Source organism: Bradyrhizobium sp. U531 (assembly GCF_051710265.1).
GTDB lineage: Bacteria > Pseudomonadota > Alphaproteobacteria > Rhizobiales > Xanthobacteraceae > Bradyrhizobium.
Genome location: NZ_JASVEN010000017.1, coordinates 1 through 56,278, shown reverse-complemented (window position 1 = coordinate 56,278; position 56,278 = coordinate 1). Strand labels below are relative to the sequence as shown.

Sequence of the window (56,278 nt, the reverse complement as noted above, 5' to 3'; positions counted from 1 at the left end):
GGCGCCGATCACCGCAACGGCGTTCCCTGCGGGCGCCAGCAGCGGCGCCACCGCGCGGGCAAAGCCCGTGGTGTCGGTGTTGTGGCCGATCAGGCGGCCGTCCCTGACGACGACGGTGTTGACCGCGCCCATCGCGGCCGCGCCGGGCGCCAGCTCGTCGAGCAGCGGCACCACGGCTTCCTTGTAGGGGTAGGTGACGTTGACCCCGGCAAAGCCGAGCCGCCGCACGCCTTCCAGCATCAGGCTGAGGCCCGCCGCATCGGCGCCGGCCACTTCGATCAGCTGATAGTGGCCGCGCAGGCCGAGCGCCTCGGCGGCGCGTTCATGCATGGCCGGGGAAGCGGAATGGGCGATCGGCGCGCCGATCAGGCCGGTGAGGAGCTTCTTGCTGGCGGCGTATCCGCGCTTTGACATGGTTCGCTATCGTCTCAAAGGGAGCGTTCGGTCCCGGTCATTAGCGGGGAAACCCGCGCAATTCCAAGAGGGCTTAGAAACGGGCTTCCGGATACGACGATAGCTTGTCCGCAAGGTAACACAATTACCCATTTATCCGACAAACCTAACATCATGTTATTTCTTCCGCCCGCGCGCCGGCGCAGCCCTGCCGTTGCCCGGCACGGTCCTGCTGTTGCCGCCCGGCACGGCCTTGCCGTTGCCGCGGGACGGCTCGACGGCGCGCATCTCGGCCCGCAGCGCCTCGATGAAGGATTCGGCGTGGAGCGACAGCGGTGCGCCGCGCTTGACCGCGATGTAGGTATCGAACCGCGTCGGCTCGACGATCTTCAGCAGCTCGATCCCGGGATAGCCGCCATGGGCCACCGTGAACTGGTCGATGATGGCGATGCCGAGCCCCGCCTTCACCAGCGCGCAGACCGTGGTGCCGAAGCGGGCGCGGATGGTGATGTTGTAGTCGAGCCGGTTGCGCGCGAAGATCTCGGCCATGATCCGGCCGTAGGGATCGTTGGGATCGATGCCGATCAGCGGATAACGGGTGATCTCGGCGGCCGAGACCTGCTTGCGACCGGCGAGCTCATGGCCCGGCGGCACGATGCAGTACAGCTCGCCTGAGGCGAGCGGCATGAAGTCGAGCGCGGAATGCTCCAGGCGGTAGCTCATCGCCACGCACTCGCCGCGGCCGAGCATGAGATAGTCGATGGCCTCCTCGAGCTTGAGGATGTTGATGTCGATGCCGAGATCGGGATAGCGGCGCCGCACGCGCTCGATCGCGCGCGGCACCATCACCTGCGAGATGCTGGGCACCGAGCCGATCCGCAGCTCGGAGAGGCCGCCACGCCCGATCTTGGAGATGATCTCGGAGAGATCGTCGACCTTCTTGTAGACACCGTTGATCTGCTCGAAAATGTTCTCGGCTTCCGGGGTTGGGAAATAGCGGCCGTTCTGGCGCTGGAAGAAGCGGATGCCGAGCGAGCGTTCGGTGTATTTGACGAGGCGGCTGATGCCGGGCGCCGAGACGTTGAGCAGCTTGGCCGCGCCGCCGATGGTGCCCGTCACCATCACGGCGCGGATCACTTCAACCTGGCGCAGCGTCATCATCTCTGGATGTCCCGGAACGTTCTCGCGGGATCATCTCACGGAAGCGGCGCTGCCATCCAGCGGCAATATGTCAGGAATGGAAGTGGCCGTATTTCGGAATCAAGATCTGGCAGACCACGCCGGTCGGCCGGTATTCGAGCTTGGTGCCGCCGTTGGGCCCGCTGCCGAGGCTGCGCGAGATCAGGGTCTGGCCGAAGCCCGACACCGTCGGCGGGGTCACCAGGGGGCCGTCGCGCTCCTCCCACTCGATCTGCAGGGCGCCGTCGTCGAGCAGGCCGATCCGCCGCACCGACAGCTTGCCGGCCCGCGTCGACAGCGCGCCGTATTTCACCGCGTTGGTGGTCAGCTCGTGGAATACGAGCCCGAGCGAGACGGCCGTCTTGGAATCGACGGAGATGTCCAGCCCTTCGAGCGTGATCCGGCCGCTGGAGAGCGTCGCATAGGGCGCCAGCTCGACGCTCAGCACGTCCTTGATCTCAAGGTTCTCCCAGGACGCATTCGACAGCAGCGTGTGGGTCGCCGCCAGCGCCTGGATGCGGCCGGAGAAGGATTTCTGGAAGTCCTCGATCGTGCGCTCGTGGGACGCGGTGCGCGCGGAGATCGCCAGCACCATGGCCAGCGTGTTCTTGACGCGGTGATCGAGCTCGCCCATCAGCAGGGTCTGGCGGCGCTCGGCGGCCTTGCGCTGCGACAGGTTGATCAGCGTCACCACGCAGCCCTGCGTCCGCTCGCCGGACACGACGAGCGGTGCCGCGCTGATCATGACGTCGGTGACGTTGACCGCCGATGTCTTCACGGCGGCTTCGAGTCCCTGCACCGGGGTGCCGCCGGCAGCCATCGCGACGATGTCGCCGCCGGACATCAACTCGGACGCATCGGCGAAGGTCAGCTCGATCGCCTCTTCGAAAGGCTTGCCGATCGGAGCTTCGGCGCAAATCCGCTCGGCCGCGGCGTTGATGTGGGTGACCCGGCCGGAGCGGTCGCAGACGATGACGGCCTCATTGGCGGATGCGAGCACGGACCGCGCCAGGCGCTCCGACTCCTTGGCGGCGGCGATCTGCTCGCGCTCGCTGATGTCCGTGAAGGTGATCGCGACGCCGCTGACGACGCCGAAATCGATCGGAGCGCCGGTGAGCAGGAAGCTGCGGTCGCTGTCGCCGACGCGAACGTGGATTTCGGCGGATTGCCGATCCCGCAGCGCCTGCGTCAGCAGCCGGCGGAACGTGGTCTGGTTGACGGCGTCGAGCATGCCGAGCAGCGCATGCCCGGAGAGTGCGCCGGCCGGCCGGTCCAGCAATGTGCACAGCGCCTGATTGGCGTAGAGCAATTGCCCCTCGGCGTCCAACGCGGCCGCGCCGATGTCCATCGCCTCCATGAAGGTGCGGTAGGAGTGGCCGTCACCCTGGAGCGTGAAGACCTGTTCGGTGGCTCCGCCCTTGATGACGACGGCGTCGATCTCGCCCTCGCGAATGGCCCGGAGCGTCTCCTCGGCTTCGTACAGCCGAGCCTCGAGCTCGTCCCGGGTCAACGCAGATGCGAGCGATACCACCGTCATCATTCCTCAACCGACAGATGAACTAGAACTTTCTGGGTGTCGGAAAGGTCCCCGATGATCTTGCGAATGGGGACAGGAAGCTCTTTCACCAGCGTCGGGATCGCGACGATGCCGTGCTCCCGGGCGAGCTGCGGCTGCTTCTTGAGATCGACCACCTCGACCCGGTACTTGCCGGCGAGGTGCTCGGAGCAGATCTTTTCGAGATTGCGGATCGCGGCGAGCGATTTCGGCGTCTCGCCTGCGACGTAGAGGACGAGCTTTACGGGCTCGTTGCTTGATGCGGTCATGGCTCAGTCCTGCTTGGTCTTGCCGTCGGGGAGGTCCAGCCCCCGTCCGCGCGCCATGGCGGCGGCGTCTTCCCGGCTCTGTTCGAGATAAACGTCCTCTGCGCTGACGAGCCGTTTGAGCTCGGCCTCGTCGGCGTCGATATCGGCCCTGAGCGCCTCGATCTGCGCGAGCGCGCGGCGGCGGCGCTGGGTGACCTGGTCCTGCACGCGGGCGACCTCGGCAAGCCGATTGCCCTCGGCGCGGCGCGCCCGCGCCTCCTCGTTGCGCCGGGACGACCCGGTCAATGCGCCGCCTTCGCCGAGATAGGGTTCGAGCAGGTGGATGCCTTCGTCCGACATCACGAATTCGCGGACCTGGTTGGAATGGGAGATGCCGCGCGCCTTCAGCAGGTAAAGTTCGCGGTTGAACTCGCCGTTGGCCTCGCGGTTGAGCAGGAGGATCCAGCCATCCATCAACGACGACAGGCCGGCGTCGGTTTCGGCCTGCTGGATGTGGGCGAGATGGGTGAACACCGCGGTGATGCCGTTGGATTTGAGGGAGTCGACGATGCGCAGCAACATCGCCTGCACCTCGGCGAGGTCGGCCGCGCCGGTGAAGGCGGAGATCGGATCGAGCACGACCAGATGCGGCTTGAATCTGTTGATCTCGCGCAGGATGATCGCAAGGTGCATCTCCAGCGAGTAGAAGGTCGGGCGCGTCGCGAGATAACGCAGCTGCCCGTTCTTCAGCCATTTGGAGAGATCGGTGCCGATCGACCTCATGTTGCGAACGGTCTGCGCCTCGGACTCCTCGAAGGAGAGATAGAGCGCGCGCTCGCCGCGCCTGCAGGCGGCGTCCGCCATCATGCAGGCGAGCGAGCTCTTGCCGGACCCGGCGACGCCGGTGAGCAGGATGCTGCTGCCGCGGTAGAAGCCGCCGCCGGTCAGCATGGCGTCGAGGTCGGGCACGCCGGTCGAGATGCGCTCGTCGAAGACCTTGTGGCCGAGGCCGAGCGAGGAGACCGGCAGCACCGAGAAGCCGTCCTCGTCGATCAGGAACGGATATTCGTTGGTGCCGTGTGCGGTGCCGCGATATTTGACGATGCGCAGGCGCCGCGTCGAGATCTGGTTGTCGACGCGATGATCGAGCAGGATGACGCAATCGGAGACGTATTCCTCGAGGCCCTGGCGGGTCAGGCTGCCGTCGCCGCGCTCGCCGGTGATGACCGCGGTGAGACCCTTCTGCTTGAGCCAGTCGAACAGGCGACGGATTTCGGCGCGCAGGATCGCGGGATTGGAGAATGCCGAGAACAGGCTTTCGATCGTGTCGAGCACGATGCGCTTGGCGCCGATCTGGTCCACCGCGTATTCGAGCCGCAGGAACAGAGCCTCCAGATCATAGTCGCCGATCTCGGCCACTTCCGAGGGATCGATGGCGATGTGCTCGATGAGGATCTTCGACTGGTCGATCAGCCCCTCCAGGTCGAAGCCGAGCGATTCCACGTTGGCGATGATGTCGACGGGGCGCTCCTCGAAAGTCACGAAGACCCCGGGCTCGTTGTGAAGCCGCGCGCCGTTGAAGAGGAATGTCGATGCGAACAATGTCTTGCCGCAGCCGGCCGAGCCGCAGACCAGGGAGGGCCGTCCGGTGGGAAGGCCTCCGAGTGTCAGATCGTCGAAGCCTTCGATGCCGGTTGCTGATTTCGTGATGCCGTCAGTCATGCCCAGTCCTGGTTCCGGGCATTTTTTAAGCAAAGAATGGCGGGCCGCCTAGAGGGGAGCCTCTGCAATTTTGTCGCTTCTGCCCAGGAACAAACGCCGCTGCTCCGGGTTGGCGCGCTTCGTCTGAACTGATCGCAGCCGGGCTGGCAGTATCCGGCCAAGCTGACAGCTTACGGACAGTCGATCCACGCCCGCGCGGGCGCAGCCCATTCGCGCATCGGCTTCGTGATCGCGCCTCCGTTCACTTGTGAACATACGGCCTTGCTGCGCCCGGGCATAAGCCGCGACGGCGAAGCTGCCGCGGGTCGGTGACGAGATGAACGAGTTCGAAGGCCGCATGCAAACCATACTGGATGCGGCGCTTGATGCGGCCTTCAGTCACGTCCGGCATGGCGGCGATCACGAGAGCAGGAAGCTCATCGCCGCACGGCTGATGGAAGCGGCGCGCTCCGGTACGACGGCTCTGGATGAATTGACGTCCCTGGGCCGCAATGCGCTCACCGATCTCGGACATGGATCGTCGGATTGAGGTCGGGCTGGGCTGCGATTCCATCCGTCGGATGGACGCGTGCCCCAAGGGCAGGATGACTGACGGCTTCCGTTGAAATCGATTAACTATGTGCGCGTGTTTGATGGACGGGGCATGCGGAGTCGCTCGCGCTGACGGCACTCACGCATCACGCGACGCACTCAGCTCGCCGGGCCCTCCGGCAAGAGACTGTCGGCCAGCTCCTCACGCTCGCTCTGCAACACCTGGCGCGCGAACTCGATGATCTTCTGCTTGTTGCCGGTTTCGCTGACGGCGAAGAACACGCGGTTCAATTCCAGGCCGAGCACGCTGTTGAGAGCGATGTCCTCGTCTTCCATCGTTGGTTTCCCGCTTCGGACGCGTTCAGGTGTAACGTGACGCCAATTCTGCCACAAGTAGTTTAAATCTTCAGGCCAGATCGGCACCGGGAAACTACGGTCGCGGCCAGTTTGAGGCAGCCCCCGATTACGTGCTATAGAGGTGGTGTGGGTCAGGAAATGCACCGATGTCCGTCGTAGACTATGGCCGGGAGGCGCTCGACTTCATCGAGAGCCTGAGTACCTATCGCAAGGTGCCCGACGCCATGCTCGCGCTTGAAACGGCGTTCGGTCGCTTCGGCTTCGAAACCATCATCGTGACGGGATTGCCGAATCCGGATCAGCGGTTTGCACAGATGGTGCTGGCCAAGCGCTGGCCGGCGGGTTGGTTCAGCCTCTACACCGAGAACAATTACGATCGCTACGATCCCGTGGTGCGGCTGTGCCGCCAGTCGGTCAATCCGTTCGAATGGTCGGAAGCGCCCTACGACGCCGAGCTCGAGCCGAACGCGGCCGAGGTGATGAACCGCGCCAGCGATTTCCGCATGTCGCGCGGCTTCATCGTGCCGATCCACGGGCTCACCGGCTACGAGGCCGCGGTGTCGCTCGGCGGCGTTCATCTCGATCTCAATCCCCGCAGCAAGCCGGCATTGCACCTGATGGCGATGTACGGCTTCGACCACATTCGCCGCCTGCTCCAGCCGACGCCTTATCCGTCGACGCGTCTGACCCCGCGCGAGCGCGAGGTGATCTCCTGGGCTTCGCAAGGCAAGTCGGCCTGGGAGATCGGCGAGATCCTGCACATCACGCAGCGCACGGCCGAAGAGCATCTTGCAACCGCCGCGCGCAAGCTCGGCGCCGTCAACCGTACGCATGCGGTCGCGCTCGCGATCCGGAGCAAGATCATCGCACCTTAAGCGATGTACTGGGAAATTTCCCAATATCGAACCCCGATGTTTTCGCAGACCCTGCTCCCATTGAGGCTGAATGGGGGTTTTTATGATTCACGCAATTTCTGCGGTAAATCGTCACCTTTATGAAGACGTGATCGAGCAGCATTTCCGGTTGCGCCACGACGTCTTTGTCGAGGAACGGCAGTGGGAGGCGCTGCGCAAGCCGGATTGCCGCGAGATCGATTCCTACGACGATGAGGACACCGTCTACTTGCTTGCGCTGGAAGGACGGCGGGTCATCGGTGGTCACCGGCTCTATCCCACGACGAAACCGTCGATGATGAGCGAGGTGTTCCCGCATCTGGCATCGGTTCGCGGCTGGCCTTCGGATCCCCTGATCTGGGAATGGTCGCGCTACTTCGTCGTGCGTGATCGCCGCGACGGCGCGCTCAATCTGCAACTGATGGCGGCGGTGCAGGAGTTCTGCCTCGACCAGGGCATCGCGCAGGTCAGCGCGATCATGGAGACCTGGTGGTTGCCGCGCTTCCACGAGGCCGGCTTCATCGTGACCCCGCTCGGGCTTCCGGCGCTGGTGGAGAACGCATGGACCATGGCGGCCACCATCGACATTCGTCGCGAGACGGTCGACGCCCTGCACAATCGTATCGGCATGGCTTCGGTCGTGCGTCAGGACGGCCCGCATCTGGACGCCGTCGCCCGTGCCAACCTTTGCGGCGCTGTCGCCGCGCAACGAAAGAGTGCCTGAGATGTCGAACATGATGCGGGACAGCCAGATCATGGCGCAGACCAGGGACGAGAATCTCGGCTATATGTCCGACATGGCGCTCGAGCTGGCACAAATGGCGGAAGACACCGGATTGGCGACGCTCGCCTATCTGTTCCGGATGGCGGCGCTGGAGGCCTCGACGGCCAACAACGTGCTCACCGAGCCGGACGAGCTCGCCCAGCAGATGACGTCGCACTAGACGCCTCGCTCGCTCCGATAGGTTGCAACACCCTCCTCCCGGCAACGGGGGGAGGGTGATCGCATATGAGCATGCAACACAGGTCGTCTTGGCCGGGACGAGCCCGGCTACGACGCGGTGGTGCTGTGGGTGTCCCCAAAACCTCGAATGCGTGGTCCCTAAGACCACGGCCAGATCATGCTCAGTTGGGTGCGGCAGGTTGCCCCATGCCGTGCGGCAGCGTTTTTGCATTGCGAGCCGCGTCTTGATCGCATGCACCCGCATGCAACAAAGTGCATGTTTGGTGTCGAATCGCTCTTGCCTCGGAACGATACTGCCATTACCCATTTTTCCGCCTTGATGAGGCAGGGGGAGCTCTTTCACTGATGGCGACATGGTTCGAACATCGGCGCGACGCTGCGTGCGCCTGAAAGAGTCTTGATGCTGCTCGTTGTCGAACAGTTCTTGAACGGATTGCAGTTCGGCCTGCTGCTGTTCCTGCTCGCCGCCGGCCTGACGCTGGTGTTCGGGATCATGGATTTCGTCAACCTCGCGCACGGCTCGCTCTACATGATGGGCGCCTATTTCGCGGCTACCTTCGCCGCCTGGACCGGCAGCTTCTTAGCTGGCGCGCTGCTGGCGCTTGGCGCCACATTGATCCTCGGTATCGTGCTGGAGATGAGTGCGCTGCGGCATCTCTATGGCCGCGACCATCTCGACCACGTGCTCGCGACCTTCGGCCTGATCCTGTTCTTCAACGAGGCCGTGCGGCTGATCTGGGGCCCGGCCGGCCTTGCGCTGCCGCTGCCGGCCTGGCTCACGGTGCCGGTGCCGATCCTGCCCGGCATTCACTATCCCGCTTATCGGCTCGCTATCATCGCGGTCGCGCTATCGGTAGCGCTCCTGCTCTATCTCGGCGTGATGCGTACCCGCATCGGCATGCTGATCCGCGCCGGCGCCTCCAACCGCGAAATGATCGGCGCGCTCGGCATCAACATCAAGCTGCTCTACACGCTGGTGTTCGGCCTCGGCGCCGCGCTCGCCGGCCTTGCCGGCCTGATGCAGGCGCCGATCCTCACCGTGCAGATCGGCATGGGCGAGAACATCCTGATCCTCGCCTTCGTCATCATCGTGATCGGCGGCATCGGCTCGATCCGCGGCGCCTTCCTCGCCGCGATCTTCGTCGGCATGATCGACACGCTCGGTCGCGCCTTCCTGCCGAATCTGCTGCGACAGGTGCTCAGCGGCGCCGCTGCCTCCACCGCCGCGCCCGCGCTGTCCTCCATGCTGATCTACCTCTTGATGGCGATCGTGCTGGTGGTGCGGCCGGAGGGGCTGTTTCCGGCCAACCGTCGATGAAGAGCTTGAGCGTGAGCAAGGCCGTCACGGCCGTGATGCTGGCGGGCCTGGTGCTGCTGCCGCTTTACTCGCAATTGTCGGGCAATATCTTCATCCTGACGCTGTTCACCCGCATCGTCATCCTGGCGCTGGCGGCGGCGAGCCTGAACCTCATCATGGGCTTCGGCGGCATGATGAGCTTCGGCCATGCCGCCTATCTCGGCATCGGCGGCTACGCCGTCGGCATGCTGGCGCAGGAAGGCGTCGGCAGCGGCTTCATCCAGTTTCCGGTCGCACTGGCGGCCTCCGCCACCTACGCGCTGGTGATCGGCGCGCTTTCGCTTCGCACCCGCGGCGTCTATTTCATCATGATCACGCTGGCCTTTGCGCAGATGGCCTATTACGTCGCCTCGGGGCTCGCGCGTTACGGCGGCGATGACGGCCTCACCGTCTACAAGCGCAGCGACTTCTCCGGGCTGATCAATCTCGGCAACCGCACGCAGTTCTACTATCTCTGTCTTGCCTGCCTGCTCGGCGTCGTCTTCCTGATCTGGCGCATCGTCAATTCGCGCTTCGGCCTCGTCGTGCAGGGCCTGCGCTCCAACGAACAGCGCATGCAGGCGATCGGCTTTCCCGCAAAACGCTATCAGCTCGTCTGCTTCGTCATCTCGGGCACCATGTGCGGCCTCGCCGGCGCGCTGCTCGCCAACAACACCGATTTCGTCAGCCCGGCCGTGATGTACTGGACGCGCTCGGGCGACCTCATGGTGATGGTCATCCTCGGCGGCATGGGCACGCTGTTCGGCCCGATCGTGGGCGCGGTGGTGTTCCTGCTGCTGGAAGAATTCCTGTCGCAGATCACCGAATATTGGGCGCTGATCATGGGCCCGCTGCTGTTGCTGATCGTGCTGTTCGGCCGCGGAGGCATCATGGGCATGCTGGGGAGGGTTGGCCGTGGCTGAGCCCTTGCTCCGTGTCGAAAAGCTGGTGCGCCGCTTCGGCGGCATCATCGCGACGGACAACGTCTCCCTCGACGTCGCCAGCGGCGAGCTGCATGCCATCATCGGCCCGAACGGGGCCGGCAAGACCACGCTGATCAGCCAGCTCACCGGGCATCTGGCGCCGCATTCCGGCAGCGTCTCGCTCGGCGGGCTCGATATCACCTATCTGCCAGCCTATCGCCGCTGCGCGCTGGGCCTTGCCCGCTCGTTCCAGATCACCTCCCTGTTGCTCGACTTCACCGCCGCCGACAATGTCGCGCTGGCGGCGCAGGCGCATGCCGGCACCTCGTTCCGCTTCTTCGCCAATGCGCGGAAAGAGAAGGGTCTGCGCGATGCCGCGCGTGCCGCGCTCGAGCGCGTCGGGCTCGCCCATCGCGCCGATGTCCTGGTTTCGAGACTCAGCCATGGCGAGCGGCGCCAGATCGAGCTTGCGGTGGCGCTTGCCAGCAAGCCGAAACTGCTGCTGCTCGACGAGCCCATGGCCGGTCTCGGCGTCACCGAATCGCAAGGCATGGTGAAGCTGCTCCAGGAGCTGCGGAAGGAAGTCTCGATCGTGCTGGTCGAGCACGACATGCCCGCGGTGTTCGCGCTGGCCGACCGCATCTCGGTGCTGGTCTATGGCCGCGTCATCGCGTCCGGCGATCCCGCCGCGATCCGCGCCAACGAGGACGTCAAGCGCGCCTATCTCGGCGATCAGCATGTGGTGACGCATCATGGCTGACACGCTGCTCGACGTCGACGGCATCGAGACCTGCTACGGCCTGTCCCAGGTGCTGTTCGGCTTGTCTCTATCCATCAAGCCGGGCGAGATGGTCTCGCTGATGGGCCGCAACGGCATGGGCAAGACCACGACCATCCGCTCGATCATGGGCCTGACGCCGGCGCGCGCGGGCGCGATCCGCTTTGCGGGCACCGAGGTGCGGCAGCTGCCGTCCTACCGGATTGCAAAGCTCGGCGTCGGCCTCGTCCCCGAGGGACGCCAGATTTTCCCGAACCTCACCGTGCGTGAGAACCTGGTCGCGGCTGCCGCCGATCGCTTCGACAGTCCCAATCCCTGGACGCTGGCGGCGATCTACGTGATGTTTCCGCGCCTCGCCGAACGCGCCGCCAACATGGGCAACCAGCTTTCCGGCGGCGAGCAGCAGATGCTCGCGATCGGCCGCGCGCTGATGACCAATCCGAAGCTCCTGATTCTCGATGAAGCCACCGAGGGCCTCGCACCGCTGATCCGCGAAGAAATCTGGAGCTGCCTCTCTCTGCTCAAGAGCCGGGGGCAGTCGATCCTGGTCGTCGACAAGAACGTCGACCATCTCGCCCGCATCTGCGACCGCCACTTCATTATCGAGCGCGGCAAGACGGTTTGGAGCGGCACCTCCGACGAGCTGTTGGCCGAGCCGGATCTGCAGCACAAATATCTCGGCATCTGACAAGCGTCCCGGCGCGTCGTCCGCGAAGACGTTCTTTGAGCAAATCCAGATTCGAAACCCTCCAAATCCGGTGGAGAGGTCTTGAGCTCATCGCTGCCGGCGGCCAAGGTACGCTGTGCAAGCGGGTGCGATGCGGGACTTTTTCGATCAAATTGTCGGACGACCTCACGACGACATCGGTTCCGCTCCGCCCGGCGATTCAACATCGGCCCAATGGCTGGATTTTCCGGGCTGCGTGTTCGTCAGAGGCGCGTTTCGAGCCGATGGCGACGGCGCGATCATTGCGCCGGGCCTGTTCATCTCCGTGGCGTGGGATGACGGCGCGGGCCGCAGCGTTCTGACGCGCGCCGGCAGTGGACGGCAGATGACGGCGATCGCTGTTCGCGAAGCCCTCGCAATGGGATGCGCGCCGCGCTGTAGCGATCGTGCTGCCATCGGCCTTGCGCTTCCCCGGACCTCCATCGATGAACTTGGGCTCGGCGATGAGTTCCGAGCGCTGTTTGGAAGCGATGAGGCCGGCGCGGCCACCGTCACTTTGGCGACATCCCCGCGCATCGAGGCCGTCGCGGCCGAAATGCTTTCGCCGCCGATTAGTGGACGCGCCGCGCAATTGCTGCTGTCCGCGCACGCTGCCGAGATCGTCGTCCATACCCTGTTCAGCGAGCGCGGCCCGATTGCGATCGACCCGGCGGCGGACCTGCAGCGGATGCGGCTGCAGTCGGTCAAGGAGCGGATGGACGCCGATCTCGCCTGGCCCTGGAGCATCGAGGAGCTGGCACGGAACGCTGGGCTGAGCCGCCGGTCGTTCAACCAGAAATTCCAGATCGCTTATGGCGAGAGCGCGATCGACTATCTGAGGGGCCGGCGGCTCGACGCTGCGCGCGCCCTTTTGATTCACCAGCGCCTGTCCGTCACCGAGGCCGCCTATCGGGTCGGCTATGCGCACCCGGCGAATTTCGCAACCGCCTTCCGCAGGCGTTTCGGCCATGCGCCGAGCCGGTGTCAGTAGCCGGGCTGCGAAGCTGCGACGATGTGCGCAATCTCGAAGGCCTCCACGTGGGATCAAAGGTGATTTGCCCGGCCGCAAAGGCGGTGCGCGCCTCGATCTGATTACTCCCGGGTCTGCTTGAAGACAGAATTCGGGGAAGATGATGAGGCGTGACGAGGGACGGACGTTCGGCTGGGAACGGGTGGTGAAGGCTGGTCTTGGGGCCGCCGGTCTGGGGATGGCCCTGCACGCGACGCCTTCGGCCGCGCAGGTCGCCGGGACCGGTTCCGGAACGACGGCCGGAACGCTGCCCCCCGTCACGGTGGAGGCACCGAAGCAGGCGAGGCGTGCCCAGTCGGCTCAGCGCACGTCCCAATCGCAGCGCGGCCGCGTCACCGCGCAGCGCAATCTGGAGGGCGGGCAGGGCCGCAATTCGGACGCGCGCGAAGCGGGGGCCGGGCGCGGCAACGTCTCGAGCGAGAACAGCTATGTCGCGAACAGCAGCTCGGCGGGCACCAAGACCAGCACGCCGCTGCTGGAGACGCCGCAGTCGATCTCGGTCGTGACGCGCAAGGAGCTCAACGATCGCGCCGTGCAGTCCCTGACGGAAGCGGTCGGCTACGAACCGGGCGTCCGCGTCGATGCGTCGGGCTACGATCCGCGCTTCGACGCCTTCTCGATTCGCGGCTTCGACGTCACCTATAACGGCGTCTATCTCGACGGCCTGCGTCTCGTCGGTGCCGGCCTCGGCGTGTTCAAGACCGAGCCCTACGGCGTCGACAGCATCACCGTTGTGCGTGGGCCGAGCTCGGCACTCTATGGCCTCGGCTCGCCCGGCGGATTGGTCGACCTGCAGAGCAAGCTGCCGACCAGCCAGCCCTTCCACGAGGTGCAGACGGTGTTCGGCGACCGCGAGCGCATCCAGGGCAATTTCGATTTCTCGGGGCCGGTCGATCCCAACGGCCAGTTCTCCTATCGGCTGACCGGCGTCGTGCGCGATGCCGACGTGTTCGTGCCGGGCGGCAAGGACAATCGCACCTACATCGCTCCCGCCGTCACCTGGAAGCCCGACCAATCGACGACCCTCACCGTTCTCGGCGCCTATCAGAAATCGAAGACGCCGGGCTCGATGTTCACCTATTCCACGGGCACGGGGACGACCACGGACATCTTCACCGGCAGCCCGTCCTACAATTCGCTCGATCAGGAGCAGGGACGGGTCGGCTATCTGTTCGAGCATGCGTTCAACAACGCCGTGACCGTGCGCCAGAAATTCCGCTACGTCGATCTCGATGCCGTCACCCGCTATGTCGGCTTTCTCGGCGCGCCCGTCGGCAATGTGGTCTCGCGCTATACCGGCTACGTCCACGACACGCTGCAATCGGCCATCATGGACAATCAGGTCGAGGCCAAGCTTTCCACCGGCCCGGTGCAGCACACGCTGCTGGTCGGCACCGACTACACCTCGTCGAAGTTCACCGACAAGCAGGGGTTTGGCTTCGGTGTCTCCGATCTCAATCTGGCCGCGCCGGTCTATGCGCCGGAAGCCATCCCCGATCCAGCGATCTCGTCCTCGATCCAGCAGCGGCAGACCCAGTCCGGCGTCTACATCCAGGACCAGGCCAGGCTTGACCGCTGGATCCTCACCCTCAGCGGCCGCAGCGACTGGGTCCGCTCCGCGGGCGAGGATTTGTTCGCGCTGACCAGGCAGACGCAGTCCGATCAGGCCTATAGCGGCCGCGCCGGGTTGACCTATGTGTTCGATTCCGGTGTCGCGCCCTACGTCGCCTATTCGACGTCGTTCTTCCCCAATCTCGGCGTCGATCCCACCGGCGCCTTCTTCAAGCCGACCACCGGCAAGCAGACCGAGATCGGCGTCAAATATCAGCCGCCGGGAACGCGGAGCTTCGTCACCGCTGCGGTGTTCGACCTGACGCAGGATGGCGGACTGGTGACGACCGGCACGGGCGTGACGGTCCAGCGCGGCGAGATCCAGAGCCGCGGCTTCGAATTGCAGGGGCTTGCCAGCCTCGGCGGCGGCTTCGACATCAACGCGTCCTACACCTATCTCGACATGGTGACCAAGCAGGCCGCGGACAGCACGACGATCGGCAAGTTTCCGTCCGGCAATCCTCCGCACACCGCGACACTGTGGGGTAATTACGCCCTGCCGCTGGCCGGCCCGTTCGCAGGTCTCAGCATCGGCACCGGCGTGCGCCACATGTCCTGGAGCTATGGCGACGACGCCAACACGTTCAGGAACAGCTCGGTGACCCTGGTCGACGCGGCGCTGAAATATGATTTCAGCCAGGCGGCGAAGGAGCTGAAGGGGATGACGTTCCAGGTCAACGCCAAGAACCTGTTCAATCTGCACTACACCACGTGCCAGGTCGGCTATTGCTACCGCGGCGCTCCGCTCACCGTCATCGCGACGCTCGGCTATCGCTGGTGAGCCAGCTCGGATCATTCACAAAGCGGTCGTCATGCCCGGGCTTGTCCCGGGCATCCACGTTCTTCATGCCGCGATGCAAGGCGTGGATGGCCGGGACAAGCCCGGCCATGACGGTGTGCCCCGCTCAGAACACCTCGAAATATTCGCGGTGCTCCCAATCCGTCACCTCGCTCAGGAAGCGATCGATCTCGGCGTTCTTGATGTGGGTGTAATAGTCGACGAACTCCGCCCCGAGCTTTTCGCGGAAGAACGGATCGTCCTTCAGCGCGCCGACCGCATCGCGCAAGCTCTTCGGCAGCAGCGGCGCCTTGGTCTCGTAGGGCGTGTCGGCGGACGGGCCGGGATCGAGCTTGCGGTCGACGCCGTCGAGCCCTGAGAGAATCTGCGAGGCCATGTAGAGATAGGGATTGGCGGCGGGCTCGCCGATGCGGTTCTCCAGGCGCGTTGCGGCGTCACCCGGGCCACCGAGCACGCGGATCATCACGCCGCGATTGTCGCGGCCCCAGATCGCGCGGTCCGGCGCCAGCGAGTAGGAGCGGTAGCGCTTGTAGCCGTTGATGGTCGGGGTGGTGAACACAGTGGAGGCGCGGGCGTGGTCGAGCAGGCCGGCGAGCCAGGCCTTGCCGAACGCGCTGAGCGGCTCGCTGCCGTCCTTCGTCATGAACTGGTTCTCACCGCTCGCGCGCGAGACGATCGACTGATGCAAGTGCCAGCCGCTAGCGAACACGTTCGGCAATTTCGGCCGGCACATGAAGGTGGCGTGATAGCCGTGCCGGCGCGCGATCTGCTTCACGGCGCTGCGGAACAGCACCATGTTATCGGCGGGCTCCAGGCCCTTCTTCGGCGCGAAGGTGAATTCGCACTGGCTCGGACCGAACTCGACCTCGACCGAGCGCAAGGGAAGTCCGAGCGCGACGATGTCGCGGCGCAGGATTTCCAGCACCGGCTCCATCTGATCGAAGCGCTGCTCGGTGAGATATTGGTAGCCGTGGCTGAGCAGGCTCACCGAGGGCGGCGTGCCCGGCTGTCCCGCGTCCTCGGGCCGCATATGCGCATCGTCGAGCTTGAAGATGTGGAATTCGACCTCGAGGCCGGCGACGAACTCATGGCCGCGGCTTGCGAGCTCGCCCAGCACTTGGCGATAGAGCGAGCGCGTCGCGAACGGCACCGGGCGACCGTCGCTGAAATACAGGTCGCACAGCACCCAGCCCGTCGCCGGCGCCCAGGGCAGCACATGGAAGGTGGCGGGATCAGCGACCATCAGCACGTCGGCCGCGCCCTCCATCTCCTTCATGCCGAAGCCGCCGCCGGCGATGAACACCGGAAACACCGTGCGGTGCGAGGTGTCTTTCGCGAGCATGGTGGTGGTGATGGAGCAACCGCTCTCCAGCGAGGCGATCGCCTCCGAGGCGATGATGGTCTTGCCGCGCAGGATGCCGTGCTGGTCGGGGAAGGCGAGGCGGATGACCTCGAGATTCTTCTCCTCGACGATGCGGCGCATCCGCGCCGCTGCGTCCTTCTGCTCATCCGACCACAGCGCATGACGCGCGACGAAAGTCACTGTGTTGCTCCTTTAGCCCACACGGTCATCGCCCGCGAAGGCGGGCGATCCAGTATTCCAGAGACGGCGACGTATCCACGAGAGACTGCGGCGTACTGGATGCCCCGCTTGCGCGGGGCATGACAGCGGAAAATGTGGAGCCGCCGTCGCGACCCACGCGCAGCGAATGGCATCCTCACTCCGCCGCCGTCAGCCGGTGCACGTTGTCCGCGATCTCCTTCGGCACCGGTGCGGTCCACGGCGCGCCGCGGCGGCGCTTGACGTCGACTTCCATCCAGTAAGTCTCCCAGCCACGCGTCGGCCCGATGCCGTCCATGGTCGCCGGGCCCTGGATGCTGCGCGCATTGGCCTCGTCGAGGAACAGCATCGGCTTCTCGCCGCCCTGGACCTTCTCGATCTCCTGCCGCAGCAGGCGGCGATATTGCACGATCGCCTTGTCGCTCGAACCGAGATGCTCCTTGGTGCGGTCCTGGATCGCGCCCATCGATTCCACCGCCCACTGGTCGTGGACGTTGATGTCGTTGCCCATGCCGGTATAGGTCGCGGTCTGCTGCTCGTGCGGATCGAAGCCGTAATCGTTGCCGCTGTTCTTGCGCGACTTGTAGTCGGGCAGCTCGTAGAGCTCGAGCCGCTGGTCGCGCATCTTCTGCTTGTCGACCGGGTTCGAATAGCTGGTGAAGATCGCGTACCAGTAGCAGTTCTCGTCATCGACAGGCACGTGCCACTGCGTGATCGTCATCTCCGTGCTCATGGGGATGACGAAGCCGTGCGGGAAAAGCTGGTTGGTGACGCGCACATGGGTGCGCTCCTCGTCGATCTCGCGCAGCGCGATCAGGCGAAGGCCGTATTCGGTGTGCTCGACATTGATGATCGGACGATCATATTCGCGCAGGATCTTCGTCATCGGCAAGTCGCTTCCCGCGGACGCGCCGCGAAACTGCTTGCCGTAAGCGGTCGACGTATCCTCGTCCTCGAAGAAGCGATGCAGGTACGAGGCATGCGCGGGATCGATGCCGACCTCCAGCGCCTGCAGCCAGTTGCAGGCCATGTGGCCCTTGAACGCGAAGGTGTGCGTGCCGGGCGCGACGAAGCAATCGAGCTCCGGAAATGCCGGCGGCTCACCTTCGCCGAGATAGGCCCAGAGGATGCCGCTCCTCTCGACCACGGGATAGGAGCGCTGCCGGATGTTCTGGCAGAGCTTCGAGTCCTTCGGCTCGGCCGGGGTCTCGATGCACTGGCCGGTGGCGTCGAACAGCCAGCCATGGAAGGCGCAGCGCAGGCCGCCATGTTCGAGCCGGCCGAAGGCAAGGTCGGCGCCGCGATGTGCGCAGTGGCGATCCATCAGGCCGTAGCGACCGGTCTCGTCGCGGAACAGCACCAGATTCTCGCTAAGCAAGCGCACCGGGCGGATCGGCCGCGCACCCTCGAGTTCATCCACCAGCGCCGCCGGCTGCCAGTAGCTCCGCATCAATTTCCCGCATGGATCTTTCGGCCCGGTGCGGGTGATCAGGTCGTTCTGCTCCTGGCTCATCATGGCAGTAGCATCCTTTGTGGAGTGGCGTTTGTTCGCCTATTGAACGAATGGGCGAATTATGACATGCCTTGGATCGGCAGCAAGCACTATTTTGCAGGATTGTCCCGTCACCATGCCCAAGCCTAAGCGGAGCGAGAGCGAGGAGCGCGCGACGGACTTCGTCGAGGCGCTCGACCGCGGCCTGCGCCTGCTGCAGTGCTTCGGCACCAACCCGGGACCGATGACGCTGAGCGACCTCGCGCGGGCCGCCGATCTGCCGCGCGCCACCGCCAGGCGCATGCTGTTCACGCTCCAGCGCGGCGGCTATGTCGCCGGCGATGGCAAGCTGTTCTCGCTGACGCCGCATGTGCTGACGCTGGCGGCGTCCTACCTGCGCTCCAACCAGCTCGTCGCGGTGCTCCAGCCCGTGCTCGATCGCGTCGCGACCGCGGCGAACGAAATCTCCTCGCTCGCCGTGCTCGATGGTGACGACGTCGTGTTCATCGCCCGAGGCAGCCCGGCACGCGTGTTCTCGGGCGGGTTGGAGATCGGTTATCGCCTGCCGTCCTTCTGCACCTCGGTCGGCCGCGCCATGCTCGGCCAGCTCGACGATGCCGCGCTTGCGGCGCGCCTGAAGGCGATGCCGCGCGAAGCGCTGACGCCGGAGACGATGACGGATCCGAAGGCGCTGCTTGCGCGCATCGCCGCCGACCGCGCGCAAGGCTATTCGCTGGTGGACCGCGAGGCCGAGCCGCATTTCCGCTCGATCTCGGTTCCCGTGCGCCGTTACGACAATGTGATCGTCGCCGCCATCAACATGGGTGCGCATGTCGACCGCGTGCCGGCGCAGGAATTGATCGAGCGATTCCTGCCATTGCTGCGCGAAGGCGCGGACTCCGTGCGCTCGCAATTGCTGTAGGGCGCCTTGTAGCCCGGGTGAGCGAAGCGATACCCGGGAGCGTCCTTGCCACCCGGATGTCGCTCCGCTCATCCGGGCTACGCGCGCCGCAATGCGCTGCTGCCCGCGCGCACAGGTCGCGGTGCACACCCGGGCCTGCTGTGTCAAAAGGCGAAAATGCCGCATGACACACCTCTGATTGCCACCATCGTCGTTGGACTTGGATTAGCCTTCGTACTTGGAACCATCGCGCAGCGGTTCCGCATTCCGCCGCTGGTCGGCTATCTCCTCGCCGGTGTTGCGGTGGGGCCGTTCACGCCGGGCTTCGTCGCCGACCAGGCGCTCGCCATCGAGCTGTCGGAGCTCGGTATCATCCTGCTGATGTTCGGCGTCGGCCTGCATTTCTCGCTGCAGGATCTGCTCAGCGTCCGCAACATCGCGGTACCCGGCGCCGTCGTTCAGATCGCCGCGGCGACGCTGATGGGGCTCGGCCTTGCATGGCTGATGGGCTGGGGCATGAGTGCCGGCCTGGTATTTGGCCTCGCCCTGTCGGTCGCGAGCACGGTGGTGCTGCTCCGCGCGCTGCAGGAGCGGCGCCTGATGGAAACCGATCGCGGCCGCATCGCCGTCGGCTGGCTGATCGTCGAGGACCTCGCGATGGTGCTCGTGCTGGTGCTGTTCCCCGCGATCGCCAGCCTGCAGGGCGGCGGCGACGGCAAGCCCGCCTTCGAGCCGCTGGCCGCGCAGCTCGGCCTTGGCCTCGCCGGCGTCGTGATGCTGACCATCGTCAAGATCGTCGTGTTCATCGGCCTGATGCTCGTGGTCGGCCGCCGGGTGATCCCCTGGATCCTGCACTACATCGCGCATACCGGCTCGCGCGAATTGTTCCGCCTCGCCGTGCTGGCGATCGCGCTGTGCGTCGCCTTCGGCGCGACGAAGCTGTTCGACGTCTCGCTGGCGCTGGGCGCGTTCTTCGCCGGCATGATGTTGCGGGAATCGCCGCTCAGCGCGCGGGCCGCGCAGGAATCGCTGCCGCTGCGCGATGCCTTCGCCGTGCTGTTCTTCGTCTCGGTCGGCATGATGTTCGACCCGATGAGCGTGGTCCGCGAGCCGTGGCCGCTGCTGGCGACGCTCGTGATCATCATGCTCGGCAAGTCGGTCGCGGCATTCCTGATCGTGGTGCTGTTCCGGCATCCGGTCGCGACCGCGCTGACGATCTCGGCGAGCCTGTCGCAGATCGGCGAGTTCTCCTTCATCCTGGCCGAGCTCGGCGTCGCGTCGCAGATCCTGCCGCGCGAGGGCCGCGACCTCATCATGGCCGGTGCGATCCTCTCCATCATGCTCAACCCGCTGATGTTCGCGGCGGCGACCTGGCTCGCACCCCGCCTCGATGCAAGGCGCGATTCGCCGCAAGCCACGGCGGCCGCTGTGCCCGAGCCCATCCGCACCACTGACCTGGCCGACCACACCATCGTGATCGGCTATGGCCGCGTCGGCGCGCTGGTCGGCGATGCCCTGCAGCAGCGCCAATGGCCGTTCCTCGTCGCCGAGGTCGGCGAGAGCGCGTTGGCGAAGCTGAAGCAGGGCGGCATCGAGACCGTCACGGGCAATGCCGCGCAGCCGGATATCCTCGGCGCCACCAATCCGGCGCGGGCCCGGCATCTGGTGATCGCGATCCCTGAGGCGTTCGAGGCCGGACAGATCGTGCAGCAGGCGCGCGCGGCCAACCCTGATATCCGCATCATCGCGCGGGCGCATGCGGATGCCGAGGTGGATCATTTGAAGGGCTTGGGGGCCGACGTCGTCATCATGGGCGAGCGGGAGATCGCGCGCGGCATGATCGAGGAGCTGGAGAGGAGAGTTCCGGATGCTGCTCAGCAAGATTCCCGCACCCTCGCGGTCGGGGCGTCATGACCGGTTTGCAAATTGACCGGCCTGCAAATTTCGTAGTCCGGGTGAGCGAAGCGATACCCGGGAAAGTCCTCACGAGGAATCCCGGATGTCGCTTCGCTCATCCGGGCTACGGCAGCGTGCCTTACCGCGCCTCCGCCTCGCGCTCCATGTCGCGGCCCGACAGATCCTCGCCCTGCATGTTGGCGTAATCGCGCGCCATCTCACGCATCAGGAATTTCGCCGGCACGTCGTGATAGGTGCCGCGGTCGTTGACATATTGCATGTAGGCGCGGCCCTCGCCGTCGAACGGATGCAGCAGCGCGTCGCTGTGGCCGTCGAAGTCGAGCGGCGCCACGCCGACCTTGGCGCAGAGCGTGTCGTTGAAGGTCGGCGTCGCCTTGCGCCAGGCGCCGTCGACATGCACTTCGGTAAAGCCGTGCCAGGTGAAGATGTCGGTGCCCATGCTGGCGCGCAGCTTCTCCGTGGTGAGATGGTTCTTGACGTCGGCAAAGCCGACTCGCGCGGGAATGTCGTGGACGCGACAGGCGGCGGCATAGAGCGCGGCCTTGCCGACGCAATAGCCTTGCCCCGCAGCGAGCACGCTGGAGGCGCGGAACGTCTCGGCGACGCGCATGCTGACATAGGGGTTATAGCGGATGCCGTCGCGCACCTTCTTGTAGAGCACGCTGGCCTTCTCCCGCGCGTTCGCGTCTGTGCGCACGGCGTCCTTCGCGAATTGCTGCACGGCGGGGTGATCGCTGTCGATGTACTCGCCGGGGTCGGTGTAGAGGCGGCGGATGGTATCGGGGAGGATGTCGGTCATGTCGCGAGTTTAGCAGGCGATCGCCGCGGAACTCAAATCAAGCGATGCGGATGCGCGCTCCGAATTGCGTCGAGGCGCTGCTGCCAACTCACTGGCGATTGCGCATCCAGTCCGCAAGCCCCGAGATCGCCTTGTCCAGCTCCTGCCGTGCAGCGCTATCTGCGATCGTCTCCTCCATCGCGCCGCGCATGCACAGCATCCACGCATCGCGCTCGGCATCTCCGATGGCAAAGCCGATATGGCGCTGCCGCAGCCGCGGATGCCCTTTCTCGGGCGTGTAGAGCTTTGGTCCGCCGGTCCACTCCGTGAGATAGCGCTTCAGCACGCCCGTGATCAAACCGAGATCGTCCGCATGCATGGCGCGGATGATCTTCGCCTCCGGCAGCGTGTCCATGCGCTGGTAGAAACGATCCACCAGGGTCTCGATCGTGGCACTGCCGCCGATCCGCTCGAACATGGAGGTGGTGACGTCGGTGGAGGTCATGAATGGTCCGGATGTTTGCTGCTGGGCTCGCATATAGGGGCGTTGTAGCGCTGCCACAAACTCCGCCGTCGCCCTAAAGCGCCACACTCCGTAGCCCGAAGCTGCGGGCTTCGTTCTGCAGCACCGGTCGCACCGCATCGATCAGCCTTGCGGCCGCAGCATCAACCGACAGCCCCGCCGTATCCACCACCGCCGTCGCGCGTGAATAGAGCGGTTCGCGGCTGAGCAAAATGTTGCGCAGCTCGGCCATGGCGGAGCGATCGTCGGCCATCGGTCGCAGATCGCCCTGGCGGCGCACGCGGGCCATATGCTCTTCCGGTTCTGCTTTGAGCCAGATCGTGTAGAACGAGGTCAGGATCTGGTCGAAGGTGAGCGGCTCCGAGACGATGCCGCCGCCGGTCGCCAGCACCATCAGCTCGTTGCGCGCGAGCAGCTGCTGCAGCGCCGCCTGCTCCATGCGGCGAAAGCCTTCCTGGCCGTAGAGCGCGATGATCTCGGCGACCGAGAGCCCGTTCTGCTGCTCGACCTCCTTGTTGAGCTCGACAAAGCTCCAGCCGATCTTCTTCGCCAGCATCCGCCCGAGCGTGGACTTGCCGGCACCGCGCAGGCCGATCAGCGCGATGCCGCAGAACGGTGCGCGCCGCGGCGCATTGGCGCTGCCGCCGGTAAGAAAATCCTTGGCCTGCGCGATCTGCGCGGGCGTCGCCTTGCGCAGGAGGTCGCGAAACATCTGCCAGTCCGGCGTCGGCTCGGCGCTCGGCAGCAAATCTTCGAGATGCGCGCCCATCGCATCGGAGACGCGGCGCAAGAGCACGATCGAGACGTTGCCCTTGCCGCTCTCGAGCTGCGCGATGTAGCGCTCCGAAATCCCGGAGACCTTGGCGAGCACTTTTCGCGACATGCCGCGCAGCGCGCGCATGGTGCGCACGCGTTGGCCGAGCTGTTCGAGGAAGTGGGATTCGGCGTCGGGACTGTCGGTCATGAGCCTTCTTTAAGGGATGTCCTGCGGCGCATTTTAATGAAACATAATGCCTGCTAGCATTGACAGCAAGCCGCCGCAGTGTCTTTCTATGAATTATAATTCTAAATTCGGGGGAGAAGTCCGTGAGCGAGGGATCCTACAACGCGGTGACCTGGCTGCTCGACCGTAACGTCGCCGAAGGCCGGGGCAACAAGCTGGCCTTCGACGACACCGTCTCGCGGCTCACCTATGGCGAACTCCAGCAGCAAACTTGCCGCGCCGCGAACATGCTGCGCCGGCTCGGCGTCCGCCGCGAGGAGCGTGTCGCGATGATCATGCTGGATACGATCGACTTCCCGGTCGTGTTCCTGGGCGCGATCCGCGCCGGCATCGTGCCGGTGCCGCTCAACACGCTGCTGACCGCGGACCAGTACGCCTACATCCTCGCCGACTGCCGCGCGCGCGTGCTGTTCGTGTCCGAGGCGCTCTATCCTGTCATCAAGGACGTCGTCGGCCGCATGCCCGATCTGGAGCATGTTGTCGTCGCCGGCGCCAAGCAGAACGGGCACAAGCAGCTCACGGAGGAGCTCGCCGGCGAGAGCGACCAGTTCACTACCGCCGCGACGCATCCGGACGAGCCGGCGTTCTGGCTCTATTCGTCCGGCTCGACCGGCATGCCGAAGGGCGTGCGCCACATCCATTCCAATCTGCAGGCGACCGCCGACACCTATGCGAGCCAGGTGCTCGGCATCCGCGAGAGCGACGTGTGCCTGTCGGCGGCAAAGCTGTTCTTCGCCTATGGGCTCGGCAATGCGCTGACCTTCCCGATGTCGGTCGGCGCCAGCGTGATCCTCAACAGCGAGCGGCCGACGCCGGCGCGCATGTTCGACCTGATGAACCGCTACAATCCCTCGATCTTCTACGGCGTGCCGACGCTGTTTGCGGCGATGCTCAACGACGACGCCATGAAAAGCGAGCGCGGCGGCAAGTCTCTGCGTATCTGCACCTCGGCCGGCGAGGCGCTGCCCGAATCCGTCGGCAACAGCTGGAAGTCGCGCTTCGGCGTCGACATTCTCGACGGCGTCGGCTCGACCGAGCTGTTGCATATCTTCCTGTCGAACGCGCCCGGCGACATCAAATACGGCTCCTCGGGCAAGCCGGTGCCGGGCTATGCGGTGCGGCTCGTCAACGAGGCCGGACAGGATGTCGCCGACGGCGAGGTCGGCGAACTGCTGGTCGATGCGCCCTCGGCCGGCGAGGGCTACTGGAATCAGCGCCACAAGAGCCGCCGCACCTTCGAGGGGCCGTGGACCCGCACCGGCGACAAATATGTCAGGGACGGCGAAGGCCGCTACACCTTCTGCGGCCGCGCCGACGACATGTTCAAGGTCTCCGGCATCTGGGTCTCGCCCTTCGAGGTCGAGAGCGCGCTGATCACGCATCCCGCCGTGCTGGAAGCTGCCGTCGTGCCGGAAGCCGATCCGGAAGGCTTGCTGAAACCGAAGGCCTTCGTCGTGCTGCGCCCCGGCGCGACGATTACGGACCTGCAGGAGATGCTGAAAGACCACGTCAAGCAGAAGATCGGCCCGTGGAAATATCCGCGCTGGATCGACGTGGTGGACTCCTTGCCGAAGACGGCGACGGGCAAGATCCAGCGGTTCAAGCTGCGGGAAGGCGCGAATTGATTTCTCGTCATTCCGGGGCGATGCGCAGCATCGAACCCGGAATCTCGAGTCGCAAAACAATCTCGAGATTCCGGATCAGCTCACGCTGCGAGCTGTCCGGAATGACGGAATGAACGGGAACGACAGCATGACCAACCTCACCCCCACCGGCTTCCTCAGCATCGGCGGCGCCAGCCTCGAATATAAATGGCTCGCGCCCGCAGCGGCCGACGCCCCCACCATCGTGATGCTGCATGAAGGTCTCGGCTCGGTCGGCCTCTGGGGAGAACTCCCCGAGAAGCTGCAGCAAGCCACCGGCGCCGGCATCTTCGCCTATTCGCGCGCGGGCTATGGGCAGTCGAGCCCGGTGACGCTGCCGCGGCCGCTCGACTACATGCAGCGCGAGGCGCTGGACGTGCTGCCGAAGATCCTCGATGCGATTCCATTCAAGCGCGGCCTTCTGCTCGGCCATTCCGACGGCGCCTCGATCGCGACCATTTACGCCGGTTCACATCAGGATCACCGTCTGCACGGCGTCGCGCTGATCGCGCCGCATTTCATCGTCGAGGACGTCTCGGTGACGTCGATCGCGGAGATCAAGACGATTTTCGAGACCACCGACCTCAAGGCAAAGCTGGCGCGCTGGCACAAGGACGTCGACAACGCCTTCTACGGCTGGAACGGCGCCTGGCTCGATCCGAAATTCCGCGACTGGGACATTTCCGAATACCTCGCCTATATCCGCGTACCCGTCCTGATCCTGCAGGGCGAGAAAGATCAATATGGGACATTGCGTCAGGTCGAAATTGCCAGGGAAGAGTGCTACTGTCCGGTAGATTTTAAATTCATTTCAGAGGCGGGGCATTCCCCGCATCGTGAAGCGCCGGGGGCGACGCTTGACGCAATTGAGCAATTTGCAAGAGCGGCCCTGCGCGACGATCAGGGACTCCAAGGCCACGCCGCATGACCATGCGGAGGCACATCCATGAATGTGCCTTCACATGTCACCGGCCCGTTGCCGTGGCCGCAATGGGCCCATGTGCCGGGCGAGACCGGCGCGTCCGATGCCGATTCCGAAACGCTGGACCTGGCCAAGGCGCTGGTGCCGTCGGTCTTCCGAGGCTACGTGCCGGCGCGCCATCCGGCACTGCGCTACGGGCTGGCGCTCAACGACCGCGGCTATTTCTGGGAGGCGCAGGAGGTGCTCGAGGCGGTATGGGCGGCTGCGCCCCAGGGCGGCCGCGAGCGTGTCCTGCTGCGCGCCTGCATCCACATCGCCAACGCGAATCTGCGGCTACGCATGCAGAAGTCGCATTCGGCCGCGCGCCTGTTCGGCGATGCGCTGGCGGAGCTGAAGGCGCTGATCTCGCGCAAGGCGGTGGCGGCCGGCGACGGCTTCGTCGAGAGCTTTCCGGTCCCCGCTTTGGTCCTGCTGCTGCAGGCCAAGCTCGGCCGTCCCGAACTCTCCAAGGCCGACTGGATCGCCCTCGGGGCCTCCGCGCGGTCGTAAGCCGCCCATGAAACAAAATGCATGTGAGGTAGCCTAAGGGCTAGACTCGTCCGAAAAGATGCACTATTGTGCATCTAACGCTACGGCGATCATGCATAATCAAGCTCAGGGATGACCCATGGCCGGGGAAGATCGGCGCCTCGCAGGCGGCGCGACATTCATCGATTTCCAGACCGAACCGTCCCGCTACAAGCACTGGAAGCTCGCGGTCGAGGGCGACGTCGCGACGCTGACCATGGACGTCGACGAGAATGGCGGCCTGTTCGAGGGCTATCTGCTCAAGCTCAATTCCTATGATCTCGGCGTCGACATCGAGCTCGCTGATGCGGTCCAGCGCCTGCGCTTCGAGCATCCCGAGGTGAAGGTCGTCTTGATGCGCTCGGCCAAGAACCGCGTGTTCTGCGCCGGCGCCAACATCCGCATGCTCGCGGGCTCCACGCACGCCCACAAGGTCAATTTCTGCAAGTTCACCAACGAGACCCGCAACGGCATGGAAGACTCCTCGGAGAATTCCGGCCAGCGTTTCATCACCGTGGTGAACGGCTCGGCCGCCGGCGGCGGTTATGAGCTGGCGCTCGCGACCGACCACATCATCCTCGCCGACGACGGCTCCTCCGCCGTCGCACTGCCGGAAGTGCCGCTGCTCGCGGTGCTGCCGGGCACCGGCGGTCTCACCCGCGTCGTCGACAAGCGCAAGGTGCGCCGAGACCACGCCGATTTCTTCTGCACCATCGAAGAGGGCGTGAAGGGCAAGCGCGCGGTGCAGTGGCGCCTCGTCGACGAGATCGCGCCGAACTCCAAGCTCGAGGCCAAGATCGCCGAGCGCGCCAAGGAATTCGCGGCGGCCTCCAAGCGCAAGGGCAGCGGCAAGGGCATCGCGCTGACGCCGCTGCAGCGCGTGATCGACGAGAACAGCATCCGTTACGGCTTCGTCACCGTCGATATCGATCGCACTGCCCGCATCGCCACTCTCTCGATCAAGGCGCCGGAGGCGGCGCCGCCCGCCGACATCGACGGCATGATGGCGCAGGGTGCCGCGTTCTGGCCGCTGCAGGTCGCGCGCGAGCTCGACGATGCCATCCTGCATTTGCGCATCAATGAGCTCGAGATCGCCATGCTGGTGTTCAAGAGCCATGGCGACCGCGCTTCAGTGCTCGCGAATGATGCCTTCCTCGAAGCCAACAAGGCGCATTGGCTGGTCAACGAAATCAGGCATTACTGGAAGCGCGTGCTCAAGCGCATCGACGTTACCTCGCGCACGCTGGTGACCTTGGTCGAGCCCGGTTCCTGCTTTGCCGGCACGCTCGCCGAGCTCGTCTTCGCCGCCGACCGCTCCTACATGCTGATCGGCACCCGCCAGGGCGACAACCGACCGCCGCCGTCGATCGAGCTCTCCGCCATGAATTTCGGACCCTATCCGATGAGCCATGGCCTGACCCGGCTGCAATCGCGCTTCCAGGCTGACCCGTCCGACGTCGAGCGCGCGGAAGCAACGCTTGGCACCAGCCTCGACGCCGAGCAGGCCGAGGAGCTCGGCCTCGTCACCTTCGCGCTCGACGACATCGATTGGGACGACGAGGTCCGCGTGTTTCTGGAGGAGCGCGCCAGCTTCTCGCCCGACAGTCTCACCGGCATGGAAGCGAGCCTGCGCTTCGTCGGCCCCGAGACGATGGAGTCGAAGATCTTCTCGCGCCTGACGGCCTGGCAGAACTGGATATTCCAGCGCCCCAACGCCGTCGGCGAGGAAGGCGCGCTGCGCCGCTACGGCAGCGGCCAGAAGCCGAAATTCGATATGACGCGGGTGTAGCAGGTTTGTGTCCCGGGCGCGCTGCGGCATGCAATGCCGCTGCGCAGAACCGGGACCCAGAGAGACGAGACAATAGGTCCCGGCTCAGCAGTGCAGCACTTCGCGCCGCACTGCGTCCGGGACACGAGACCGATCAAGGAGCACGGCCATGAACATGAACATCATGAACGTCGACTACTCGACCAAGATTCCGAACAACGTCAATCTCGCCGAAGACCGCCAGGTACTGAAAGCCTTGGAAGGCTGGCATCCCGGCTACATGGACTGGTGGAAAGATATGGGGCCTGAGGGCTTCCAGGAATCGCTGGTCTATTTGCGCACCGCCTATTCGGTCGATCCGCGCGGCTGGGCCAAGTTCGACTATGTGCGCATGCCCGAATATCGCTGGGGCATCTTGCTGGCGCCGCAGGAAGAGAACCGCGTCGTGCCGTTCGGCGAGCATTACGGCGAGCCGGCATGGCAGGAAGTCCCGGGCGAGCATCGCGCCATGCTGCGCCGCCTGATCGTGATCCAGGGCGACACCGAGCCGGCCTCGGTCGAGCAGCAACGCCATCTCGGCAAGACCGCGCCGTCGCTCTACGACATGCGCAATCTGTTCCAGGTCAATGTCGAGGAAGGCCGCCATCTCTGGGCGATGGTCTATCTGCTGCAGAAATATTTCGGCCGCGACGGGCGCGAGGAAGCCGATGATCTGCTCCGCCGCCGCTCCGGCGATGCCGACGCGCCGCGCATGCTCGGCGCCTTCAACGAAGCGACGCCGGACTGGCTGTCTTTCTTCATGTTCACTTACTTCACCGACCGCGACGGCAAGATGCAGCTGCACAGCCTCGCGCAGTCGGGCTTCGATCCCTTGTCGCGCACCTGCCGCTTCATGCTGACCGAAGAAGCGCACCACATGTTCGTCGGCGAGACCGGCATCACCCGCGTCGTGCAGCGCACCTGCGATGCGATGCGCGAGGCCGGCATCACCGATCCCACCGACATCGCCAAGGTCCGCGCGCTCGGGGTGATCGATCTTCCGACCATCCAGAAGAAGCTGAACCTGCACTACACGCTGTCGCTCGATCTGTTCGGCTCCGAGGTCTCGACCAACGCGGCCAACGCCTTCAACGCCGGCATCAAGGGCCGCTATCACGAGACCCAGATCGAGGACGACCATCAGCTCAAGAACTCCACCTATCCGGTGCTCAAGCTGATCAACGGCGAGATCAAGCTGGTCGACGAGCCGGCGCTGACCGCGCTCAACATGCGCCTGCGCGACGATTACAGCCAAGACTGCGTCAAGGGCATGCTGCGCTGGAACAAGGTGATCACGACCGCGGGCTATGATTTCCAGCTCAAGCTGCCGAACGTCGCCTTCCATCGCCACATCGGCGAGTTCAAGGGCATCCATGCGACGCCCGACGGCCTCTTGATCGACGATGCGACCTGGGCGAAGCGCAAGGATGATTGGCTGCCCTCGACCGCCGACGGCGACTTCATCACCTCGCTGATGCAGCCCGTCACTGAGCAAGGCAAGTTCGCCTCCTGGATCTCGCCGCCGAAGATCGGCATCGACAACAAGCCCGGCGATTTCGAGTACGTGAAGATCGAGTCGTAAGGGGGAGGGCGAACGCTCTTGCCACACGAGGACTGTCATCACCCGCGAAGGCGGGTGATCCAGTATTCCAGAGGCAATTGTTGTTAAGCCGCGAAGCCGCGGCGTACTGGATGCCCCGCCTTCGCGGGGCATGACAGCGGTGTGTGTGGTAAGTGCGGAGCGTAAGCAGCCCCCCGCTTACCCCGCTATCTCCAGCCCCGCATTGGCGTAAACCACGCCGCCGTCGACCGCGATGGTGTTGCCGACCACATAATCCCCCGCGCGCGAGGCGAGATAGATGGCGACGCCCGCCATGTCCTCGTCGCTGCCGATCCGCCGTGCCGGAATGCGCTTGGCGACCTCGTCCGAATGGTCGCGCGCGGCGCGGTTCATGTCGGACTTGAAGGCGCCCGGCGCGATCGCGGTGACGTTGATGTTGTCCTTGACCAGCTTGGTCGCCATGCGCCGGGTCAGATGGATCACGGCGGCCTTGCTGGCGGCGTAGGAATAGGTCTCGCTCGGATTGACGAAGATGCCGTCGACCGAGGCGATGTTGATCACCTTCGCCGGGCTGTCGGCGCGCGCGGCGGCGCGCAGCGGCTTCGCCAGCGCCTTGGTCAGGAAGAACAGCGACTTCACGTTCAGGTCCATCACCTTGTCCCAGCCGCTTTCGGGGAATTCGTCGAACTCCGCGCCCCAGGCCGCGCCGGCATTGTTGACGAGGATGTCGAGCTTCGGCTCGAGCTTGATGATTTCGGAAGCGAGCCTGTCGCAGCCTTCGATGGTGGAGATGTCGATCGGCAGCGCGATGCATTCGCCGTCATATTGCGCGCTGAGCTCCTTGGCCGTGGCCTCGCACGGTCCGGCCTTGCGCGCGGTGATGTAGACCTTGGCCGCGCCGGCGCTGAGAAATCCCGCCGCGATCATCTTGCCGATGCCACGCGAGCCGCCGGTCACCAATGCGACGCGGCCTTTGAGCGAGAACAGATCCTTGAACATGATGCCTCCCTTGGTTGGCGCTGTTTTGGGCGGGGCGGGGAGGGGAGTCAAGGAAGGGACTGGATGGAAGTGTGGCGCGACGGCGGTCACACCAACTCGGTGTCGTCCCTGCGCACGCAGGGACCCATAACCACAGGAAGCAGTTTGGGGAAGATTGATCGCTCGGTACGCCTACCAACGGCGATCGATAAATTCCGCGGTATGGGTCCCCGCGTGCGCGGGGACGACAGCCGAGAATGCGGCCTACGCCGCCGCGATCCGGCGAAAGCCGTTCCACATCGCGGTCGCCGCGCCCGAGGTCAGCACCGGCAGGATGCGCGCGTCCTGGTAATTGCCGTTGAGCGAGACGCGGGGCAGCGCCGTCATCTGGCCGGCGTTCTCGGCGAACAGCATGCCGGGCCGCGTCGTCACCGCGGTCTTGAATCCGGCCGTCGCGGCCAGGCCGAATTCACGCGTGCCTGCGGCTTCGCGGTCGCCATAGGGATAGGCGAGATGCAGCACGGGACGCTGCAGCGCCTGCTCGATCCGCGCCCGGCTCGTGGCCAGCTCCTGCGCGGCGACGTCTTCCGCCAGCTTGGCGAGGTTGCAATGGCTGACGCTATGCGCGCCGATCGTCACCAGGGGATCGTCGGCAAAGGCCTTCAGCTCGGTCCAGGACAGGCAGAGGCTGCGGCACAAGGCCGCCAGGTCCACCTCATATCTCGTGCACAGCGCCTCGATCTCGCGCGTCAGATCGTGCTCGCCCGGCAGCGCGCGCAGCCAGTCGTGCAGGCGGTCATAGGCGGCCTGCTTGGCCGCGGGCGTCGTCGCATCGAGACGCAGCGCGGAATGCCCGATCGTGATGTCGATCTGCTCGGCCTTGGCGATCACGGCTTCCAGCGCCGCCCACCACAGCCGTCCCGTGCCTTCGGCAAAATCGCTCGCGACATAGACGGTCATGGGCGCGTCGAATTCGCGCAGGACCGGCAAAGCGTGATCGACATTGTCGCGATAGCCGTCGTCCAGGGTGAAGGCGGCGAAGCGGCGCTCGAACCGGCCCTGCACCAGCCGCTCATGCAGCTCGTCCATGGTGACGATGTCGATGTCGCGCGAGCGCAGATGACAGAGCGTGGCGCGCAGGAATTCGGGGGTGACCTCGAGGTGCCGGTTCGGCTGGAACGCGGCCTCGCGGGCCGGCCGGACGTGGTGCAGCATGAAAATGGCGCCGACGCCCGACAGAAGCGGGCGCAGCAGATGGTGCGCCCCGCTGAAATAGAGTGCTCCCAGCCCGGCGCGGATGACGTTGTTACGGAGTTGTTTCATGACCGGCTGGCGGACTTTGGCATTCCGCCTTCAACTTACGGAAGAACCCTTGAAGAAAAAGTTATTCCAATTGTCCAGCCGGTGCCTTCGGAAGGGCGCCATTTCCGGTTTGACAGCCTGCCAAGGGTTTGTTTTGTCTCCGGTTCCAGAGTTCGGGTCGTCGAATGCAGAAGCTTTTCAGGTGGGCCAGCAAATGGTGGCCGGGGTTAATTCCCCTGGCCGTCATGTGGGGATTTGCGGGCTGGAATAATACCTTACCGGTCGAGGCCGACCTGTCGGCCCGCAGCTCGGCGGCGCTGAAAGGGACCGTTCTGGACAAGACCCGGATCGCGGTGGACGGCCGCGACGTCAGCCTGGTGGCGGATGCCTTCTCCGAGGAGGGGCGCCGCGACGCCGTCGTGGCGGTCGAGACCGTCCCCGGGGTGCGCCTGGTGGACGACCGGACCCGTCTTGTTCCCGAGGCCAAGCCGTTCGTCTGGAACGCCGAGCGCGACGTGGTGCGGGTGACGCTGTCGGGCTCCGCGCCGCTGCCGTCGATGAAGGGGCGCCTGACCGAGGCGGCCCGCAAGGAGGTCGGCGGCGTCGAGGTGGCCGACCAGATGGGGCTGGCGCGGGGCGCGCCGCCGCGCTTCGAGGCGGCCGCCATGCTGCTGCTCGACCAGATCGGCAGGCTCAAGGACGGCAAGATCACGATCACGGACACCAAGGTCAATCTGTCCGGCATGGCGCGCGATCTCGGCGGCCGCGAGGCGATCGCCACGGCGCTGAAGAACCTGCCCGAGGGCTTTTCGATCGCGGCCAACGACATCAAGGCGCCGCCTTACATCTTCCAGGCCTACAAGGATCCGGTCGCTGCGACGGTGACGCTGACGGGCTATGTGCCCGACAACACCATCCACGCGGCGATCGCCACCAGCGCCGCACGGAAATTCTTCACGGAGAAGGTCGTCGACAACCTCAAGGCCAGCATCGGCGCGCCCGGCTCCTTCAACACCGCCGTGGTCGCCGCGCTCGGCGCGCTGTCGCGACTGTCCACCGGCACGCTCGTCGTCTCCGACCGCGAGGTGAAGCTGTCGGGCGATGCGCTCTATGAAGGTGCCGCCAACGACATCCGCTCAGGGCTCGGCAAGGACTTCCCGAAGAACTGGCAGTACAAGCCGGAGATCACCGTGAAGCCCGCGGCGGGCCCGGTCGACGGCACCGTGTGCCAGCAATTGTTCACGGACCTCCTGGCCAAGGGCAAGATCCGCTTTGCCGCCAAGCGCGCCGACATCGATCCGGATTCCGCCGCCATCCTCGATCACCTGATCGAGACGGCGCTGCGCTGTCCCAACACCAATGTCGAGGTCGCCGGACACACCGATGCCGACGGCGAGGACGGCTTCAACCGGGCTCTCTCGGAGAAGCGCGCGCAAGCGGTGATCGACTATCTGGTCAAGGCCGGCCTGCCTGCCAGCCGCTTCACCGCGGTCGGGCACGGCAGCACGCAGCCCGTCGCCGGCAACGACACCGACGAAGGCAAGGCGCAGAACCGCCGCATCGAATTTCTGGTGAGGTGACGATGCCCTATCTCGTCTCGTTTCATCTGGGTTGGCTGATCGGCTCGGTGCTACTCGGCTTCTGCATGGGCTGGATCTCGGTGGTCCAGCGCGGCAACGGCACCTCGAAGGTGACGGCGCGCTGGCTCGCCGCGCTTGCCGTCGCCCTGGTCGCGGCCTCGTTCGCCCATGTCGTCCCCGGCCGCTTCGGCTACTGGCTCGACCTTGGGCTGATCATGTTCGCCTGCTACCTCGTCGGCTGCACCATCGGCGCCTGGCTGCGCGACCGCGTGGTCGCGCGCAGCATGCGGGCCGGCTGAGCCGGCGGCTCCGTAAGGATCGGACCCGCGCCTGCCGGCGTTGCGAGCCGGCACCCCCGGCCCCGCTTTTGGGGCCGCGACCTTCCGGCGCATCGGATAATCCGTGAACGATGCCCCGGATACCCCCTCTTTCAACAGGCGGGTGCCGCCCCTAGATTGATTTCGACTTAAGGCGTGAAGGAACATTGCGCGGCCGAAATCATCAAAACTTCATGGCGCCTGCGCAGGATCACCATGGAGATTCGCGTCAAGCCTTGCCGCTAGAGGCGCCAAACCGTGCATCAGGAGCCCGCAACCCTGCCTAAAATATTGAAGGCACGTGTTTTTGTTCGAATTGGCGAATTCCACTGCGCCCGAAAACGCGCTAGTGGAGGGGCAGGGGGCATGCGCGATACCGGAGCCGGCGGCGAGGGGTCGTCAAGTGCCTGTGCGTCGTCCGCCTGTCCGCCGGCCATTCTGGCCGCTGAAGCGTTGTTCGAGGTCTAGATGCTGGAAGCCATACGCAGGGCGACGTCGTTTCTGCGCGAGAAGCAAATCCTGCATAAGCTTGGCGTTGTGGTCAGCGTCGCGGTCATCGGCATCGCTTGCTATGTGCTCTACCACATGCTGCGGGGCATCGATGTCAACGAGGTCCTCGAAGCGATCAAGAGCACCGAGCCGAGCCAGATCGCGATGGCGGGGCTGTTCGTCGCCGCGGGCTATTTCACGCTGACCTTCTACGACCTGTTCGCCGTGCGTGCGATCGGCCATGCCCATGTGCCCTATCGCATCAACGCGCTCGCGGCCTTCACTTCCTACTCGATCGGCCACAATGTCGGCGCCTCTGTCTTCACCGGCGGCGCGGTGCGCTATCGGATCTATTCGGCCTATGGGCTGAACGCGATCGACGTCGCCAAGATCTGCTTCCTCGCCGGCCTGACCTTCTGGCTCGGCAACGCCGCAGTGCTCGGCCTCGGCATCTCCTATCACCCCGAGGCTGCCGCCTCGATCGACCAGCTTCCGCCATGGCTGAACCGGGTGCTGGCGCTGACGATCATTACCGGCCTTGTCGGCTACGTGGTCTGGGTCTGGACCCATCCGCGCGTGGTCGGCCGCGGGCCCTGGACGGTCGTGCTGCCGGGCGGCCCGCTGACGCTGCTCCAGATCGCGATCGGCATCATCGATCTCGGTTTCTGCGCGCTCGCGATGTACGTGCTGGTCCCGGACGAGCCCAATCTCGGCTTCGTCGTGGTCGCGGTGATCTTCGTCTCGGCGACGCTGCTCGGCTTCGCCAGCCATTCGCCCGGCGGGCTCGGCGTGTTCGACGCCGCCATGCTGGTCGGGCTCTGGCAGATGGACCGCGAGGAACTGCTCGGCGGCATGCTGCTGTTCCGTGTCCTCTATTATCTGTCGCCCTTCGTCATTTCTGTAATCTTGCTAACGTTTCGCGAAGTTATCATCGGCGCGCGATCGAAGCGCCTGCAGCAGGCGGCGCTCAAACTCGACCCCGGCCCCGCGCCTGAAGCCGCTTATGTGAGAGAGCGAAGCGACGGCGCCAAGTCTTAACACGAGGGTCTTAGGACAAGCCCTTCAGGAGAAGTCCGCCCGATGGCGATCGACGCCCCCTCTTCTCCCGCCGCTCAGCCCTGGTCCGACCGGCTGCGGCATTCGACCGTCATCTTGATTGCGGCGGCGCTGGCGCTGTCCGTCGTGGTCTCGCTCGGCGAATTGTCGGCGCTGCACGCCGCGATCGTATTCCTCTGTATCGCCGCGGCGGCACTGATCCCGTGGCGGCTGCATGATCCCGCAACGTCGCGCGACGACGCCAGGCGCATCAACCCGGTCGAGAGCGCGGCGGTGGCCGCGGTCGTCGCCGGCATGCCCGATCCCGCCGTGCTGCTCGACCGCGCCGGCCGTGTCCTCCACCTCAATGTCGCCGCGTCCCAGCTCGCGCCGGCGCTGCGCAGGAACGAGCTCGCCCAGTTCGCGCTGCGCTCGCCGGAGATCATCACTGCGCTGCGCGAGGCGATCGCGACCACCGAGCCGCGGCGCGCGACCTATCTCGATCATGTCCCGGTCGATCGCTGGATGGAGCTCATGATCACTCCGGTGCCGGTGCCGACCAGCTTCGGCGGCGCCGACAAATGCATGCTGATGACCTTCCACGACCAGACGCCGCTGCGCCGGGTCGAGGAGATGCGCGCCGACTTCGTCGCCAATGCCAGCCACGAGCTGCGGACGCCGCTGGCCGCGCTGTCGGGCTTCATCGACACGCTGCAGGGCCAGGCCAAGGACGATCCCAAGGCGCGCGAGCGCTTCCTCGGCATCATGCACAACCAGGCCACCCGCATGGCGCGCCTGATCGACGATCTGTTGTCGCTGTCGCGGGTCGAGCTGTCGGCCCATGTCCGGCCCGACACCCTGGTCGACCTGTTGCCGATCATCCGCCAGGTCGCCGACGGGCTGGAGCCGCTGGCGCGCGAGCGCCAGGTCGCGGTCGAGATCCATCTGCCGGACGAGCCGGTGATGATCGCGGGCGACCGTGAGGAATTGCTCCGCCTGTTCGAGAATCTGGTCGAGAACGCACTCAAATACGGCGCCTCGGGCGGACGCGTCATCGTGTCGCTGAAATCGGCCGCGGCTCCTGATGGAACTGAGGAAATCCGGATCATGGTCCGCGATTTCGGCCCCGGCATCGCGCCAGAACACCTGCCGCGGCTGACCGAACGGTTCTACCGCGTGGACGTCGGCGACAGCCGCTCGCAGGGCGGAACCGGGCTCGGATTATCGCTGGTGAAACATATTCTTAACCGCCATCGCGGCCGGCTTCTGATCGAGAGTGTGCCCAAGCAGGGCGCCACTTTCAGCGCCTGTTTTCCTCAGACCAAGACTTTCGTCTAAGGCATAAATCGAAGCGATTTCAATCGCTTGGCTGTGTCATCCGACTGTCACGAAACCTTCGTAAAAGCACAGCCGACCGCTCCTAAAGGGGCGGTGCGGGGAGCGCGATCGGGCGCGGATGGCGCTTCGCTCCCCCCAAGGAGACCAGCATGAATTTCCTCAAGACAATGGTCGCTGCCGGCATGGTCGCCGCATCGACGACGGTGGCGTTTGCCGCCGACATCACCGGCGCAGGCGCGACGTTCCCGTTCCCGGTCTATTCGAAGTGGGCTGACGCCTACAAAAAGGAGACCGGCAACGGTCTGAACTACCAGTCGATCGGTTCCGGCGGCGGCATCAAGCAGATCCAGGCCAAGACCGTGACGTTCGGCGCCAGCGATGCCCCGCTCAAGGCCGAGCAGCTCGAGAAGGACGGCCTCGTGCAGTGGCCGATGGTGATGGGCGCCATCGTTCCCGTCGTCAACCTCGAGGGCGTGAAGCCCGGCGAGATGGTGTTCGACGGCGAGACCCTCGCCAGCATCTACCTCGGCAAGATCACCAAGTGGGACGACGCCGCGATCAAGAAGCTCAATCCGAACGTGAAGCTGCCCTCGGACGCCATCACCGTGGTGCGCCGTTCGGACGGCTCGGGCACCACCTTCAACTTCACCAACTACCTCGCCAAGGCCAGCGCCGACTGGAAGAGCAAGGTCGGTGAGGGCACCGCGGTCGAGTGGCCGGTCGGCGTCGGCGCCAAGGGCAACGAAGGCGTGTCGGGCAACATCAGCCAGACCAAGAACTCGATCGGCTATGTCGAGTACGCCTATGCCAAGCAGAACAAGCTGACCTACACCGGTCTCGTCAACAAGGCCGGCAAGCCGGTGCAGCCGACCGTCGAAGCTTTCCAGGCGGCCGCTTCCAATGCCGACTGGGCCAAGGCGCCCGGCTACTACGTCATCCTGACCGACCAGCCCGGCGAGAAGTCCTGGCCGATCACGGCGGCGACCTTCATCCTCATGCACAAGGATGCCACCGACAAGGCGGCCTCGCAGGAAGCCATCAAGTTCTTCCGCTGGGCCTTCAAGAACGGCGGCAAGGCGGCTGAAGAGCTCGACTACATCCCGATGCCCGAAGGCGTCGTGACCCTGATCGAGAAGACCTGGGCTGCCGAGATCAAGAGCTGAGGCAAGCTCTCGCGTCCCGGACGCGCTGCAGCCCTGGCGATGCAAAGCATCGTCCAGTGCGCTGCAGCGCTGAGCCGGGACCCACAAGAACTGGGCCCCGGATCAGCGGCGCACCGCTTCGCGCTGCACCGTATCCGGGGCACGGGACCCAACAGGCAAGAACAAGTATAGTCAGTACAGGGGATCGGCGTGGCAGAGATGGCCGTTCAGAGCGATATAATCGACGACGCCGGACCGTATGACCGCGCCAAGGCCTTGAGCGCGTTCAAGCTCGGCGACGTCACCTTCTACTGGATCACGCGGCTGTCCGCGATCTCGGTGCTGCTGATCCTCGGCGGCATCATCGTCTCGCTGATCGTCGGCGCGTTCCCGGCGATGAAGGAATACGGCTTCTCCTTCCTGTGGACGCAGCGCTGGGCGCCGTCCGCCGATCCGCCGGTGCTCGGCGCGCTCGGGCCGATGTACGGCACGCTCGTCACCTCCTTCATCGCGATGCTCATCGCCATTCCCGTCGGTATCGGCATTGCGATCTTCCTCACCGAGCTCTGCCCGCAATGGCTGCGCCGCCCGATCGGCATGGCGGTCGAGCTGCTCGCCGGCATTCCCTCGATCATCTACGGCATGTGGGGCTTCTTCGTGCTGGGCCCGTTCCTGGCCAACACCTTCCAGCCGTTCATGATCAAGATCTTCGACGGCGTGCCCGTGCTGGGCGCGATCTTCGCAGGTCCCCCGTCCTATCTCAGCACGTTCAACGCCGCGCTGATCCTTGCCATCATGGTGCTGCCCTTCATCACCTCGATCTCGGTCGACGTGTTCAAGACGGTGCCGCCGGTCCTGAAGGAGGCCGCCTACGGCGTCGGCTGCACCACATGGGAAGTCGTCCGCAGCGTGGTGATCCCCTACACCCGCGTCGGCATCATCGGCGGCGTCATGCTGGCGCTGGGCCGCGCGCTCGGCGAGACGATGGCGGTGACCTTCATCATCGGCAACTCGTTCCGCATCTCCTCATCGATCTTCGCGCCGGGCACCACGATCTCGGCGGCGATCGCATCCGAGTTCGCCGAGAGCGACGGCCTGCACCAGTCCGGCCTGATCCTGCTCGGCCTGTTGCTGTTCGTGCTGACGTTCTTCGTGCTGGCCGCCGCGCGGCTGATGCTGATGCGGCTCGACAAGAAGGCGGGGAAGTAACGCCATGGCGCTCAATCCGATCTATTCGCGTCGTCGCCGCAAGGACATCGTGATCCGCGGGCTCTGCTTCGCCGCGGCCGCCTTCGGCGTCACCTGGCTCGCGCTGATCCTGATCACGCTGCTCTACAACGGACTCGCCGGCCTGAACCTCGAGATCTTCGTCGCCGATACGCCGCCTCCGGGATCGACCGAGGGCGGCCTGCGCAACGCGATCGTGGGTTCGATCATCATGACCTTGATCGGCGTCGGCATCGGCGCGCCGCTCGGCCTGTTCGCCGGCACCTATCTCGCCGAATACGGCCGCAACGACAAGCTGACCTCGGTGATCCGCTTCATCAACGACATCCTGCTCTCGGCGCCCTCGATCATCATCGGCCTGTTCATCTATGGCGCGGTGGTGGTGCCGATGCGCGGCTTCTCCGCGATCGCGGGCGCGCTGGCGCTCGCCGTCATCGTGATCCCGGTCGTGCTGCGCACCACCGAGGACATGCTGCTGCTGGTGCCGAATCCGCTGCGCGAGGCAGCCTCGGCGCTCGGCCTGCCGCGCTCGCTGGTGATCAAGCGGATCGCCTATCGCGCGGCCCGGTCGGGCCTCATCACCGGCGTGCTGCTCGCCACCGCCCGCGTCGCCGGCGAGACCGCGCCGCTGCTCTTCACCGCGCTGTCGAACCAGTTCTTCAGCCTCGGCCTGAACAAGACGATGGCCAACCTGCCTGTCACCATCAACAACTTCGTGCAGAGCCCCTACGCCTATTGGAAGCAGCTCGCCTGGAGCGGCGCGCTGCTGATCACGCTCACTGTGCTTGCCCTGAACATTGGCGCCCGCATCATCGGCGCCGAGAGGACTGCAAAATGACCGATCTGTCCGTATCCGTGAGTTCGAACGCTCATCTGGCGTCGCATCCGCTGCCGGAAGCGCCCGCCAAGGTGACGGTGCGCAACCTCAACTTCTATTACGGTGAGCACCACGCGCTGAAGAACATCAACCTGACGCTCGGCGCCAACCGCGTCACGGCGTTCATCGGCCCGTCGGGCTGCGGCAAGTCCACCCTGCTGCGCATCTTCAACCGGATGTACGACCTCTATCCGGGCCAGCGCGCCACCGGCCAGCTGATGCTGGACCAGACCAACATCCTCGACCCCAAGCTCGACCTCAACCTGCTGCGCGCCCGGGTCGGCATGGTGTTCCAGAAGCCGACGCCGTTTCCGATGACGATCTACGAGAACATCGCCTTCGGCATCCGCCTCTACGAGAAGATTTCGAAGTCCGAAATGGACGGTCGCGTCGAGAAGGCGCTGCGCGGCGGCGCACTGTGGAACGAGGTCAAGGACAAGCTCAACGCCTCCGGCCTGTCGCTCTCCGGCGGCCAGCAGCAGCGCCTGTGCATCGCCCGCACCGTCGCGGTGCGCCCCGAGGTGATCCTGTTCGACGAGCCCTGCTCGGCGCTCGACCCGATCTCGACCGCCAAGGTCGAGGAGCTGATCCAGGAACTGTCCGAGAACTACACGATCGCGATCGTCACCCACAACATGCAGCAGGCGGCGCGCGTCTCCGACAAGACCGCCTTCATGTATCTCGGCGAGCTGATCGAGTTCGACGACACCAGCAAGATCTTCACGTCGCCGACCGACCGGCGCACGCAGGATTACATCACCGGCCGGTTCGGCTGAGGAGACGCAATATGGGTACCGAACATACCGCAAAGGCCTTCGACACCGACCTCCAGGAACTCACCCGCCTGGTCGCCGAGATGGGCGGCATCGCCGAGCGCATGATCGTCGATTCCGTCGACGCCCTGATCCGCCGCGATGTTCCGCTCGGCCAGCGCGTCGTTACCGTCGACGCCGAGCTCGACGCGCTGCAGAGGCGCATCGAGGAGCGTGCGGTGCTCACCATCGCCCGCCGCCAGCCGATGGCCGTCGACTTGCGCGAGATCGTCGGCGCCATGCGCGTTGCGACCGATCTCGAGCGCATCGGCGACCTCGCCAAGAACATGGGCAAGCGCGTCGCCGCGCTCGAGACCGATTTCCATCCGCTCAAGCTGTTCCGCGGCCTCGAGCACATGACCGACCTCGTGCAGCAGCAGGTCAAGAGCGTGCTCGACGCCTATGCCGCGCACGATCTGCCGGCTGCGATGGCGGTGTGGAAGGGCGACGAGGAGGTCGACGCGATCTGCACCTCGCTGTTCCGCGAGCTCCTCACCTACATGATGGAGGATCCGCGCAACATCTCGTTCTGCATCCATCTGATGTTCTGCGCCAAGAACATCGAGCGGATCGGCGACCATGCCACCAACATCGCCGAGACCGTGTTCTACATGATCGAGGGTCAGGCGATGACCGACAAGCGGCCGAAGGGCGACATGACGACCTTCGCCACGACGGTCCCCAATACCTGAAGACCTAAGGAGCCACGACCCGATGGGCGCACGCATTATGGTGGTTGAGGACGAGGAAGCTCTCACCGAGCTTCTCCGCTACAACCTCGAAGGCGACGGCTATGACGTCGAGACGGTGATGCGCGGCGACGACGCCGACACCCGGCTCAAGGAGCACATTCCCGACCTGATCGTGCTCGACTGGATGCTGCCGGGCCTGTCCGGCATCGAGCTGTGCCGGCGCCTGCGCACGCGGCCAGACACCAAGCAGCTGCCGATCATCATGCTCACCGCGCGCGGCGAGGAGAGCGAGCGGGTGCGCGGGCTCGCGACCGGCGCCGACGACTACATCGTCAAGCCGTTCTCGGTGCCCGAGCTGCTCGCGCGCGTGAAGGGCCTGCTCAGGCGCGCCAGTCCCGAGCGGCTCGCCACCGTCTTGGCCTATGGCGACATCGAACTCGACCGCGACAAGCGCCGCGTGGCGCGCTCGGGTCGGCCGATCGATCTCGGCCCGACCGAATATCGCCTGCTGGAGTTCTTCCTGGAGCATCCCGGCCGCGTGTTCTCGCGCGAGCAGCTGCTCGACAGCGTCTGGGGCCGCGACATCTACATCGACGAGCGCACCGTCGACGTCCATATCGGCCGCCTGCGCAAGCTGCTCAATCTCGGCCGCGAGCAGGACCCGATCCGCACCGTCCGCGGCGCCGGCTATGCGCTGGACGATCGTTTCGCGAAGGCGGAGCAGACGTAAGGGCGGGCGTGTTGTTGGTTCGCAGCTGCGGCCACGATCTCAGCTGTCATCCCGGGGCGCGCACAGCGCGAGCCCGGGATCCATAACCACAGGCCGTGGTTTGGCGAAGACTCGGTGTGACCATCTCGCGCAACAATTGCGCCCTGTGGTTATGGATCCCCGCGTTCGCGGGGATGACACCGAGTTGGTTGAGGCGCCGCCGAGTGACGGCTGCCGTCCTTGCAGTCAGCGAGATCAGCGACCTCAGCGCGGACCCGGCTTCGCCGGTGCGCGGCGGCGATCGGCGGCGGGCTGATACGCCACGCGCGAGTGCTGGGCGCAGTAGGGCAGGCCGGAGAGTGCCTTGCCGCCGCAGAAGAAGAAATCCGGGCTCGAGGGATCGCCGACCGGCCAGTGGCAGGTCGCCTCGTTCAATTCGAGCAGCGACAGCCGCTGGCTCATCGGCACGACGTTGTCGTAGGTAACGGGCTCGGCCTCGACTTCGACCTCGAAGGCCTGCGCCAGCGCGGTGTTGCCGCGGGCGATGGGGCGCGTCACCCGCATCATGTGCTGCGCGGGGCGCGCCTTGCGCGGTCGCGGCGCTGCCGATGAAGGGCTCTTGGCACGGCCGGACAAGCCGAGCCTGTGCACTTTGCCGATCACGGCATTGCGGGTCACATTGCCGAGCTCAGCTGCGATCTGGCTGGCCGACAATCCGGCCTCCCAGAGCTTTTTCAGCTGCTCGACGCGATCGTCGGACCAGGTCAAAACCGTCATTGCACCCTTTCCCTCGCCGCGCGGCTGCCATGCTGGCGCCCTTGCGGCGAATGCCTAAGCTTCGAAAAACCCGTGCCGCCAGAATCCCTTAAGGCTCGCCGGGCGTGTGACTGACGCCCGAACGTTTACGCCGGTACTTAAGGACTCTTGGGATCAGAACCGCTGCACGAGATGTCGTATCTGACAGCCCAAACGCTACAATATGGCGTGACTCACGCGCAAGAGTCCGCCGACTCGCTTCCACATGTTCCGTGGTGAAAAACCCGCAAAATCGCTACCGCAAGACTACGGAATCAGCGTTTCCCGAGGCTTTCCGGGTGGCATTGACACCCGTTTCACGGGGCATAAGATGGTCCCACGTGCCGCCCTTAAAAGGCGGCACGTTTCGTTTTCCGGGCCGGTCAATGGTGCGTTGCGCAATGCACGCGTCACACCGCCTCAACATCAAGTGACCGTCATGACTAACAGCGCAGCCCCGCATTTGCTCCCCGTTTTTGCCAGGGCCGACCTCGGTTTTGAGCGCGGCGAAGGCTGCTGGCTGATCGCGACCAATGGCGATCGCTATCTCGACTTCACCTCGGGCGTCGCGGTGAACGCGCTCGGCCATTGCCATCCGCATCTGGTCAAGGCGTTGCAGGAGCAGGCGACCAAGCTCTGGCATATGTCGAACCTGTTCCAGAGCCCGGACGGCGAGAAGCTCGCAAACCGCCTGTGCAACGAGAGCTTTGCGGACTTCGTGTTCTTCTGCAATTCCGGCGCCGAGGCGCTTGAGGGCGTGATCAAGCTGGTCCGCCATCATCACTCCTCCAAGGGGCACCCGGAGCGCTATCGCCTCATCACCTTCGAAGGCGCCTTCCACGGCCGCACGCTGGCGACGCTCGCCGCCACCGGCTCCGCGAAATATCTCGAGGGCTTCGGGCCGCCGATGGACGGCTTCGACCAGGTGCCGCATGGCGACATCGAGGCCGTGAAGAAGGCGATCGGGCCAGAGACAGCGGGCATTTTGATCGAGCCGATCCAGGGCGAGGGCGGCGTGCGTTCGGCGCCGCCGACGTTCCTCAAGGCATTGCGCCAGCTCTGCGACGAGAAGGGGCTGCTGCTCGCCTTCGACGAGGTACAGACCGGCATGGGTCGCAGCGGTGATCTGTTCGCCTATCGGCGCACCGGCGTCACGCCCGACGTGATGTCGCTGGCGAAGGCGCTCGGCGGCGGCTTCCCCATCGGCGCGATCCTGGCGACGTCGGAAGCGGCGGCCGGCATGGGCCCCGGATCGCACGGCTCGACCTTCGGCGGCAATCCGCTGGCGATCTCGGCGGCCAACGCCGTGCTCGACGTCATGCTCAAGCCCGGCTTCTTCGACCACGTGCAGAAGATGTCGCTGCTGCTCAAGCAGAAGCTCGCCTCCGTGATCGACCGCCATCCTGACGTCGTCAGCGAGGTGCGCGGCGAGGGCCTCCTGATCGGCATCAAGGCCGTGGTGCCCTCCGGCGATCTCGTCGCGGCCCTGCGCAACGAAAAGCTGCTTACGGTCGGCGCCGGCGACAATGTCGTTCGTTTCCTGCCGCCGTTGATCGTGACCGAGGCCGAGATCGAGGACAGCGTCATCAGGCTCGAGCGCGCCTGCACGGCGATCTCGTCCATACAGACCAAGCGGGCGGCAAGCTGATGAGCAAGTCCCCTGCCAAGGCGCCGAAGCACTTCCTCGACATCAACGAGCTGCCGCTGTCGGAGCTCAAGCGCATGCTCGCCGCTTCCTCCGCCATGAAGGCGAAGCAGAAGGCGCAGCAGCCGGTGCGGCCGCTCGAAGGCAAGACGCTGGCGATGATCTTCGAGCGTCCCTCGACGCGCACCCGCGTGTCGTTCGACGTCGGCATGCGCCAGCTCGGCGGCGAGGCGATCATGCTCACCGGCGCCGAGATGCAGCTCGGTCGCGGCGAGACCATCGCCGACACCGCGCGCGTGCTGTCGCGCTATGTCGACGCCATCATGATCCGCATCCTCAATCACGATGCGCTGTTGGAGCTTGCGGCCAACGCCACCGTGCCCGTCATCAACGGCCTGACGCGGCGCTCGCATCCATGCCAGGTGATGGCCGACCTCATGACCTATGAGGAGCATCGCGGGCCCATTGAGGGCAAGACGGTGGCCTGGACCGGCGACGACAACAACGTGCTGGCGTCCTGGGCGCATGCCGCCGAGCGCTTCAAATTCCAGCTCAACGTCGCCACCCCGCCGGAGCTCGCGCCGAAAAAGGCGATGCGCGACTTCATCAAGGCGACGGGCGCGCCGATCGTGCTCGGCACCGATCCGGAAACCGCCGTGAAGGGCGCCGATTGCGTCGTCACCGACACCTGGGTGTCGATGGGCGACAAGGAGGGCGAGCACCGCCACAACGTGCTCAAGCCCTATCAGGTCAACAGCAAGCTGATGTCGCTCGCCAAGCCCGATGCGCTGTTCATGCACTGCCTGCCTGCTCATCGCGGCGAGGAGGTCACCGACGAGGTGATCGACGGTCCGCAATCGGTGGTGTTCGACGAGGCCGAAAACCGCCTGCACGCGCAGAAGGGCATTCTGGCCTGGTGCTTCGACGCGGTGAAGTAGGCGGCTCTTATAGCCCGGATGGAGCGCAGCGAAATCCGGGTTCTCGACGCGGGTAACGACCTCCCCCGGATTGCGCTGCGCTCCATCCGGGCTACTTGGGCCGTCGTTCCGGTGACGGAATGCGAGCGCGCCTCTTTCATTTTGCACCGACCGACCCCAGATAACGCCCATGATTTCCCAATCCCCTGACATGAAGACCGGGTCCGAAGGCCCGGTCCGCGCGCCGTCCGCGGTTCCGATCGACGATGCCGTGCTGCCCTACGAGGTCGATGCGCTCGACGTGCGTGGCCGCCTGGTGCGCCTCGGGCCGGCGCTCGACGACATCCTGACCAAGCACGATTATCCCGCGCCCGTGGGCAAGCTGCTCGGCGAGGCCATCGTGCTGACGACGCTGCTCGGCTCGGCGCTGAAATTCGAGGGCCGCTTCATCCTGCAGGCCCAGACCGACGGCCCGGTGTCCTTCCTGGTGGTGGACTATCAGGCGCCGGATCGCCTGCGCGCCTATGCGCGCTTCGATGCCGAGCGCCTTGGCGAGGCCAAAGACTCCGGCACGCTGCTCGGCCACGGCCATCTCGCCATGACCATCGACCAGGGCCCCGACATGAGCCGCTACCAGGGCCTGGTCGCGCTCGACGGTGGCAGCCTCGAAGACGCCGCCCACGAATATTTCCTGCGCTCCGAGCAGATCCCGACCAAGGTGCGTCTCGCGGTCGGCGAGGAGTGGCGCTCCAACGACGGCGGCAAGCATCGCTGGCGCGCCGGCGGCATGCTGATGCAGTTTCTGCCGAAGGCGCCGGAGCGCGCGCGGCAGGCGGACTTGCATCCCGGCGACGCCCCTGATGGCGTCGAGGTTCACGCGGTCGCGGAGGACGATGCCTGGGTCGAGGCGCGCTCGCTGATCGAGACCGTCGAGGACGTCGAGCTGATCGACCCCGAGCTCTCTGGCGAGCGGCTGCTGTTCCGCCTGTTCCACGAGCGCGGCGTGCGCGTGTTCAACCCGATCGATCTCAAGGCGCAATGCTCCTGCTCGCGCGACGCGGTCGCCTCGATGCTCAAGAGCTTCTCGTCCGACGATCGCGCCGCGATGGTCAAGGACGACAAGGTGGTGGTGACCTGCGAGTTCTGCAGCTCGGTCTACCAGTTCACGCCGGATGAAGCGGGCGTGGAAGACGCATAGCCAGCTCTCGTAGGGTGGGCAAAGGCGCACTTGCGCCGTGCCCACGAATTCTCTCGATCGCGAAAGCTACGTGGGCACGCTTCGCATTGCCCACCCTACCGCGCCGACTGTGGTCGCCCCCCTGTCAACCGGCTTGCGCAAAAATATTCCACTTTACCGAAATTCGGTTTCGGCGTATCACTCGCCCATCCCGGCTCACCAGGAGGGGCGATCTCGAGGTCGTCTTGATCGCGAGCCGGGCTTGCGGTGGACGCGGCAGCGTCGGCACGAGATGGGGCGGGCAGGGCAGGGTGTCCCTGTGAGCCCGAACCCCGCGTGCGGACGAGCGGCGCTGTGAAGTTCGTCTCGCCATGTTTGTCCGGCAACGTCGACAAGGCCGGGAGATAATGTGGTGACCAGCGAACGCGCGTACGGCAAAACCGTGTGGTCCTGGCCGTCGTTGCTACGGTCAAGCCGTTCGAAGATGCGCGCGAGCCCAACCGGGCAGACGGTATCGTCAATTCGAACGGTGAGGGAGGCCAAAGGAAAGTTCGGCTCCCGGGAGAGCACGGCATAAGCCGTCCGACCATCGCGCAGGGAAGGCCGAGTGATCGGCGCCACCTGTATGCTGCTGTGCGGTTCTTCCTGCGTGTGCATTTCGCGCAGCGGACCGCGGGTGCGATGTCGGCACCCGGCCTTCCCTGCGCCCTCCTGGATTTAGAGGGTGGAGCGACGATGCAAAGCTCGGGCGAACAAGCCGCGAGAACGCGAAAGCATGTCCGCCAACCCCACTCAGTGTCATCGCCCGCCTTGTGCGCGATTGCGCACGGGGGCGGGCGATCCAGTACTCCGAGACCGCAGTGATTGAGCCGAGAAGCCGCAGCGTACTGGATTCCCCGCCTTCGCGGGGAATGACAGTGTCACTTGGGGAGGCAGCCCGTCACCTCATCCACCGTCATTGCGAGCGCAGCGAAGCAATCCAGACTGCCAACGCGGAGGGACTCTGGATTGCTTCGCTGCGCTCGCAATGACGTTGAGAGAGCCTGTGCTCACACCCACCGCTCTCGTGCCCGGGACGCAGCGCAGCGCTCTTCCGGTGCGCTGCAGAGCCGGGGCCCATCTCGCCGCGGCTTTCCATGTGGCCTGCTGGGTCCCGGCTCTGCGCAGCAACGCTTCGCGTTGCGGCGCGTCCGGGACACGAGAGCGACGCCCCTAATTCAACACCCGCTTGTTGTCCGGGCTGTCCAGCGAAAACGCCGGCACGTCGATCTCGAAGCGTTCGCCGCTTTCGGTGACCATCTGGTAGCGGCCGGTCATGAAGCCGGAGGCGGTGGAGAGCGGGACGCCGGAGGTGTATTCGAAGCGCTCGCCGGGGGCCAGGATCGGCTGCTCGCCGACCACGCCCTCGCCCTTGACCTCCTGCTGGCGGCCGGAGGCGTCGGTGATGATCCAGTGCCGCGTCTTGAGCTGCACCGTCTCCTCGCCCGAATTGGTGATGACGATGGTGTAGGACCAGAAATAGCGGGAACGGTCGGCCGAGGACTGTTCCGGAACAAAGTTCGGCTCGACGGTCACTTCGATGTGGCGGGTCACGGCGCGGTACATGGTTGCTACCATACCGAAATCCGGCTCCGGAACCAAACGCCGCGGCCGGCTTTGGCGACATCGTCCCGCCAGAATTCGAAGAGAAGGACACCCCCGAGGGCAGCACCCGAAAAAGGGAACGCCCCACGATCATCCGGCCGCTTTGCGAGATGGCGACCGGACCAGTACACTCCTGAAGACGTCGCGATTTGCGGAAGGGTTTTTGGCCCCCGATGACCATTGCCGACCAAGTGACGGGATCGACGATCGCGGGAACCGCCAAGCCTGCCGACGGCACGATTGCCGACAGCAAGCCGGCGGCAGCCAAGCCGCGCGCGCGGGCGCCGGCCATCACGCTGCCCGCCATCGGCGAGCGCGAGCTCCGGCTCGATTTGTTCCGCGGCCTCGCGCTGTGGCTGATCTTCATCGACCATCTGCCGCCGAGCCTCCTGACCTGGTTCACGATCCGCAATTACGGCTTCAGCGACGCCACCGAGATCTTCATCTTCATCTCCGGCTACACCGCCGCCTTCGTCTACGGCAGGGCGATGCTGGAGAGCGGGGTGGCCATCGCCACCGCGCGCATCCTGCGCAGGGTCTGGCAGATCTACGTCGCCCACGTCTTCCTGTTCACGATCTTCCTCGCCGAAATCTCCTATGTGGCGACCCGCTTCGAGAACCCGCTCTACACCGAAGAGATGGGGATCATGGATTTCCTCAAGCAGCCCGACGTCACCATCGTGCAGGCGCTGCTGCTGCGCTTCCGCCCCGTCAACATGGACGTGCTGCCGCTCTACATCGTGTTGATGCTGGCGCTGCCCCTGATCCTGTGGTCGATGAAGTGGCGGCCCGACGTCACGCTCGGCCTCTCGGTCGTGCTCTACGCGGTCACCTGGGAATACGACCTCTACCTCTCGGCCTATCCGAACGGCTTCTGGGCCTTCAATCCCTTCGCCTGGCAATTGCTGTTCGTGTTCGGTGCATGGTGCGCGCTGGGAGGTGCGCGACGCATGTCGCGCATCCTGGCCTCGCCCGTGACGATGTGGATCTCGATCGCCTATCTGGTCGCGGCATTCTACGTGACGCTGACCTGGTACGTGCCGCAGCTCTCCCAATTCATGCCGAAGCGGGTCGAGCAGTGGATGTATCCGATCGACAAGACCGACCTCGACGTGCTGCGCTTCACGCATTTCCTGGCGCTGGCCGCGCTCACCGTGCGCTTCCTGCCCCGGGATTGGCCGGGGTTGAAATCGCGCTGGCTGCGCCCATTGATTCTATGTGGCCAGCATTCCCTCGAGATCTTCTGTCTCGGCGTCTTCCTGGCCTTCGCCGGGCACTTCATTCTCGCCGAAGTCTCCGGCGGCGCGGCCATGCATGCGCTGATTAGTCTCTCCGGGGTCCTGATCATGTGGGGCGTGGCCTGGGTGATTTCGTGGTACAAGCGCGTGGCTGACAAGAGCGGTGCGAAAACCAAAAACGCCGTCGGCAACGCCGATCTGGCGGGAGGGGGCTGATGAAGGCGAAGGTTCTCCTGAGCCTGATCCTGCTATGCGGTGGCCTCGCCGCGCCTGTGGCGCGCGCGGGCGATGCTGCGCCTGCCGTGCCCGCGGCGTGCGAATTGCCCTCCTATCTGCTTACCAGCGAAAGCCAGCTTCCCAAGGTCGCCGCCGCCATCAAGGCCGGCAAACCGCTCGAAATCCTGGTCATCGGCACCGGCTCGACCCGGATTCCGGCCTCCGAGGACGCGTCCTATCCGGCGCGGATGCAGGCGATTTTGAAGGAGAAGCTGCCGCCGGCCGAGGCCGTGCAGGTCTCCGTAGAAATACAGAGCAAGAGGACGGCCGAAGAGGCGGCCGGTACCTTCGTTAAGCTGATGGAAGCAAAAAGGCCTACTTTGGTGATCTGGCAGACCGGGACCGTGGATGCTATGCGATCCATCGATCCCGACGAGTTTCGCGGTGCGGTGACGGAAGGCGTTGCCGCGTTGCAAAATGCGGGGGCTGACGTTGTCTTGATGAATTTGCAGTACAGCCCACGCACGGAGACCATGATCTCGGTGCCGCCTTACCTCGACAACATGAAGGTGGTGGCGCAGGAGCACGATATTCCGTTGTTCGACCGTTTCGCGATGATGCGTCAGTGGAGCGACCAGGGTCAGTTCGACCTGTTCAATCCCGCGCACGGACCCGAGTTGGCGAAACGAGTTCATGATTGCCTTGGCCGGGCGTTGGCACAGTTCGTGATCGACGCAGCTCATCTGGAGCCGGCCCAGCAGCAAAATTGAGGTCTAGCGTTAATGAGTTCTCTCCGCCCTTTTCGCCTGACGGCATGGCTCGCCGCGCCTGCAGCAGCAGTGCTGCTGTTGCTGGCGCCGGCCACGCAATCGCATGCGCAGACGCAAGCCGCGCAGGCGACGCCAGCGCAGTCGGCTGATCCCACGCCCGCGCCGCCGTCCCAGACCACCATCGCCGCCACCTCGCCCGAGCAGCGCGGCGTGACCACGCGCGCCATCGACAAGGTGAAGCAGGTCGCCAAATCCGCCGCCGATATTTTCAGCCGCGTGCCGTGCCTGCCGCCGAAGGGCGGTGCGAAGGCGATGGGCTCGCTGCCGCATGTCGCGGGCAAGCTGGTCGCTGGCAAGCCCGTCGTCATCGTCGCGTTCGGCTCGTCGTCGACTGCGGGCTTCGGCGCGAGCTCGCCGGACTTCAACTATCCGAACCGTCTCGCGACGCAGCTGCGCCGGCACTATCCGACCGCCGACATCACCGTCATCAATGCCGGCGTCGGCGGCGAGGACGCACCGGAGATGATGAAGCGTCTCCAGACCGAGGTGATCGACGTGCATCCGGACCTGGTGATCTGGCAGGTCGGCACCAACGCCGTGCTGCGCAACCTTGATCCCGGCGACACCGCAAAGCTGGTCGAGGACGGCATCAGCCGCATCCAGGCCGCCGGCGGCGCCGACGTCGTGCTGGTCGATCCGCAATATTCGCCGGCCGTCAACCAGCGCAAGGAGAGTGCCGGCAAGATGGTGAAGCTGCTCGGCAAGGTCGCCGAGCTTCGCCATGTCGGCATCTTCCCGCGCTTCGAGGTGATGCGCGACTGGCACGAGAACCAGTCGATCCCGGTCGAGAGCTTCGTCATCGCCGACGGCCTGCACATGAACGATTGGGGCTATGCCTGCTTCGCCCAGCTGCTCGGCGACGACATCATCCGCTCGGTGGGGCAGATCAAGCTCGGCGTGAACGTGCCCGCCGACGTGCGCGCATATCGGCCGATGTAGGCACGGTGCCGTAGGGCGGGTTAGCCCTGCAGATGCGCGAAGCGCATCTGCTCGGCGTAACCCGCCACTGTCTATCTCGTCGGAAACAGAAGCGGCGGGTTACGCCGTGCGAACTGCGCTTCGCGCAGTCGCGGGGCTAACCCGCCCTACGAAGCGATCATGCCTTCTCCAGCGCCGCCGTCAGATCCTCGATCAGGTCGTCGACATGCTCGAGCCCCGCGGAGAAGCGGATAAATCCTTCGCTGATGCCGAGCGCGGCGCGGTCCTCCGGCTTGAGGCGCTGATGCGTCGTGGTCGCCGGATGCGTGACGAGGGATTTCGCGTCGCCGAGATTGTTCGAGATCTTCGCGAGCTTCAGCTCGTTGAGCACGCGGAACGCGCCCTGCTTGCCGCCCTTGACCTCGAAGCCGACCAGCGTCGAGCCGCCGCGCATCTGCTTTTTCACCAGTGCCGCCTGCGGATGATCGGCGCGGCCGGGATAGACCAGCCGCGAAATCTTCGGATGGCTCGCCAGCACGTCGGCGATGCGCGAGGCGGTGTCGGTCTGCGCGCGCACGCGCACGCCCAGCGTCTCCAGGCCCTTGAGCAGCACCCAAGCGTTGAACGGCGAGATCGACGGGCCGGTCTGGCGCATGAAATTGTGGATGTGCTCGGCGATGAAGGCTTCCGACGACAGGATGATGCCGCCGAGGCAGCGGCCCTGGCCGTCGATATGCTTGGTCGCGGAATAGACGACGACGTCGGCGCCGAGCGCGAGCGGGCTCTGCCAGATCGGCGTTGCAAACACGTTGTCGACGACGAGCCGCGCGCCGCCCTTGTGCGCGATCTCGGCGATGCCGGGAATGTCGAGCACGTCGAGCGTCGGGTTGGTCGGGCTCTCCAGGAAGAACGTCTTGGTGTTGGGCTTCACCGCGCGCTGCCATTCGTCGAGATTGGCGCCGTCGACCAGCGTGGTCTCGATGCCATAGCGCGGCAGCAGATCCTGAACGACGTAGAGGCACGAGCCGAACAGCGCGCGGGAAGCCACCACGTGATCGCCGGTCTTGAGCGGCGCCAGGATCGCGGTCGTCACCGCGGCCATGCCCGTTGCCGCCGAGCGGGCCGCCTCGGCGCCCTCGAGCTCGATCATGCGGCGCTCGAACATCGCGATGGTCGGGTTGGAGTAGCGCGAATAGATGAAGCCGGGGTCCTCGCCCTTGAACCGCGCCTCGCACTCCTCGGCGCTGTTGTAGACGTAGCCCTGGGTCAGGAACAGCGACTCCGACGTCTCGCCATACTGCGAGCGCAGGGTGCCGGAATGGACCAGGCGGGTTTCGGGACGGTAGTTGGCAGGCGACTTCGACATAGGACCCTCCGAGATGACCGTCTCGTCGAAAACGGTCACAAAAAAACCGGCCTGGATAAAACCACGGGCCGGGATCACAGAGGTCCCCGGCCTGTTTAGCGACTTATTTAACGTGGCTGCAAGCCGGCCGGCTCAAATCACCACGGGATAAGTGATGCTCATATTCCGCAATGCCCTTTCCGTCAAGGCGTCCATCGGATAGCCGTAAAAGACCTGTATTTCCGGCCTGTCCGGATGCATTTGAGCCCTGATGAGGACCCCCGGTTGACGTTCACGGTCGCGCCCGACGCCAATGGTATCCTGCCCGACCGCATGATCGCGGCGATGGCGGAGGCAGGCCTCATCCTGCCGGCCTATGACTTCGTCGAGAGCCAGATCCAGCCGGCCAGCCTCGATCTGCGCCTCGGTGACATCGCCTATCGCGTCCGCGCCAGCTTCCTGCCCGGCCCCGGCGCCACCGTCGCCGAGCGCATCGACGAATTGAAGCTGCACGAGTTCAGCCTCGCCGACGGTGCTGTGCTGGAGACCAACTGCGTCTATATCGTGCCGCTGCTGGAGAGCCTGGCGCTGCCGCCGGAGATCGTCGCGGCCGCCAACCCCAAGAGCTCGACCGGCCGCCTCGACGTCTTCACCCGCGTGATTGCCGACGGCACCCGCCGCTTCGACATGATCGGCGCCGGCTATCACGGCCCGCTCTATGCCGAGATCAGCCCGAAGACCTTTCCGGTGCTGGTGCGCGAGGGCTCGCGCCTCAGCCAGGTGCGCTTCCGCACCGGCGACGCCATCCTCAATGCCGATGAGCTCGATGGCTTGCATGCCGCTGAGCGCCTCGTCGACGTCGACGATGCCGACCTCTCCGGCGGCGTCGCGGTCTCGGTCGATCTGTCCGGCGAGAAAGCCAGCGGCTTCGTCGGCTACCGCGCCAAGCGCCACACCGGCGTCGTCGACGTCGATCGGCGCTCCGGCTACGCCGTCGATGATTTCTGGGAGCCGATCTCGGCGCGCCCCGACGGCAGCCTGATCCTCGATCCCGGCGAGTTCTACATCCTCGCGTCGAAAGAGGCCGTGCAGGTGCCGCCCGACTACGCCGCGGAGATGGTGCCGTTCGATCCCTTGGTCGGCGAATTCCGCGTGCATTATGCCGGATTCTTCGATCCTGGCTTCGGCTATGCCGGTGCCGGCGGGCAGGGCTCGCGCGCCGTGCTGGAGGTGCGCTCGCGCGAGGTGCCGTTCATCCTCGAGCACGGCCAGATCGTCGGCCGCCTCGTCTACGAGAAGATGCTGGCCCGTCCCGACGCGATGTATGGCCAGCGCATCGGTTCGAACTACCAGGCGCAAGGCCTCAAACTATCGAAGCATTTCCGGGTGTAGCTGCACGTCCTACTGTCATGCCCCGGCTTGACCGGGGCATCCAGTACGCCGCGGCCTATCGGCTCAATCACCGCGGCCTCTGGAATACTGGATCGCCCGATCCTAGTGCGCAATTGCGCACTGGTCGGGCGATGACACCGAATGTGTGTCGAAGTGCCAGGCAAGATCGCGGAATATGGCGAGGGAAACGAGATGAGCAATCCATCCGAACTCGACGCAAAGATCGCCGAAAACGTCGCGGACGCGCTGATCTATTCGGATCGCTCCGGCACCATCATGCGGTGGAACGGTGCCGCGACGACGCTGTTCGGCTTTTCCGCGGCGGAGGCGCTCGGGCAGAATCTCGATCTGATCATTCCCGAGCATCTGCGTGCCGCGCACTGGAGGGGCTTCGAGGCAGCCCTCGCCAGCGGCGCGATGAAGCTCTCGGGCAGGCCGACGCTGACCCGCGCGCTGCACAAGAGCGGACGCAAGCTCTACATCGAGATGACTTTCGCATTGGTGCGGGATTCCGGCGGCAACGTGCTCGGGTCCGTGGCGATGGCGCGCGATGTCACCGAACGGGTCGAGCGCGAGCGCGCGGCGAAGGCGCCGCCGCAAACTTCATGATGCGGAATTGGCGGGCGGCCGCGCAGGGCGCCCTGCACGTGCGTCATGTTGCCTGCCGAAAGCTGCGGTGACACACTCAATCGCAACAACAACGATCGGGAGCGAACATGGCCGCCGTCTCGGACGCCGCGCAGCAGGCCCAATGGGCGCGCTGGCGCGCAGTCGCCGACCTCTATCATGCGTATTTCACCGGCCTCATCCTCACCGTGGTCACACGGCGCGGCATCGCTGACGACGCCGAGTTCGTCTTCCGCGTCTTCCGCCGCCAGCAGCAGGAGCGCTTCCTGCCGGGACTCAGGAAGCTCGGGATCGATCATCTGCCGCCGGCCGTGGCGGCTGCGCATTATCACTACCTCTCCAACTGGATCGGCGGCGTGCATGTCGAATACATGTACGAGAGCGACACCAAGGCCTGGATCCGCTATCCGCCGCCGCGCTGGATCTGGAAGGGCACCGCGATCTGCGGCGTGCCGGGCGAGGTTTCGCGCGCGATGCTGCGCGGCTGGCACGCCAACAATGGCGTTGCGCTCGGCGATCTCAGGCTCGGCTTCGTCTGCACCAAGCAAAGCGTGGACGGCCAGGACGGGCTGGAGGGCTACTATCATCAATACGATCATCCGCTCGAGATCGACCAGCGGCTGGTGTTCGCACGCCACCTCGAAGCGCCGCTGTTCGATGCGACGACCGCGCCGGCTTTGCCAGTGGCAAGCTGGCCAAAACCGCGCCTGGAGAAAGCCTATCGCAATTACGCGATGGAATATGTCCGCACCGCCGCGCCCGTGATGGTGCAGCTGTTCGGTCCCGAAGACGCCGGCTATCTGCTGCATCTCACCGGCAAGCTGATCGGCATGCAATATTTCGACGAGGCCGCAGCGGCGCTGGCCATGCGGCGCGGCGGCGCGAGCGAATTTTCGGCGTTCCTGAATGCGCTGCTCGCTGCGCAGGATGATCAGGCGGAGAGCTCGACGTCCGAAGGAGCTTTTGAGATCCGCCAGCAGAGCTGGAAGCTGATGGACGACGTCACCGACTATCACCCTGCCTGCGCCAGGGTGCTGGAGGGATTGTTCGAAGGCCTGGCTGCTGGATGCGGCCGGCATATCGACGTGCAGCTGCGCGCCGCGCGTGGAGGCTGCCCGCCGCTGACCTGGACAATCGGGTAGAAGGACAGTGCCGCCGTCCTTTGCCTCTCCCCGCTTGCGGGGAGAGGCCGGATTGCATCTTCGATGCAATCCGGGTGAGGGGGACTCTCCGCGAGTCCGACTGTCACCAGCTTCGCGGAGAGGGGGGGGGGGGCGCCCCCCCCCCCCCCCCCGCCCCCCCGGGGGGGGGGGGAGGGGGCGTGGAGAGCCCCAGC

General features: G+C 65.3%; 52 protein-coding genes and 1 riboswitch (1 of these 53 cut by a window edge). Of the genes, 36 read left to right on the top strand and 16 right to left on the bottom strand.

Going from position 1 to position 56,278, the window contains the following annotated elements; all coding sequences use genetic code 11:
• The 5 genes from QRQ56_RS38285 to kaiC all read right to left on the bottom strand — a co-directional run.
• Positions 1-414, bottom strand: partial view of a shikimate dehydrogenase gene (locus QRQ56_RS38285; protein WP_438746939.1) — the 5' portion only. 465 nt of this gene lie to the left of the window's left edge; the window shows 414 of its 879 coding nt (coding positions 1-414); it begins with the start codon at positions 412-414; its stop codon lies off the left edge, out of view.
• 156 nt (positions 415-570) lie between these two features.
• On the bottom strand, positions 571-1,554 hold the full coding sequence (locus tag QRQ56_RS38280; RefSeq protein ID WP_438746938.1) for a LysR family transcriptional regulator: 984 nt from the start codon (positions 1,552-1,554) through the stop codon (positions 571-573).
• A gap of 70 nt (positions 1,555-1,624) precedes the next feature.
• Positions 1,625-3,103: a sensor histidine kinase gene (locus tag QRQ56_RS38275; protein WP_438746937.1), complete on the bottom strand. Its 1,479-nt coding sequence runs from the start codon at positions 3,101-3,103 to the stop codon at positions 1,625-1,627.
• 5 nt (positions 3,104-3,108) lie between these two features.
• A complete protein-coding gene (locus QRQ56_RS38270) occupies positions 3,109-3,396 on the bottom strand; it encodes a circadian clock KaiB family protein (protein ID WP_438746936.1) in 288 nt (95 codons plus the stop codon).
• Positions 3,397-3,399: 3 nt separating this feature from the next.
• Complete coding sequence (gene kaiC, locus QRQ56_RS38265) at positions 3,400-5,097, bottom strand: circadian clock protein KaiC (protein WP_438746935.1); 1,698 nt, start codon at positions 5,095-5,097, stop codon at positions 3,400-3,402.
• Between the two features lie 316 nt (positions 5,098-5,413).
• On the opposite strand from kaiC, the gene QRQ56_RS38260 reads away from it, so the two are divergent.
• Positions 5,414-5,626 carry a hypothetical protein gene (locus QRQ56_RS38260; RefSeq protein WP_438746934.1) on the top strand — a complete coding sequence of 71 codons (213 nt, stop codon included), beginning with the start codon at positions 5,414-5,416 and terminating at the stop codon, positions 5,624-5,626.
• A gap of 161 nt (positions 5,627-5,787) precedes the next feature.
• Here QRQ56_RS38260 and QRQ56_RS38255 read toward each other — a convergent pair whose 3' ends face one another.
• Positions 5,788-5,964, bottom strand: a complete 177-nt coding sequence (locus tag QRQ56_RS38255; protein WP_438746932.1) for a hypothetical protein — start codon at positions 5,962-5,964, stop codon at positions 5,788-5,790.
• A 167-nt stretch (positions 5,965-6,131) separates the two neighbouring features.
• Between QRQ56_RS38255 and QRQ56_RS38250 the strand changes: the two genes are divergently transcribed.
• The 9 genes from QRQ56_RS38250 to QRQ56_RS38210 all read left to right on the top strand — a co-directional run bounded on the left by QRQ56_RS38250 (position 6,132) and on the right by QRQ56_RS38210 (position 15,007).
• The gene (locus tag QRQ56_RS38250; RefSeq protein WP_438746931.1) at positions 6,132-6,860 is read left to right on the top strand and encodes a LuxR family transcriptional regulator; all 729 of its coding nucleotides are present in this window, start codon (positions 6,132-6,134) and stop codon (positions 6,858-6,860) included.
• A gap of 82 nt (positions 6,861-6,942) precedes the next feature.
• Positions 6,943-7,602, top strand: a complete 660-nt coding sequence (locus QRQ56_RS38245) for an acyl-homoserine-lactone synthase (protein ID WP_438746930.1) — start codon at positions 6,943-6,945, stop codon at positions 7,600-7,602.
• Between the two features lies 1 nt (position 7,603).
• Positions 7,604-7,822 carry a hypothetical protein gene (locus QRQ56_RS38240; protein ID WP_438746929.1) on the top strand — a complete coding sequence of 73 codons (219 nt, stop codon included), beginning with the start codon at positions 7,604-7,606 and terminating at the stop codon, positions 7,820-7,822.
• A 420-nt stretch (positions 7,823-8,242) separates the two neighbouring features.
• Entirely contained in the window at positions 8,243-9,160 is a 918-nt protein-coding gene (locus tag QRQ56_RS38235; protein ID WP_438746927.1) for a branched-chain amino acid ABC transporter permease, read from the top strand.
• The gene (locus QRQ56_RS38230) at positions 9,157-10,101 is read left to right on the top strand and encodes a branched-chain amino acid ABC transporter permease (protein WP_438746926.1); all 945 of its coding nucleotides are present in this window, start codon (positions 9,157-9,159) and stop codon (positions 10,099-10,101) included. The genes QRQ56_RS38235 and QRQ56_RS38230 overlap by 4 nt, the downstream gene beginning before the upstream one ends.
• Positions 10,094-10,861 (top strand): ABC transporter ATP-binding protein, encoded by a 768-nt coding sequence (locus tag QRQ56_RS38225; RefSeq protein ID WP_438746925.1) that lies wholly within the window; start codon positions 10,094-10,096, stop codon positions 10,859-10,861. Before QRQ56_RS38230 ends, QRQ56_RS38225 begins: the two co-directional genes overlap by 8 nt.
• Positions 10,854-11,567, top strand: coding sequence for an ABC transporter ATP-binding protein (locus tag QRQ56_RS38220; RefSeq protein ID WP_438746924.1), 714 nt, complete (start codon positions 10,854-10,856; stop codon positions 11,565-11,567). The genes QRQ56_RS38225 and QRQ56_RS38220 overlap by 8 nt, the downstream gene beginning before the upstream one ends.
• A gap of 115 nt (positions 11,568-11,682) precedes the next feature.
• A complete protein-coding gene (locus QRQ56_RS38215) occupies positions 11,683-12,576 on the top strand; it encodes a helix-turn-helix transcriptional regulator (protein WP_438746923.1) in 894 nt (297 codons plus the stop codon).
• A 139-nt stretch (positions 12,577-12,715) separates the two neighbouring features.
• Entirely contained in the window at positions 12,716-15,007 is a 2,292-nt protein-coding gene (locus QRQ56_RS38210; protein WP_438746922.1) for a TonB-dependent siderophore receptor, read from the top strand.
• Between the two features lie 124 nt (positions 15,008-15,131).
• Here QRQ56_RS38210 and QRQ56_RS38205 read toward each other — a convergent pair whose 3' ends face one another.
• Both QRQ56_RS38205 and QRQ56_RS38200 read right to left on the bottom strand, forming a co-directional pair.
• Positions 15,132-16,568 (bottom strand): glutamine synthetase family protein, encoded by a 1,437-nt coding sequence (locus QRQ56_RS38205; RefSeq protein WP_438746921.1) that lies wholly within the window; start codon positions 16,566-16,568, stop codon positions 15,132-15,134.
• A 175-nt stretch (positions 16,569-16,743) separates the two neighbouring features.
• Positions 16,744-18,102 (bottom strand): aromatic ring-hydroxylating dioxygenase subunit alpha, encoded by a 1,359-nt coding sequence (locus tag QRQ56_RS38200; protein WP_438746920.1) that lies wholly within the window; start codon positions 18,100-18,102, stop codon positions 16,744-16,746.
• Positions 18,103-18,214: 112 nt separating this feature from the next.
• Between QRQ56_RS38200 and QRQ56_RS38195 the strand changes: the two genes are divergently transcribed.
• A complete protein-coding gene (locus QRQ56_RS38195; protein ID WP_438746919.1) occupies positions 18,215-19,000 on the top strand; it encodes an IclR family transcriptional regulator domain-containing protein in 786 nt (261 codons plus the stop codon).
• A gap of 156 nt (positions 19,001-19,156) precedes the next feature.
• Positions 19,157-20,893, top strand: coding sequence for a YbaL family putative K(+) efflux transporter (gene ybaL, locus QRQ56_RS38190; RefSeq protein ID WP_438746917.1), 1,737 nt, complete (start codon positions 19,157-19,159; stop codon positions 20,891-20,893).
• A 121-nt stretch (positions 20,894-21,014) separates the two neighbouring features.
• Here ybaL and QRQ56_RS38185 read toward each other — a convergent pair whose 3' ends face one another.
• The 3 genes from QRQ56_RS38185 to QRQ56_RS38175 form a co-directional block, all read right to left on the bottom strand.
• Entirely contained in the window at positions 21,015-21,695 is a 681-nt protein-coding gene (locus QRQ56_RS38185) for a transglutaminase-like domain-containing protein (protein WP_438746916.1), read from the bottom strand.
• 88 nt (positions 21,696-21,783) lie between these two features.
• Positions 21,784-22,179, bottom strand: a complete 396-nt coding sequence (locus tag QRQ56_RS38180) for a group II truncated hemoglobin (RefSeq protein ID WP_438746915.1) — start codon at positions 22,177-22,179, stop codon at positions 21,784-21,786.
• 73 nt (positions 22,180-22,252) lie between these two features.
• Complete coding sequence (locus QRQ56_RS38175) at positions 22,253-23,161, bottom strand: helix-turn-helix transcriptional regulator (protein WP_438746914.1); 909 nt, start codon at positions 23,159-23,161, stop codon at positions 22,253-22,255.
• Positions 23,162-23,283: 122 nt separating this feature from the next.
• On the opposite strand from QRQ56_RS38175, the gene QRQ56_RS38170 reads away from it, so the two are divergent.
• The 5 genes from QRQ56_RS38170 (at position 23,284) to boxB (ending at position 29,721) form a co-directional block, all read left to right on the top strand.
• Entirely contained in the window at positions 23,284-24,825 is a 1,542-nt protein-coding gene (locus QRQ56_RS38170) for a benzoate-CoA ligase family protein (RefSeq protein WP_438746913.1), read from the top strand.
• Between the two features lie 109 nt (positions 24,826-24,934).
• Positions 24,935-25,771: an alpha/beta fold hydrolase gene (locus QRQ56_RS38165; RefSeq protein WP_438746912.1), complete on the top strand. Its 837-nt coding sequence runs from the start codon at positions 24,935-24,937 to the stop codon at positions 25,769-25,771.
• 18 nt (positions 25,772-25,789) lie between these two features.
• Entirely contained in the window at positions 25,790-26,314 is a 525-nt protein-coding gene (locus QRQ56_RS38160; protein WP_438746910.1) for a DUF309 domain-containing protein, read from the top strand.
• A 118-nt stretch (positions 26,315-26,432) separates the two neighbouring features.
• Positions 26,433-28,121, top strand: coding sequence for a 2,3-epoxybenzoyl-CoA dihydrolase (boxC, locus tag QRQ56_RS38155; RefSeq protein WP_438746909.1), 1,689 nt, complete (start codon positions 26,433-26,435; stop codon positions 28,119-28,121).
• A gap of 148 nt (positions 28,122-28,269) precedes the next feature.
• Entirely contained in the window at positions 28,270-29,721 is a 1,452-nt protein-coding gene (gene boxB, locus QRQ56_RS38150; protein WP_438746908.1) for a benzoyl-CoA 2,3-epoxidase subunit BoxB, read from the top strand.
• A 177-nt stretch (positions 29,722-29,898) separates the two neighbouring features.
• Here boxB and QRQ56_RS38145 read toward each other — a convergent pair whose 3' ends face one another.
• Positions 29,899-30,699, bottom strand: a complete 801-nt coding sequence (locus tag QRQ56_RS38145) for an SDR family NAD(P)-dependent oxidoreductase (RefSeq protein WP_438746906.1) — start codon at positions 30,697-30,699, stop codon at positions 29,899-29,901.
• 243 nt (positions 30,700-30,942) lie between these two features.
• A complete protein-coding gene (locus tag QRQ56_RS38140; protein WP_438746905.1) occupies positions 30,943-32,001 on the bottom strand; it encodes a polysaccharide deacetylase family protein in 1,059 nt (352 codons plus the stop codon).
• A 164-nt stretch (positions 32,002-32,165) separates the two neighbouring features.
• On the opposite strand from QRQ56_RS38140, the gene QRQ56_RS38135 reads away from it, so the two are divergent.
• The 10 genes from QRQ56_RS38135 (at position 32,166) to phoB (ending at position 42,219) form a co-directional block, all read left to right on the top strand.
• Positions 32,166-33,560 carry an OmpA family protein gene (locus QRQ56_RS38135; RefSeq protein WP_438746904.1) on the top strand — a complete coding sequence of 465 codons (1,395 nt, stop codon included), beginning with the start codon at positions 32,166-32,168 and terminating at the stop codon, positions 33,558-33,560.
• 2 nt (positions 33,561-33,562) lie between these two features.
• Positions 33,563-33,859, top strand: coding sequence for a hypothetical protein (locus tag QRQ56_RS38130; RefSeq protein WP_438746903.1), 297 nt, complete (start codon positions 33,563-33,565; stop codon positions 33,857-33,859).
• Positions 33,860-34,345: 486 nt separating this feature from the next.
• Positions 34,346-35,404, top strand: a complete 1,059-nt coding sequence (locus QRQ56_RS38125) for a UPF0104 family protein (protein ID WP_438746902.1) — start codon at positions 34,346-34,348, stop codon at positions 35,402-35,404.
• Between the two features lie 42 nt (positions 35,405-35,446).
• Complete coding sequence (locus QRQ56_RS38120) at positions 35,447-36,739, top strand: ATP-binding protein (RefSeq protein WP_438746901.1); 1,293 nt, start codon at positions 35,447-35,449, stop codon at positions 36,737-36,739.
• Between the two features lie 149 nt (positions 36,740-36,888).
• Positions 36,889-37,902, top strand: a complete 1,014-nt coding sequence (gene pstS / locus QRQ56_RS38115; protein WP_438746900.1) for a phosphate ABC transporter substrate-binding protein PstS — start codon at positions 36,889-36,891, stop codon at positions 37,900-37,902.
• Positions 37,903-38,100: 198 nt separating this feature from the next.
• Positions 38,101-39,090, top strand: coding sequence for a phosphate ABC transporter permease subunit PstC (pstC, locus tag QRQ56_RS38110; protein WP_438746949.1), 990 nt, complete (start codon positions 38,101-38,103; stop codon positions 39,088-39,090).
• Between the two features lie 4 nt (positions 39,091-39,094).
• The gene (pstA, locus tag QRQ56_RS38105) at positions 39,095-39,946 is read left to right on the top strand and encodes a phosphate ABC transporter permease PstA (protein ID WP_438746899.1); all 852 of its coding nucleotides are present in this window, start codon (positions 39,095-39,097) and stop codon (positions 39,944-39,946) included.
• Positions 39,943-40,761 carry a phosphate ABC transporter ATP-binding protein PstB gene (gene pstB / locus QRQ56_RS38100; protein WP_438746898.1) on the top strand — a complete coding sequence of 273 codons (819 nt, stop codon included), beginning with the start codon at positions 39,943-39,945 and terminating at the stop codon, positions 40,759-40,761. Before pstA ends, pstB begins: the two co-directional genes overlap by 4 nt.
• A gap of 11 nt (positions 40,762-40,772) precedes the next feature.
• A complete protein-coding gene (gene phoU, locus QRQ56_RS38095) occupies positions 40,773-41,489 on the top strand; it encodes a phosphate signaling complex protein PhoU (RefSeq protein ID WP_438746897.1) in 717 nt (238 codons plus the stop codon).
• Between the two features lie 22 nt (positions 41,490-41,511).
• Entirely contained in the window at positions 41,512-42,219 is a 708-nt protein-coding gene (gene phoB / locus QRQ56_RS38090) for a phosphate regulon transcriptional regulator PhoB (protein WP_018316913.1), read from the top strand.
• 243 nt (positions 42,220-42,462) lie between these two features.
• Here the strand turns inward: phoB and QRQ56_RS38085 are convergent, their stop codons facing one another.
• A complete protein-coding gene (locus QRQ56_RS38085; RefSeq protein WP_014491301.1) occupies positions 42,463-42,975 on the bottom strand; it encodes a GcrA family cell cycle regulator in 513 nt (170 codons plus the stop codon).
• Positions 42,976-43,432: 457 nt separating this feature from the next.
• Between QRQ56_RS38085 and QRQ56_RS38080 the strand changes: the two genes are divergently transcribed.
• The 3 genes from QRQ56_RS38080 to QRQ56_RS38070 all read left to right on the top strand — a co-directional run bounded on the left by QRQ56_RS38080 (position 43,433) and on the right by QRQ56_RS38070 (position 46,753).
• A complete protein-coding gene (locus QRQ56_RS38080; RefSeq protein WP_438746896.1) occupies positions 43,433-44,641 on the top strand; it encodes an aspartate aminotransferase family protein in 1,209 nt (402 codons plus the stop codon).
• Complete coding sequence (gene argF, locus QRQ56_RS38075) at positions 44,641-45,576, top strand: ornithine carbamoyltransferase (protein WP_438746895.1); 936 nt, start codon at positions 44,641-44,643, stop codon at positions 45,574-45,576. The genes QRQ56_RS38080 and argF overlap by 1 nt, the downstream gene beginning before the upstream one ends.
• Positions 45,577-45,745: 169 nt before the next feature.
• Complete coding sequence (locus QRQ56_RS38070) at positions 45,746-46,753, top strand: Hsp33 family molecular chaperone (RefSeq protein WP_438746894.1); 1,008 nt, start codon at positions 45,746-45,748, stop codon at positions 46,751-46,753.
• A 1,191-nt stretch (positions 46,754-47,944) separates the two neighbouring features.
• Here QRQ56_RS38070 and apaG read toward each other — a convergent pair.
• A complete protein-coding gene (apaG, locus tag QRQ56_RS38065; protein WP_298239648.1) occupies positions 47,945-48,337 on the bottom strand; it encodes a Co2+/Mg2+ efflux protein ApaG in 393 nt (130 codons plus the stop codon).
• A gap of 212 nt (positions 48,338-48,549) precedes the next feature.
• On the opposite strand from apaG, the gene QRQ56_RS38060 reads away from it, so the two are divergent.
• The 3 genes from QRQ56_RS38060 to QRQ56_RS38050 are packed head-to-tail and all read left to right on the top strand — an operon-like array spanning position 48,550 to position 51,599.
• Positions 48,550-49,830, top strand: coding sequence for an OpgC domain-containing protein (locus tag QRQ56_RS38060; protein WP_438746893.1), 1,281 nt, complete (start codon positions 48,550-48,552; stop codon positions 49,828-49,830).
• Complete coding sequence (locus tag QRQ56_RS38055) at positions 49,830-50,600, top strand: SGNH/GDSL hydrolase family protein (RefSeq protein WP_438746892.1); 771 nt, start codon at positions 49,830-49,832, stop codon at positions 50,598-50,600. The genes QRQ56_RS38060 and QRQ56_RS38055 overlap by 1 nt, the downstream gene beginning before the upstream one ends.
• 12 nt (positions 50,601-50,612) lie before the next feature.
• Positions 50,613-51,599 carry an SGNH/GDSL hydrolase family protein gene (locus QRQ56_RS38050; protein WP_438746891.1) on the top strand — a complete coding sequence of 329 codons (987 nt, stop codon included), beginning with the start codon at positions 50,613-50,615 and terminating at the stop codon, positions 51,597-51,599.
• Positions 51,600-51,756: 157 nt separating this feature from the next.
• Here the strand turns inward: QRQ56_RS38050 and QRQ56_RS38045 are convergent, their stop codons facing one another.
• Positions 51,757-52,944 (bottom strand): O-succinylhomoserine sulfhydrylase, encoded by a 1,188-nt coding sequence (locus QRQ56_RS38045; protein WP_438746890.1) that lies wholly within the window; start codon positions 52,942-52,944, stop codon positions 51,757-51,759.
• A 74-nt stretch (positions 52,945-53,018) separates the two neighbouring features.
• A riboswitch (SAM riboswitch) is annotated at positions 53,019-53,098 on the bottom strand.
• Positions 53,099-53,178: 80 nt separating this feature from the next.
• On the opposite strand from QRQ56_RS38045, the gene QRQ56_RS38040 reads away from it, so the two are divergent.
• The 3 genes from QRQ56_RS38040 to QRQ56_RS38030 all read left to right on the top strand — a co-directional run bounded on the left by QRQ56_RS38040 (position 53,179) and on the right by QRQ56_RS38030 (position 56,084).
• Positions 53,179-54,315: a 2'-deoxycytidine 5'-triphosphate deaminase gene (locus tag QRQ56_RS38040; RefSeq protein WP_438746889.1), complete on the top strand. Its 1,137-nt coding sequence runs from the start codon at positions 53,179-53,181 to the stop codon at positions 54,313-54,315.
• Positions 54,316-54,507: 192 nt separating this feature from the next.
• A complete protein-coding gene (locus QRQ56_RS38035; protein WP_438746888.1) occupies positions 54,508-54,924 on the top strand; it encodes a PAS domain S-box protein in 417 nt (138 codons plus the stop codon).
• A gap of 107 nt (positions 54,925-55,031) precedes the next feature.
• Positions 55,032-56,084, top strand: a complete 1,053-nt coding sequence (locus tag QRQ56_RS38030) for a hypothetical protein (protein ID WP_438746887.1) — start codon at positions 55,032-55,034, stop codon at positions 56,082-56,084.
• The last annotated feature ends 194 nt before the right edge of the window (positions 56,085-56,278 follow it).

Bases quoted from the DNA above. Each gene is read 5' to 3' on its own strand.
- QRQ56_RS38280 (WP_438746938.1), bottom strand. From the start codon at position 1,554: ATGATGACGCTGCGCCAGGTTGAAGTGATCCGCGCCGTGATGGTGACG.
- QRQ56_RS38270 (WP_438746936.1), bottom strand. From the start codon at position 3,396: ATGACCGCATCAAGCAACGAGCCCGTAAAGCTCGTCCTCTACGTCGCA.
- kaiC (WP_438746935.1), bottom strand. From the start codon at position 5,097: ATGACTGACGGCATCACGAAATCAGCAACCGGCATCGAAGGCTTCGAC.
- QRQ56_RS38260 (WP_438746934.1), top strand. From the start codon at position 5,414: ATGAACGAGTTCGAAGGCCGCATGCAAACCATACTGGATGCGGCGCTT.
- QRQ56_RS38255 (WP_438746932.1), bottom strand. From the start codon at position 5,964: ATGGAAGACGAGGACATCGCTCTCAACAGCGTGCTCGGCCTGGAATTG.
- QRQ56_RS38250 (WP_438746931.1), top strand. From the start codon at position 6,132: ATGTCCGTCGTAGACTATGGCCGGGAGGCGCTCGACTTCATCGAGAGC.
- QRQ56_RS38245 (WP_438746930.1), top strand. From the start codon at position 6,943: ATGATTCACGCAATTTCTGCGGTAAATCGTCACCTTTATGAAGACGTG.
- QRQ56_RS38240 (WP_438746929.1), top strand. From the start codon at position 7,604: ATGTCGAACATGATGCGGGACAGCCAGATCATGGCGCAGACCAGGGAC.
- QRQ56_RS38235 (WP_438746927.1), top strand. From the start codon at position 8,243: ATGCTGCTCGTTGTCGAACAGTTCTTGAACGGATTGCAGTTCGGCCTG.
- QRQ56_RS38230 (WP_438746926.1), top strand. From the start codon at position 9,157: ATGAAGAGCTTGAGCGTGAGCAAGGCCGTCACGGCCGTGATGCTGGCG.
- QRQ56_RS38220 (WP_438746924.1), top strand. From the start codon at position 10,854: ATGGCTGACACGCTGCTCGACGTCGACGGCATCGAGACCTGCTACGGC.
- QRQ56_RS38210 (WP_438746922.1), top strand. From the start codon at position 12,716: ATGATGAGGCGTGACGAGGGACGGACGTTCGGCTGGGAACGGGTGGTG.
- QRQ56_RS38200 (WP_438746920.1), bottom strand. From the start codon at position 18,102: ATGATGAGCCAGGAGCAGAACGACCTGATCACCCGCACCGGGCCGAAA.
- QRQ56_RS38195 (WP_438746919.1), top strand. From the start codon at position 18,215: ATGCCCAAGCCTAAGCGGAGCGAGAGCGAGGAGCGCGCGACGGACTTC.
- ybaL (WP_438746917.1), top strand. From the start codon at position 19,157: ATGCCGCATGACACACCTCTGATTGCCACCATCGTCGTTGGACTTGGA.
- QRQ56_RS38185 (WP_438746916.1), bottom strand. From the start codon at position 21,695: ATGACCGACATCCTCCCCGATACCATCCGCCGCCTCTACACCGACCCC.
- QRQ56_RS38180 (WP_438746915.1), bottom strand. From the start codon at position 22,179: ATGACCTCCACCGACGTCACCACCTCCATGTTCGAGCGGATCGGCGGC.
- QRQ56_RS38175 (WP_438746914.1), bottom strand. From the start codon at position 23,161: ATGACCGACAGTCCCGACGCCGAATCCCACTTCCTCGAACAGCTCGGC.
- QRQ56_RS38165 (WP_438746912.1), top strand. From the start codon at position 24,935: ATGAACGGGAACGACAGCATGACCAACCTCACCCCCACCGGCTTCCTC.
- QRQ56_RS38160 (WP_438746910.1), top strand. From the start codon at position 25,790: ATGAATGTGCCTTCACATGTCACCGGCCCGTTGCCGTGGCCGCAATGG.
- boxC (WP_438746909.1), top strand. From the start codon at position 26,433: ATGGCCGGGGAAGATCGGCGCCTCGCAGGCGGCGCGACATTCATCGAT.
- boxB (WP_438746908.1), top strand. From the start codon at position 28,270: ATGAACATGAACATCATGAACGTCGACTACTCGACCAAGATTCCGAAC.
- QRQ56_RS38145 (WP_438746906.1), bottom strand. From the start codon at position 30,699: ATGTTCAAGGATCTGTTCTCGCTCAAAGGCCGCGTCGCATTGGTGACC.
- QRQ56_RS38140 (WP_438746905.1), bottom strand. From the start codon at position 32,001: ATGAAACAACTCCGTAACAACGTCATCCGCGCCGGGCTGGGAGCACTC.
- QRQ56_RS38135 (WP_438746904.1), top strand. From the start codon at position 32,166: ATGCAGAAGCTTTTCAGGTGGGCCAGCAAATGGTGGCCGGGGTTAATT.
- QRQ56_RS38130 (WP_438746903.1), top strand. From the start codon at position 33,563: ATGCCCTATCTCGTCTCGTTTCATCTGGGTTGGCTGATCGGCTCGGTG.
- QRQ56_RS38125 (WP_438746902.1), top strand. From the start codon at position 34,346: ATGCTGGAAGCCATACGCAGGGCGACGTCGTTTCTGCGCGAGAAGCAA.
- QRQ56_RS38120 (WP_438746901.1), top strand. From the start codon at position 35,447: ATGGCGATCGACGCCCCCTCTTCTCCCGCCGCTCAGCCCTGGTCCGAC.
- pstS (WP_438746900.1), top strand. From the start codon at position 36,889: ATGAATTTCCTCAAGACAATGGTCGCTGCCGGCATGGTCGCCGCATCG.
- pstC (WP_438746949.1), top strand. From the start codon at position 38,101: ATGGCCGTTCAGAGCGATATAATCGACGACGCCGGACCGTATGACCGC.
- pstA (WP_438746899.1), top strand. From the start codon at position 39,095: ATGGCGCTCAATCCGATCTATTCGCGTCGTCGCCGCAAGGACATCGTG.
- pstB (WP_438746898.1), top strand. From the start codon at position 39,943: ATGACCGATCTGTCCGTATCCGTGAGTTCGAACGCTCATCTGGCGTCG.
- phoU (WP_438746897.1), top strand. From the start codon at position 40,773: ATGGGTACCGAACATACCGCAAAGGCCTTCGACACCGACCTCCAGGAA.
- phoB (WP_018316913.1), top strand. From the start codon at position 41,512: ATGGGCGCACGCATTATGGTGGTTGAGGACGAGGAAGCTCTCACCGAG.
- QRQ56_RS38085 (WP_014491301.1), bottom strand. From the start codon at position 42,975: ATGACGGTTTTGACCTGGTCCGACGATCGCGTCGAGCAGCTGAAAAAG.
- QRQ56_RS38080 (WP_438746896.1), top strand. From the start codon at position 43,433: ATGACTAACAGCGCAGCCCCGCATTTGCTCCCCGTTTTTGCCAGGGCC.
- argF (WP_438746895.1), top strand. From the start codon at position 44,641: ATGAGCAAGTCCCCTGCCAAGGCGCCGAAGCACTTCCTCGACATCAAC.
- QRQ56_RS38070 (WP_438746894.1), top strand. From the start codon at position 45,746: ATGATTTCCCAATCCCCTGACATGAAGACCGGGTCCGAAGGCCCGGTC.
- apaG (WP_298239648.1), bottom strand. From the start codon at position 48,337: ATGTACCGCGCCGTGACCCGCCACATCGAAGTGACCGTCGAGCCGAAC.
- QRQ56_RS38060 (WP_438746893.1), top strand. From the start codon at position 48,550: ATGACCATTGCCGACCAAGTGACGGGATCGACGATCGCGGGAACCGCC.
- QRQ56_RS38055 (WP_438746892.1), top strand. From the start codon at position 49,830: ATGAAGGCGAAGGTTCTCCTGAGCCTGATCCTGCTATGCGGTGGCCTC.
- QRQ56_RS38050 (WP_438746891.1), top strand. From the start codon at position 50,613: ATGAGTTCTCTCCGCCCTTTTCGCCTGACGGCATGGCTCGCCGCGCCT.
- QRQ56_RS38045 (WP_438746890.1), bottom strand. From the start codon at position 52,944: ATGTCGAAGTCGCCTGCCAACTACCGTCCCGAAACCCGCCTGGTCCAT.
- QRQ56_RS38040 (WP_438746889.1), top strand. From the start codon at position 53,179: ATGCATTTGAGCCCTGATGAGGACCCCCGGTTGACGTTCACGGTCGCG.
- QRQ56_RS38035 (WP_438746888.1), top strand. From the start codon at position 54,508: ATGAGCAATCCATCCGAACTCGACGCAAAGATCGCCGAAAACGTCGCG.
- QRQ56_RS38030 (WP_438746887.1), top strand. From the start codon at position 55,032: ATGGCCGCCGTCTCGGACGCCGCGCAGCAGGCCCAATGGGCGCGCTGG.